Here is a 55,641-nt window from a genome sequence, read left to right on the forward strand (position 1 = left end):
GACCTGGTCGCCCGGGACTCCTCCGGCAACCTCTACCTCTGGAGCGGCAACGCCGGCGGCACGTTCAGCACCAAGAAGCTGCTGACCAGCGGCTGGAACTACACCCAGACCGTGGCCAGCGACTTCCGGGGCACCGGACACGCCGACCTCATCGCCCAGGACGCCTCCGGCAACCTCTACCTGTGGCCCGGCAACGGCGACGGCACCTTCGGCGCCAAGAAGCTGCTGACCGGCGGCTGGAACTACACCCAGACCACCGCCGCCGACTTCACCGGCGACGGCATAGCCGACCTGGTCGCCCGGGACTCCTCCGGCAACCTCTACCTCTGGAGCGGCAACGCCGGCGGCACGTTCAGCACCAAGAAGCTGCTGACCAGCGGCTGGGACTTCACCCAGACCACCGCGGGTGACTTCACCGGCAGCGGCCACGCCGACCTGATCGCCCGCGACGACACCACCGGCACCCTCTACCGCTGGGCCGGCAACGGCAGCGGCGGCTTCGCGGCCAAGGTCCAGGTCACCACCGGCTGGTAGCACCTGCCCCGCCGCTCGCCCCGGTGTCCCGCACTGACGCCCCGTGCGGGACACCGGCTGCCCGACTCCCCCTCACGCCCTCACCACGATCGGAAGTCCCATGCGCCTCACCAACCGTAAGAACCGTCACGCCCTGGCCCTGGCCGCCGCCGCCTGCACCGCCCTGGTCGCCTCGCTGGCCGGCGCCGGCAGCGCCGCCGCCGCCTCCGTCAGCACCTGGGAGAAGGTCGCCCAGTGCGAGAGCAGCGGTGACTGGAGCATCAACACCGGCAACGGCTACTACGGCGGCCTGCAGTTCGACCTCAGCACCTGGAACGCCTACGGGGGCCAGCAGTACGCCGCCTATCCCCACCAGGCCACCGAGAACCAGCAGATCATGATCGCCGAAAAGGTCCTGGCCGCACAGGGCCCCGCCGCATGGCCGCAGTGCGGCGCCTCGAACGGCCTCGGCACGGACAGGCAGAGCCCGTTCCCGTCGACGACGCTGAACTACTCCTCGACAACAGCCGGGGACTACAACGGCGACAAGGTCTCCGACCTGTTCGCCAAGGACTCCGCAGGCAACTTCTTCGTCTGGACGGGCAACAAGGGCGCGGGCTTCAGCACCAAGAAGCAGCTCACCAGCGGCTGGAACTACACCCAGACCGCCACCGCCGACTTCACCGGCGACGGACTCACCGACCTCATCGCCAACGACGCCTCCGGCAACCTCTACCTCTGGACCGGCAACGCCGGCGGCACGTTCAGCGCCAAGAAGCTCCTGACCGGCGGCTGGAACTACACCCAGATGGTGGCCGGCAACTTCCGGGGCACCGGACACGCCGACCTGATCGCCCGGGACTCCACCGGCAACCTCTACCAGTGGCCCGGCAACGGCGACGGCACCTTCGGCGCCAAGAAGCTGCTGACCAGCGGCTGGAACTACACCCAGACCACCGCCGCCGACTTCACCGGCGACGGCATAGCCGACCTGGTCGCCAAGGACTCCGCCGGCAACCTCTACCTCTGGACCGGCAACGCCGGCGGCACGTTCAGCACACCCGTCAAGCTCACCGACGGCTGGAGCTACAGCCAGACCATCGCAGGTGACTTCACCGGCAGCGGCCACGCCGACCTCGTCGCCCGCGACGACACCACCGGCACCCTCTACCGCTGGGCCGGCAACGGCACCGGCCACTTCGCCGCCCCCGTCGCCCTCACCACCGGCTGGTAGTCGCCCTCCCCACCGGCCGGCAAGCGCGGCACGACCCGGACCAGCACGCCCGGCACCAGGACCAACACCAGGCCCAGCAACAGGCCCAACAGCAGGCCCAGCAGCGGGCCCAGCACGAAGGAGTCAGGCCGATGAAACGCGGCATCAGAGCCACGCAGAAACGTCCGCGCACCGCGGTAGGTCGAGCAGCAGCAGTGGCCACGGCCCTGTGCTGTGGACTCGTCACGGCCCCTTTCGCGGCCGCTGCGCCGGCACTCGCCGACACCACCGGCTGCGCGGCCTACCCGACGCCGCTGGCGGCCACCAGCCGCCCCAGCCCGGCGACTTCGCCGTGGACGGGCAGCTGGGGCACCGCCCTGAGCAACGCCGGACCGGCCGCGCAGTCCGGCGTTGCAGGCCAGCAGACCCTGCGGATGGTCGTGCACAGCAGCATCGCGGGCAACAGCGCCCGGATCCACCTGGCGAACACCTTCAGCTCGGCTCCGGTCACCATCGGCCACGCGACGATCGCCGTCCAGGGCTCGGGCGCGACCCCGGCGGCCACGCCCGTCACGCTGACCTTCGGCGGCAGCCAACAGACCGTCATCCCGGCGGCCGGTGACGTCTACAGCGACCAGGCCGCTTTCCCGGTCACCGCCGACGAGAACCTCCTGGTCAGTATCTACCTGCCGGATCCGGTCAGTTCTGCGCCCTACCACCCGGACGCCCTCACCACCTCGTACACCAGCGCACCCGGCGACAGCACCGACCACGCCGCAGGGGCCGGCAGCACCGGCTTCACCACCTCCTACTACCACTGGGCCTACCTGAGCGGACTCGACGTCACGGCAGGCGGCAGCGGCGGAACGGTCGTGGCCATCGGGGACTCGCAGACCGACGAAGGCCACACCACGGCCGACACCAACCGCCGCTGGGTCGACGACTACGGCAGGGCACTCCAGGCCCAGCCGAACCCGATGGGCGTGGTCAACGAGGGGCTCTCGGGCAACCGCCTGCTCACCGATGCGCCCGGGCAGAAGCCCGGCTACGGGGCCAGCGCCCTCACCCGGTTCGACCGCGACGTACTGGCCCAGCCCAACGCCCGCTCCGTGATCCTCTACGAGGGCATCAACGACATATCGCTCGACGGCGCGACGGACGCCGCCCTGGAAGCCGGGATCCAGCAACTGTCCGCCCGGGCACACGCCAAGGGACTCAGCTTCAGCGTCGCCACCATCCCGCCCTTCGAGGGCAACAGCATGTACTCGGCGGCCAAGGACAACGTCCGGCAGTGCGTCAACGCCTACATCCGCAGCACCTCCGACATCGACCACTACCTCGACTTCGACCAGGCCACCCGCGATCCGCTGGCACCCGGCCACCTCTTCGCCGGGTACTACAACCGGGGTGACGACCAGCTGCATCTCAACGACAACGGCAACCAGGTCCTGGCGAACACCGTCGCCGCCCCGCCGGCGGCGTCCTCCGTCCCCCTGAACTTCTCGCAGCAGGTGGCCGGCGACTTCCGGGGCACCGGACACGCCGACCTCATCGCCCGGGACACCTCCGGCAACCTCTACCGCTGGCCCGGCAACGGCGACGGCACCTTCGGCAGCCGCATCCTGCTCACCGGCGGCTGGAACTACACCCAGACCACCGCCGCGGACCTCACCGGCGACGGCATCGCCGACCTGGTCGCCAAGGACTCCTCCGGCAACCTCTACCTCTGGAGCGGCAACGCGGGCGGTGCCTTCAGCACCAGGAAGCTGCTGACCAGCGGCTGGAACTACACCCAGACCACCGCCGCCGACCTCACCGGTACAGGCCGCGCCGACCTGATCGCGGCCGACTCCAACGGCAACCTCTACCGCTGGCCCGGCAACGGCGACGGCACCTTCGGCAGCCGCATCCTGCTCACCGGCGGCTGGAACTTCACCCAGACCACCGCCGCCGACTTCCGCGGCACGGGCCACGCCGACCTCATCGCCCGCGACGACTCCACCGGCACGCTCTACCGCTGGCCCGGCAACGGCGACGGCACCTTCGGCGCGAGGACGGCGGTCACCGCCGGCTGGGCCCCGTTCTCCCAGACCACCGCCGGCAGGTTCCGTGGCACCGGCGCCGCCGACCTCATCGCCCGCAACGACAGCACAGGCGATCTCGACGAGTGGGACAACGTCGGCAACGCCTCCTTCACCCGCCCCCTACGACTCACCGGCGGCTGGTAGGCAGCCTCCCTCCGGGTGAGGCCTCGGGGCCCTGCAGGAGCGCGGCGATCAAGGCCGTGACCAGGAGGAAGCCGACGCCACCCCGTGGTTGCAGCTTCGGTTGCATTCACCCCCGCCCGTCGCCGTTCAGCGCACGCACAGTAGGCCACCTCACCGCAGGTCAGGAGGCCCGTGACCGCCCCCGAACCGTCGGACGAACATCTGGAAGGCACGTTGGGGGCAACCCCTCACAAGTTCGAATCTCGTATCCTCCGCCTTTGCCCAGCAAGGCAGTTGAAGGCCCCGACCGGTTTCCCGGTCGGGGCCTTCTTTGTGCCCTGGTTTCCAGCTCCCGCAGGAGCATCCTGCAGCGGCCTTCGCCTCGGCCGGGCTCTGGGTCGTGTCCAGAGCTTGCCGCCGGATTAGATGAGCGTCAACATAGACGTATGTCGAATCTGGAGCTGAAGGTGCTCGACCAGGACGAGGCGGCGGTCGCGTGCTGCTCGCCGATCGTCCGCGAGCCGCTGGGTGAGGCGGCCGCCGTCGACCTGGCGAAGGCGTTCAAGGCGCTCTCCGACCCGGTGCGTCTGCGGCTGCTGTCGCTGATCGCCTCGCACGAGGGCGGCGAGGCGTGCGTCTGCGACCTGACCGGGCCGTTCGACGTCTCCCAGCCGACGATCTCGCACCACCTCAAGGTGCTGCGCGAGGCCGGGCTGGTCGGTTCCGAGCGCCGGGGGACCTGGGTCTACTACTGGGTGCTGCCCGCCGCGCTGGCCAAGCTGTCCTCCCTGCTCCAGGCCCCCACCGGGGAGTCCGGATGACCGGGGTGTCGTCGGCCCCGGGCGACGGTGACCGCCGTCCGGCCCCGGCCGCCCGCTGACCCCACCGCCCTTGCCCCGTACGCCCGAAGGGCCCCTCGTGAGCACTCCCGCCGTTCCCGCCGTCCCGTCCGTTCCGTCCGTGCTGTTCGTCTGCGTGCACAACGCCGGCCGTTCCCAGATGGCCGCCGCATTCCTCGCCCGCCTCGGCGGCGACCGGGTCGAGGTCCGCTCGGCCGGCTCCGCCCCGGCCGACGCCGTGAACCCGGCCGTGGTCGAGGCCCTGGCCGAGGTCGGGATCGACATCTCCGCCGAGACCCCGAAGGTGCTCACCACCGAGGCCGTCCAGGCGTCCGACGTGGTGATCACCATGGGGTGCGGCGACGCCTGCCCGTACTTCCCGGGCAAGCGGTACCTGGACTGGAAGCTCGACGACCCGGCCGGCCAGGGCGTCGACGCCGTCCGCCCGATCCGCGACGAGATCGAGCGGCGCATCCGCGGCCTGCTCACCGACCTCGGCGTCGAGACCGCCGGATGAGCGGGGCCGTACGCGTCGCCGCCATGGCGCCCGAGCACGCCGACCAGGTCCTGGCCATCTACCGACATGGCATCGACGAGGGCAACGCCACCTTCGAGACCACCGCCCCGACCTGGGCCTCCTTCGACAACGCCAAGCTTCCCGACCACCGCCTGGTCGCCCTCGACACCGACAACCGGGTCCTCGGCTGGGCCGCCGTCACCGCCGTCTCCGACCGGTGCGCCTACGCGGGCGTCGTCGAGCACTCCGTCTACGTCCACCCCGGCGCGCGCGGGCGAGGAGTCGGCGCCGCGCTCCTCGACGCACTGATCGCCTCGACCGAGGCCGCCGGGATCTGGACCATCCAGTCCGGCATCTTCCCCGAGAACACCGCCAGCCTGGCCCTCCACGCCCGCGCCGGCTTCCGCGTCATCGGCACCCGCGAACGCATCGGCCGCCACCGCGGCATCTGGCGGGACGTCACCCTCGTTGAACGTCGCAGCCCCAACGTCGACTGACAGTGATGATGTTCGTGGTGACGCTGCCGGCGGGTCTGACCCACCGACTGACTGACGTCTCGACTGTCCTGTTTGGGATTTGTCGGCCCGCCGAGCGTCACCACGCACGCGGCCGGCCCGGCACCCGGAGGCGTACGACTACGCGATGGCGCACTTGGACGGCGAGGAGCGGGCCGACAAATCGAGTGCGAGAGTTCCGGTTCGGGTGATACAAGGTCTGCGTGACTGAGCAACTCCACTTCCCCACGCTGCTGCGGATGATTGACGAGCGGTCCGCCGCGTTCCGCGCGGCCGTCGCCGCCGCCCCCAGCCTCGACGCCGACGTCCCGTCCTGCCCGGGCTGGACGCTGTACGACCTGGCGAACCACCTCAGCGAGGGGGACCGCTTCTGGGCCCACATCGTGCTGAACACCGCGCCGGGCGACGAGCGGCCGAGCAAGGACGGGCTGGCGGCGCCCAGGGAGCGCGAGGCCCTCATAGCCTGGCTGGCCGACTCGACGGAGCAGCTGCTCACTGCTCTGCGCGAGGCCGGCCCGGACCGGGGCTGCTGGGCCTGGTGGGAGCCGCTGGCCTCGCCGCACACGGTGGCCGCCGTGGCCCGCCGCCGCGTCCCGGAGTCGATGATCCACACCTACGACGCCCAGCTGGCCTCCGGTACCCCGCAGGAGCTGCCGACGACCGAGGCGGTCGACGCCATCGAGGAGTTCCTCGCCACCGTCTGCACCGTCACGGTCCCGTGGCCGGGCGAGCCCGCCACCATGGACTACCACGCAGCCGAGGCCGGCTCCTGGCGCCAGACGGTGGACGCCGCCGGTTCCCGCTTCACCCGCCTCACCGCGGCGGAGGCCGCCGAGAACAAGCCCACCGCCGCCATCTACGGCACGCCGAGCGAGATGGCCCTGCTCATGTACATGCGCATCCCGAACGACTCGCTGCGGATGGAGGGCGACGCCGACCTGCTCCAGCGGCTGCAGAACGGGGGCTGAGGCTGCAGAGCATCGCCGGAGGAGGTCCTTCGACCGGGCCTACGTGGGGGGCAACCCCGCACGAGTTCCAAGCTCGTATCCTCCGCCTCCGCCCGCCAGGGCGAAACGAAGGCCAGGACCGTCTCGACGGTCCTGGCCTTCGTCGTCCCGTGGTGGCTCCTCGCCCGCGACCGATCCGGCTGCGTCTGCCCCATGTCCGTTGTGCGCAAAGGGAATCCGCCTCATGCAAACCTCATGGTTCTTCACGCAAACTGACCTGGCATCAGCGCGCCGGAGAGTGGTGTCCAGCCTCGTCCGGCCGCGCAGTACCTCCATGGCACTGGCCACAGCGCCGCCACCCTGACCGGCCCCGTTCTGCGGCGGCCCGCAGCAGCAGAGGAAGTTCCGTGTCATCTCGTACCGGGTACAGGATCGCCGCCCTGCTGGTCAGCGCGGCGACTGCAGGCCTTCTCGTCGTCACCGGCGCAGTACCGGCCGGAGCGGCTGACGCGTCCGATGACGCCAACGGCGGCGGGTTCCTCACTGCCGTGACCGTGCCGGACCCTGCCGACGGAAGTGGACCGGGCGCGGAGGTGGCGCCCGACGATCCGGTGATGTTCGACGAGCTCACGCCCGACTCACTCGACGGTTCCGATGACTCCGTGCCCGCCGCACCGGGCGTGTCCGACCCGGGCGTGTCCGACCCGGACGTGGAGGTCGCGGCGGCCCGGGCGGCCGTGGTGCACGCGCGGACTCCGGCCAACACGATGTGCAGCGGCACGTGGACGCATCCGGTCTCAACGGTGCAGTTCCAGCGCGCCTCGGGCGGAACGCTCGCGTGGAGCTTCAAGCTTTCCAACGCGGCCAAGTCCGCACTCGGCCCGGTGGTGACCGTAACGATGCCGTTCTCGTACGTCAACGGCAAGGCCGTCAACCCGCCGTACCACCCGCACACCGAGCCCAACTGGTACAACTACCACGGCAGTCTCAACCGCTTCCAGTTCATCGGTGGTGGCGGCGGCAGCATCCAGACCGGCGACAAGGTCACGTTCTACTGGTTCCTCAAGGGGTCGAAGCCCGGCACGGCGGCCGACCGCTACATCACCTGCCGGGTCCCGAGGCCCGGCAGCGCCTGACACCCCGGGAGACGGCGGCCATGAGCGACAACAGCGGTGCGGTCCGGCGGATTTCCATCATGTCCGGCCGCCACGAACTGACGGTCCATTCGCTGTCGAGGTTCGAGGAGTCCTTCACCCTGGACTACTCGATCACGCCGCCGCTGCCCGACGACCTCGAAACCGCCTCCCCGTCCGGTACCCCGGTGTTCATGTGGCTGGAAGCCGTCGACGACCTCGGAAACCGCTACGACGACGTCGGTGGCGCCCACGGCCTCAGCCCGGACGGTAGCCGGACCTCGGGGACCATCTCGGGACGGCCCGGCCTGCCGCCGGAGGCGGGATCACTGACCGTGCGACTCATGTTCATGGCCGGCAACGACGAGTTCGGCTATGACCTGATGTTCGCGCCCCTGGCAAGCGACTGACGGGGCGTCGCCCGCCAGGATTCAGCGCTCGGCGTGCACGGCGCTGATCCCGAGCGAGGACGGACGGGCTCCGGGCTCCGGCCCCCGCAGGCCGAGGGCTCAGCCGTAGAACTTCGACTGGGTGCGCTGCAGCCGGCGATCCATCAACGTGTGCCGTGCATCGCTCAAGGCGCTCATCGTCGGCGCGTCGAGCTCCGGGATGAGCCGGATGAGCGCCTCGTCGGTGGCTTCGATCAGGGCCTCCGGGTCATCGGAGGCCCGGGAGATCTCGTCGAGCTTCGCCAACTCGGAAGCAGCTCCGGGGACAATGGGAACCTGCAACGCGCTGACCTCGCTGGGCACGAGTTCGAGCACGCCGCCGCCGAAGCTTCGCCCCTCGACTTCCGCAGACAGCATCGTGAGCGAGTTGTGGAACGCCGCGGTGAAGTCGTCTGCCGTGATCGGCGCTCCCGCGAGGATCTGCCCCTTGTAGATGGTGTCGGTCGTGACGACCTTCGCGTGGTTGGAGATCACGCGCGGGTAGCGGTTGGACCGCTTGGACAGCAACAGGTCACCGGCAGGCACGACCGGCACCCGGTACCAGGGCGTGCGCACGCGGCACTTGAAGCGCTGGTCGATCTCCTGGCCGACGCCCTCGTCGAGGTACTGCCGCGCCGACTTGTGAGCCTCCGGCGAGGACTTGGTCGCTGCGAAGCTCAGGAGCCAGGCAGGCTGGCCGGCGTCGGCCAGAGCCTGCTGCTCCTCGCTGGTGAAGACCAGCCCCTCGGCGTGGCGCGACCGCGGGAGCAGCGGGATCGCCCACTCCTCGAGGGCGTACGCCTTGATCTGCTCGGAATCGACGCAGAAGTAGCCGTTCGCGCCCGTCACGGTCGAGACACTGAACCGTGCGACGTTGCTGAGCGACTTCACCGTGGAGATCGACCGGACGGCGGTCAGGGCGTCGTTCTGCTCGGGCGACAACAGGTAGTTGGTCCACGTACCTGCACCCGGTGCGACCGTGTGCGACCAGGATCGGATGCCGCCGTTGTGGTCGTGGAACTGGATGGTCGAAGGGGTGGTGGGCCCCTTCGACGTGCGGCCGCTGAGGATCAGGACCTCCTGCAGGACCGAGGGGAACGAGCCCGGCTGGAAGAGGTCGATGACGAGGTCGGTCGTGTTGGCCAGGAGCCAGTTGCGGACAGCGTTCGCCGAGATGCCGGTCAGGAACTCGGTCGGGAGGATGACGGAGAAGACACCGCCGTCCTGCAGCTTCGAGAGCGCCAGCAGGAAGACGGGAATCCAGAGGTTCGACACGGAGGTCCCCGCCGTACCCAGCCCGGAACTGATCTCCTTGGCGCGCTGCTTGTCCCCGTCCGAGATGAACTGGAACCGCACGTAGGGTGGATTGGCCAGCACCCAGTCGAAGTCGGAGTCGCGCCCCTGCGACCACTGGAGCACATTCTGGTTGACCACGCGGCCCGGCAAGCCTGTCGATTCCAACGCCTCGGCCGCCTTGGCGGCCTCCTCGGCGAAGATCTCGACGGCCTCGACCGTCCGGACGCGGCGGGCGATGTCACTGCGCCCGATCCCCCGGAGGAAGGCGCCGTCCCCGGCGGACGGTTCGAGCACTCGGAGCTCCGACCGACCGTCAAGCAGTTCGGCGGACCGGCGGATGCAGAGCTCGACGAGGACATCGGGCGAGTAGAACCCTCCACGCAGCTTGTCGGCGCTTACTTCGTCCCGTGTCCGCATCGAAATCCACTTCTACTTCAGTTACTGAAGCAGTGACTCTACCCCACGCCTCCACCCCACCGTCTCCGGGCGCGCAATAGCCCCTGTGGGAACCTGAGGGGCATGAAAACTCGCTTCGTCGGGCAGCCCTTCGCCGACCACCCGAACCTGGTGGACTTCATCGAGCACGCGAGGGACGACGGGTTCGACGAACTCAGGATCGCAGTGGCCTGGGCCAAGCGGTCCGGCCTCGGGCGGGTCTGGGACGCGCTCGAGGAGTTCCGGAAGCAGGGCGGCAAGGTGCTGCTGATCCTGGGAGTCAGCGAGGGCGGTGCCACCAGGGAGGGACTGGAGCTCGCCCTCCAGGTCGCCGACGAGGGCTACGTCTTCCACGACCCGCGACGCACCTTCCACCCCAAGGTCTACTTCGCCTCCTCACCCGGCCAACGCTCGCTGCTCGTCGGTTCGAGCAACCTCACGGCCGGCGGGCTCGGCTGGAACTACGAGGCTTCGATGTGGGTGGACTGGGACGCCGGCGAAGGCAACGACGTCACGGACCAGGTGTCGGCGTGGTTCGACGGCCTGATAGCCGAGACGACGTCGTGCAGTCCCCTGACGGCGGATCTGATCACGGCCCTGGAGAACAGCGGGGACATCGTCATCGGTTCCGAGTCCCGAGCGCGGCGCGTGCAGAAGAAGAAGTCGGACACGCCGGAGGACAGCGACAGCGCGACCGTGACGACGATCAACGGCCTGTTCAAGCCGGTGCCGGCCGGCCTGAGGAAGCTGCCGGGCCTGAGCTCCAAGATCGCCCCGCTCGCGCCCGCTCCCGGCGCGACGGCGACGAAGAAGGCCACGACCAAGGCGACGGGCGCATCCGGGACGCCCACGACGGTGAAGGCGCCGGCGCTGGCGGGACCAGCCCCCTTCCCGACCGCGGACGTTCAGCGGCGTTGGATCAAGGAGCTCGACAACACCGCGGCGCAGCAGGTGAAGTCCGCGGCGAGCAATCCGACCGGCAACCTGCGCCTGAGCCAGGAGAGCGCCCCGATAGACCACAAGCACTACTTCCGCGACGACTTCTTCGGCGGCCTGCCGTGGACGCCGACCGAGGGCAAGGACACGGAGCAGGAGGTCTTCGTCGGGTTCCGCACCTGGATCGACGGCACGGACCACGGAATCCAGGAGCTCAGGCTCAGCCACGACCCCAAGAGGATCTCCGGGCAAGGAAACGTGCCCACGGTGCTCCATTGGGGCGTCCTGGGACCGGAGCTGCGGGGGACCAGCTACGTCGGGCTGCACATAAGCCTGGAACGCACGACCGGCGGCGAGTACAACCTGGTGATCTCGCAGGCGCCTCGCGGGAACTACCTGGTCTGATCAACGCTCCGGCTTCGCGAAGGCCCGGACCGTTTCCACGGTCCGGGCTTCGCTGTTCCGACGGGTCGGAGGCATCGCCCGGAGGGTGCGGGGCTCCGGGGGCTGGACCGTCCGGGGCTTCCGGGGCGGTGGGTGGCGGATGATGGGGAGGAGCAGGGGGTCCAGACGTGAGGGGCGACGCAGTGGCTGACAGCGGATCCGGCGGGTCGGGAACGGAGCCCGGGGTGGACGGCGGGGAGCCCGGGGCGGTCGCGGCGGCGGTGCCGGCACGGCCCCAGTCGGGGCGGCAGCAGTCGGGGCGGCCCCAGTCGGGGCGGCAGCAGTCGGAACCGCGGTCGGGCCGGCGGTCGGTGGTCCGGCGGGTGGCCGTCCTGGTGTTCGTCCTGCTGGTGCTGTGCCTGCCGCCCTGGTGGACGCTCCTCGGGTCCGGGGCCGGCTGGCCGCTGCCGGTGGTCCTGGCGGGCACGGCGGTGTTCGCCGCCTGGCTGGTGTCCTTCCCGTTCCTGATGGTCGCGGGCCACGGCTCGCGGCGGAACGACCGGGCGGCGCGCCTCGGGGACACCAGCCTCGGGGTGATGTGGGTCCTGTTCACCTGGTCGGTGCTGGGCGGCCTGGTGAACTTCGTCCTGGGCGGGCTCGACCTCGGCGGCGCCGACCGGGCCAGGACGGTGGCCGCGGCGGTGGCCGCGGTCTCGGCCGGGTTGCTGGCCTGGGGACACCACGAGGCGATGCGGGTGCCCCGGGTGAAGCGGCTGGACGTCCACCTGCCGCGGCTCGGCGGTGGACTGGACGGGACCAGGGTCGTGGTGCTGGCCGACACCCACTACGGGCCGATCGACCGGGCGGACTGGTCGGCGCGGGTCACCGAGGCGGTCAACGCCCTCGCCCCGGACGTGGTGGTCCACGCCGGGGACATCGCCGACGGCACCCCCGCCCAGCGCCGCGAGCAGTCCGCGCCGCTCGGCGCCGTCCGGGCCCGGCTGGCCAAGGTCTACGTCACGGGCAACCACGAGTACGGCGGGGAGGCCCAGGGCTGGCTGGACCGCATGGCGGACCTCGGCTGGGAACCCCTGCACAACCGCCACGTCGTGGTGGAGCGCGGTGGGGACGCCCTGGTGCTGGCCGGCGTGGACGACGTCACCGCGGAGTCCTCCGGCCTGGCCGGGCACCGCACCGACCTGGCCGGCGCCCTCGCAGGGGCGGACCCGGAGCTGCCCGTGCTGCTCGTCGCCCACCAGCCCAAGTACGTCCCGCAGGCCGCGGCCGCCGGCATCGACCTGCAGATCTCCGGACACACCCACGGCGGCCAGATCTGGCCGTTCAACTTCCTCGTCCGGATCGACCAGCCCGTGGTGCACGGCCTGAGCCTGCACGGGCTGCGGACCCGGCTCTACACCAGCCGCGGCACCGGCTTCTGGGGCCCGCCCTTCCGGATCTTCGCCCCGAGCGAGATCACCGTCCTCACCCTCCGCACGGGTGAGGCCCCCACCGACCGGTAGCGGCCACGACGAGGTGTCACAGCGGGCAGGTGCCAGGGCGAGCATGTGTCACAGCGGGCAGGTGCCAGGGCGAGCAGGTGTCACAGCGGGCAGGTGCCAGGGCGAGCAGGTGTCACAGCGGGCAGGTGTCACACCGCCACGACGGCTATCTCGTGGACGGCGTTCCGGTCACCGGTGAGCGGCTGGACCCGCCCCGCGGAGTCGGTGGCCCGGCAGCGGATCCGGTGCGCCCCCGGGGCGAGGTCGTGCCGGAGCCGGAACCGCTGCCAACTCGGGTCCGGGCCGCGCCCGTCCAGTTCGGCGGGCTGCCAGTCGGCGTCGTCCACCGCGACCTCGACGGCCGTCACCTCGGTGGAACTCCAGGCGTAGCCCGCCAGTTCACTGACCCCGGCGGGCACGGTGGAGCCGTCCCTGAGGCTGAGCAGCTTGCTGCTGACGTCCTTCTCGCGGACCGGCCGGGCCTCGCTCTCCCCCGGCAGGACCCGGGTGTACAGGCGGGTGGTGAAGAGGTGCTCGGGCCGTTCGGCGGCCAGCACGATCCTGGTCAGCCACTTGACCGAGTTGGTGCCGAACATCCGCGGCGCCACCGCGCGCACCGGGTGCCCGTGGTCGGGGCGAAGCGGTTCGCCGTTCATCCGGTGCGCGAGGACCACCTCGGTGCGGGCCTGCTCCAGCGGGAGGTCCTTGAGGAAGCTCACGTCGCTCTCCCCCGCGAAGTCGCCCCGGTCGGCGCCCTCCAGCCAGACGTGCCGGGCCTCCGGGCGCGGGCCGGCCAGCGCCAGCACCTCGGCGAGCGGGACGCCCTCCCACTCCAGGTTGGTCACGGCCCTGGTCGGCACCGTCGGCTGCAACGGATTGCCGAAGCACTCGTGGACGGCGGTGAACCTGGTCTGCGGCAGCCCCCGGAGGGCCTGGAAGTCCAGCCGCAGGGGCCGTTCCACCAGGCCTTCGACGGTGAGCGACCAGCTGTCGGCGTCGAGCTCCGGTCGCCGGCCGAGGTGGTTGCGGATGAAGACCTCCTCGACCGGGGTACGGAAGGCGTCGGGCGTCTCCGGATCCGTCCTGAACATGCGTCATACCCCCGTACCGATGTCACTGTTCCGGGATCGACGGTACAAGGAGCGACTGACAACGAGTCGCGCGGGCCCCAGGCCAGGAGGGGTGCCGTTCGGCAGGCCCGAGGGGACGGGGACGTCCGATTCCTTCAAGACCCCGCCCCCGCGAGCCGCCTACCGTGAAGCCATGGACAGTACATCCGCACCACAGTTCGCGTTCATCGGCCTCGCCGTCGCCGACATGGCCGCCTCGGTCGCCTTCTACCGGCGGCTGGGACTGGTCTTCCCCGAGGGCGCCGAGCAGGAGCCGCACGTCGAGGCCGAGCTGCCCGGCGGGCTCCTCCTGGTCCTGGACGCCGAATCGACCATCCGCTCCTTCCACCCGGAGTGGCAGCCGCCGACCGGCGGTGCCCGGGCCGCCCTGGTCTTCCGCTGCCAGAGCCCGGCGCACGTGGACGCGGTGTACCAGGAGCTGACCGGGGCCGGGTACCAGGGCGAACTCAAGCCCTGGGACGCCTTCTGGGGCCAGCGCTACGCCTCGCTGCGCGACCCGGACGGCAACGGGGTCGACCTGCTCGCACCGCTCCAGGGCTGACTGCGGGGCCCGCTCCAACGCCTAAGCCAGGGCTCGAACCAGGGCCCGCTCCAAGGCCCGAACCAGGACCCGAACTACGGCCGCTCCGACAGCAGGTCCGTCACCCGCACGCCCGCCAACTCCCGTACGTCGCGCGACAGGTGCGCCTGGTCGGCGTAGCCCGTCCGGGCCGCCGTGTCGGCGAGCGGGACGCCGGCCCGGGCCATCCGCAGGGCGCGCTGCAGCCGCAGGATCCGGGCCAGCGTCTTGGGACCGTAGCCGAAGGCGGCCAGTGAGCGGCGGTGCAGTTGCCGGGCGCCGAGCCCGACGGCCTCGGCGGTCTCCCCGACGCTGCGCCCGGCCGCGAGCGCGCCGGCCACCGCCCGTACCAGCGGGTCCTCGGGCCGGGCCGCGGCGGCCAGCTGCAGTGCCAGTTCCTCCAGCGCGGCGGCCGGGTCGGGGGCGGCGTCGATCCGCTCGGTCAGCCGGCGCACCTCGGGGCCGGGCAGCAGGTCCGCCAACCCGACCCGGCGGTCCCGTAGTTCGGAGGCCGGTACGCCGAGCAGCAGCGGCCCGGTGCCGGGCCGGAAGCGGACGCCGGCCCACGGGCCGGGCAGCTCCGGTCCGGGCCGGAACGCCCGGGTGTCCGGTCCGGCGACCAGCAGCCGGCCCTCGGTCCAGAGCAGGTCCATGCAGCCGTCCGGCAGCACCAGGCCACCGCCACCGCCACCGGCGCCCGCACCCGCGTCGGCGCTCTTCGTCCACAGCACCGCCCCGGGCAGCCTGGACGCGCGTTCCGCGTAGTCGGTGGGCATGTTCGAAGGCTACGCGCGCCGCACGGGCGGCGCGTTCCGGACGCCCGAAGGCCCCGACCGGCGAACCGGTCGGGGCCTTCGGGGAACCTGCGGGGCCTTCGGGGACCCTTCGCAGGGCCGTACGGTCAGGCCGCCACCTCGGCGCCGGCCTCCGGAGCCCCGGCGCCCTCCGGAGCCGGCTCCGCCGTACCCGACGACCCGCCCGCCGGCCCGCCCCGCATCAGCACCAGGGTGAGTGCCGCCGCGACCAGGGCCGCGATCCCGCCGACCGTGAAGGTGGTGGAGGTGGCGGTGTTGAAGGCCTCCCGGGCGACCCGGGCCAGGGCGCCGTCGCCGCTGCCGGCGGAGAGGGCGAGGGCGTCGGTGATGGCGTGCCGGGCCGGAGCGGGGGCATCGGCGGGCATGGCGCCGGTGTAGGTGCTGGAGAGCACGGTGCCGAGGATGGCCACGCCCAGGGCGGCGCCGGACTGCTGGATGGTGTCGTTGAGCGCGGAGCCGACACCGGCGTGCTCAGCGGGGATGGCCCCCATCAGCGCGTTGGCGGCGGCCGGCATGCCCAGGCCGGCGCCGATGCCGAGGACCAGCATGGCGAGGGCGACCTTGGGGAAGCCGTCGCCGACCGAGAGGGTGGCCAGCAGGCCGAAGCCGCCCGCGATGACCACCATGCCGATCGAGGTCACGACCCGGGCGGCGAGCTTCTTGCCGAGCGCGGCGCCGATCACGTTGAAGGCGAGCGAGGCGACGGCCAGCGGGAGGAAGGCCAGACCGGTGTCGGTGGGCGAGAACTCCAGCACGAACTGCAGGTACTGGGTGAGCACCAGCATCAGGCCACCGGTGGCGAAGGTGAGCAGGACGAGGGAGAAGCTGGCGCCGGTGAAGACCCGGTTGCGGAACAGCTTGAGCGGGACCATCGGCGAATCGGTGCGGACCTGGCGGATGCCGAACCCGACCAGTGCGGTGATCGCGACGGCCAGCGAGCCGAGGGTGTTGACGTGGGCGAAGCCGTCCCGGGGGAGGACGATGATCGACCAGACCAGCGCGGTCATGCCGACCATCGAGAGCGCCATGCCGGGCAGGTCGGTCTTGCGCCAGGGGCCCTTGGACTCGGGCATCAGGACGATCGCCGCGACGATGGCCACCGCCGCCACCGGGACGTTGAGCAGGAACACCGCGCCCCACCAGAAGTGGGCGATCAGCGCGCCGCCCAGCACCGGGCCGCCGACCAGGCCGATCATGGCCACCGCGCTCCAGGCGGCGATCGCCTTGGGCCGCTCCTCGTCGTCGAAGACGGTGATCAGGATGGAGAGCGTGCTCGGCATCACGAGGGCCCCGCCGACGCCCATCAGCACCCGGCCGGCGATCAGTTCACCGGGGCTGGAGGCGACGGAGGCGACCAGTGAGGCGGCGCCGAACAGCGCCAGCCCGATGATCATCACTTTTCGTCGCCCGAACCGGTCGGACAGGCTGCCCGAGGTCAGCAGCAGGCCGGCGAAGACCAGGATGTACGAATCGATGATCCACTGGATGTCCTGCGCCCCGGCCCCGAGGTCCTCCGCGATCGGCGGGATGGACACCGTGAGCACCATGTTGTCGACCACCAGCACCAGGCTGCTGAGGCAGAGCACGACCAGGATGAGCCAGCGACGCGGGTGACGATCCACCGCGTTTCCCCCTTCGGTTCGGCGCCTCGGCCGCAGCCCTGCGCACGTCCTCGCGTCGGCGGCAGCCGCGCGGTAGTCCTCGTGGCGCACCTCGTCCGCCGTCTCCGGCCGAACGGTGTGCGCTACGCCGAACACTGTACGGAGACCGAACACTGTGCGCAAGGCCGTACGGCGTGCGTCCGCCGAACAGTGTTCGTAAGACCGTACGGTGTTCGGCGCCGGGGCCTATGCTGGACGAACTGCCCCCGACCAGGGGGCCAGTGGAATCGTGGAATGGAGGGCCTGATGACGGCCAAGTCGGAGGACATCGCACCGGAGCACCGGACCGCAGCGCAGCCCGGCATCGCCTCGCCGTGGAACCGCCCGCAGAAGCGGCGCACCCAGCCGGCCCTCAGCCGCGAGCAGATCGTCGCCGAGGCCTTCGCGCTGCTGGACTCCGACGGCATCGAGGCGCTGAGCATGCGCAAGCTCGGCGCCCGGCTCAACGCCGGCGCGACCTCCCTCTACACCCACGTGGCCAACAAGGAGGAGCTGCTCGCCCTGGTCGTCGACCACGTCTTCGGCGAACTCCCGCTCGCCCGTTCCGAGAACGCCGAGGACCCGGCGGTCTGGCGCGCCGCCATCGTCGAGTGCACCGAGGCCGTGCGCGCGGCCGTGGTGCGCCACCCGTGGATGGTCGGGGTGCTCGGTGACGTCGGGATGATCTACCTCGGCCCCAACTGGATGCGGCTCTCCGAGGCCCTGCTGGCCCTGCTGGACGCGGCCGGCTTCGAACTCGGCGAGGCCAACGACGTGATGGGCGTCGTCATGGGCTACACCATCGGCACCGCCACCGTGGAGGCCGCCTGGCTGAGCGCGCTCGCGAAGAACGGGGAGGGCGAACAGGAGTTCATGGACCGACTGCTGCCCGCCGTCGTCGAAGCCACCCGGCCGTACCCGCACCTGCACCGGCTGTACACCGTCCAGGTGCCGGAAGAGGTCGAGGCGGGCCGGGACAGCAGCTTCCTGCGCGGCCTCAACGTGATCCTGGACGGGATCGAGGCGCGGCGGGCCAAGCCCTGAGCCCCCCGGGGGGGCGGAGGGCCAGGGCTCGGCTCAGCCACGACGGTCCCTCAACTCCCGCTCAGCGCCTGGACCTCGGCGTAGCCGGGCACCGGACCGACCGGCCCGCCCGAGGCCACCGCGGCGGCCGTCGCCACCGCCGCCGCCAGCGCCGCGCGGTACAGCAGCCCGCCCGTACTGACCCGGGCCACCCCGAGCCCGGCCAGCTCGGCGAGGCTCGGACCGGTCGGCGTCCAGAGGACGTTGAGCGGGACGGACAGCCGCCCGACCAGCTCGGCGATCGCCGCCGGCTCGCTCAGCCCGGGCACGAACACGCCGTCCGCGCCCGCCCGTCGGTACGCGTCCAGCCGTCGTACGGTCTCCGGCTCCGGGGCGTCGTGCCCGCACCAGTAGGTGTCGGTGCGGGCGTTCACGAACAGCTCCGGCACGGCGGCCTTCACCGCGGCGACCTTGGCCGCGTGGAGTTCGGCCGGTGCCAGGGTGCCGTCCGGCCGGCCGTCCTCCAGGTTGATACCGACCGCCCCGAACCCGGCCAACTCAACGGCCAGCGCGGCGACTTCGGCCGGATCGTCACTGAACCCGGACTCCACGTCGACGCTCAGCAGGTAGTCGTCACGGCCCAGCCGGCGGGCCAGCCGGACGGTCTCCGCGCGGGTGGCGGCGGCGCCGTCGGGCAGTCCGGCGGCGGCCGCCACGCCCAGGCTGGTGGTACCGATCGCGGGGTGGCCGGCGGCGGCCAGGGCGGCGGCCGAGGCGTGGTCCCAGGCGTTCGGGAGCAGCAGCGGGCGGCCGGGGCGGTGGTGCAGGGCGGCGAAGGCGGTCAGCGGGGCGGGGGCGGTCATCGGGTCTGCTCCTCGGTCATCGGGCTCTGCTCCTCGGTCGTGGTGACGGGTCCGGCCGGAGCGGCTCCGACCGGGCCGATGGGGCCCAGCGAGTCGGCGTAGTAGACGGTGCCCTCGGCGAGGTGACGGACGATCTGCCGGATGCTCCAGCCCGTCCCCGGCGAGTCGTCGAGCTGCCGCTTCGGCAGCGCGGCGACCCGGTGGGCCCAGATCGCGCCGAGCCGGGTGAGCCGGCTGCGGGCCTCGTCCAGGTCGGCGACGGTGAACGGCGCCAGGTCGGCCGGGGTGGTGACCAGCGAGGCGTGCCAGTGGTCAGGGGCGGTCGGTGCGCCGACCAGCCGGGCCTCCACCTCCGCCAGGTGGTCGACCAGGTGGTCGGCGACCCGGCGTACCACCTTGTGCGGGGTGTACGTCCGGCCGTCGGCGTTGACCACCGGTCGGCCGTCCCAGGCGGTCCAGGTCTCCGCCAGGGCGAGCACGTGCCGGACCGCCGCCGGGATCAGGGCGGCCGGTTCGACCCGGTCGAGCTGGTCCTGTTCGGCCCGGTCGAGCTGCTCCCGTTCGGCCCGGTCGAGCTGCTCCCCGACGGGCGGCAGCGAGCCGTCCGCCGGGTCGGAGGCGCCGAACAGGATGCCCTCGGCGATCACCAGGGCGTGTGCGCGGCCCGGGCAGAGCCGGGGCTCGGCGCCGAAGGCCAGCGGCTCCCGGCCGGGCTCCCGGGCGGCGTCCAGGTCGAGCAGCACCTGCGCCCCGGCCGGCACGGCGACCCCGCCGATCACGGTCGCCCGGGCCGCGAACCGGCGCATCGCCCGGACCGGCGGGTCCTCGCGCAGCACCGCGGCCAAGTCCCGCACCCCGCCAGGCCCGGCGTGCTCGACACCGTGCCCGGCGTGCTCGACACCGTGCCCGGCGTGCTCGACACCGTGCCCGGGATGCTCGGCACCGTGCCCGGGATGCTCGGCACCGCGCAGGGCGTGCTCGACGCCACCGCGCCGGGCGTGCTCGACCAGGGCCGCGGTGGCCTCGCAGGCCTGCACCAGCAGGCCGATCCGGTTCGCCGCCGTCTCCGCGTCCGCGTCGCCCATCGCGGGCAGCAGCCGGGCCACCGCCGCGTCCGCCTCCGGGTCGTCCGGCGCCGGGTCGAAGTACGCCCGGGCGACCGCCTTCACGTCCCGCGCGACGGCCTCCGGCCCGGCCAGGCCCAGCGCCGTCGCCAGCACCCGCACCACCCGCAGCCGTACGTCCGGTTCGTAGCCGCCCGCGGCCAGGGTCCGCAGCAGGCCCTGGTCGAGCCGTGCCAGGTCGGCGAGGACGAGTGCCCGGCGGCGGGCGTGCGGCTCGCCCGCGCTGAACCGGGCGACGGCGGACCGCAGCCAGGCCACCGTGCCGTACCGGCCGGGCGTCGCGGGCGGCGGGACCAGCGCCGGGTCGGCCAGGGCCGCGGTCACGTCCTCGTATCGGGCGAAGATCACTTCGTTCATGCCGTCATCGTGGCCCCGAGTCGTTTCGGCCCCGGCCGAACCGTGCCGGGACGACCATGGAGGCATGCCCGACCACGAACGCACACCGGTGGACCACCGGGGCTCCCCGCTCGCCGCCCTCGCCGCGCTGCTCGCCGACCCCACCCGCGCCGCCTTCTGCTCCGCCCTGCTGGACGGCCGCGCCTGGACGGCGGGCGAGCTGGCCCGGGCGGCCGGGGTCGCGCCGTCCACGGCCAGCGAGCACCTGTCCCGGCTGATCGCGGGCGGCCTGCTGAGCGAGGAACGCCAGGGGCGGCACCGGTACGTCCGGCTGGCCTCGCCCGCCGTCGCGACCCTGATCGAGGACCTCACCGTCTTCGCCGAGACCCGCCCGGAGGCCCCTGGGAGCACCGCCGCCGGAAGTACGGCCGCCGGGAGCACGGCCGGCGGGAGTCCCGGCGAGCCCGCCCGCCGGACCGGACCGGCGCCCCGCACCCTCCGCGAGGCCACCCGGCAGAGCGCCGAGGCCCGCGCCCGCACCTGCTACGACCACCTGGCCGGCCGCCTCGGTGTGGCCGTCGCCGAGGCCCTGATCGACCGCGGCCTGGTCAGCGACCTCGCCGGACTCGCCGTCACCGAGCGCGGCCACGCCTGGCTGGCCGACCAGCGGATCGAACTGCCGCCACGGACCGGCCGCCCGGGCGGGCGCCCGGTGGTGCGCAGCTGCCTGGACTGGACGGAGCGCCGTACCCACCTGGGCGGCGCGCTGGGCGCGGCGCTCTGCCGCACCGCGCTGGACCGCGCCTGGGTCGAGCGGATCGGCTCCGGCCGGGCCCTGCGGGTCACCCCGGACGGCGGCCGGGCGCTGCGCGAGCTGCTCGGCGTCGAGGTGTCCTGAGCAGCGCCGCCCCTACTGCCCTCACCTACCGCCCTCGCCTGCTGCCCGTGCCTGCTGCCCGTACCGACTGCCCTCACCACGCCCGTCCGGGCGAGGAGCCGCCCGCTCAGCCCATCGACTTCGCCCCGTCCAGCGCCTCCCGGATGATGTCCGCGTGCCCGGCGTGCTGCGCGGTCTCCGCGATCAGGTGCAGCAGCACCCGCCGGGCCGACCAGCTCGCCCCCGGCTCGAACCAGGGCGCCGGGGGCAGCGGGTGGCCGTGGTCGAGGTCGGGCAGGCTCCGGACCAGCTCGTCCGTACCGCGCGCCACCGCCTCGTACCCGGCGAGCAGCCCGGCCAGGGTCTCGCCGTCCGCCATCCGGAACTGCGCCGCCCACCCGTCGCCGCCGGAACCACCACCGGAACCACCGTCCCCGCCAGAGCCGCCGTCCCCGCCGCGCATCGCCTCCGCTCCGCCGGTGATGAACCGCGCCCAGCGCGCCTCCACCGCCGCCACGTGCTTGATCAGGCCGCCCAGGCACAGCTCGCTGGCCGTGGTGCGCCGCGCCGCCTGCTCGTCGGTGAGGTCCCGGACGGTGCGTCGCAGCAGGCCGCGGTGCTTGTCCAGGGTCTCGACGAGGTCCTCGCGCTCACCCATCAGACGTCCACCGTCGGCGGCTGGTCGCCCACCGTGCGGCCCAGGTCGATCAGCCCGAAGGCCGCGCCCTGCTGGTCGCCGACCGCCGCGAACCGTCCGAACGGGCTGTCCATCGGCCCGAAGTACACCTTGCCGCCGCGCGCCGTCAGCCGCCCGATCGCGGCGTCGGTGTCGTCCACGGCGAAGTAGACGCTCACGTACGAGGGCGCCTCGGGCGGCAGGAAGTCGCCCTCCGCGCCCATCCGGCCCAGCACCGGCCGGCCGCCGACCAGGAACATCCGGTAGTCGAACTGCTCGGAGTCCATCTTCCGCACGCCGTACGGGAAGACGGCCGGGAAGAAGGCGTCGGCCTTCCCGGGCTCGCGGGTGACGAGCTCGGCCCAGGCGTACGCGCCGGGCGCGCCCTGCTTCTCGAAGCCCTCGTGGGTGCCGCCCTGCCAGACCCCGAACACCACCCCGCCCGGGTCCTTGGCGATCACCATGGTGCCGAAGTCGCCGACCTGCATCGGCCCCATCACCACCTCGCCGCCGTTGGTCCGGATCCGCTCGGCGGTGGCGGCGGCGTCCGGCGAGGCGAGGTACAGGCACCAGGCGGACTGCGCCTGCGCGCCGGGCATCGGCGGCACGATCGCGGCCACCGCCTTGCCGTCCGAGTAGGCCTGGGTGTAGTTGCCGTACTCCGACGAACTCTCGCCGAAGGTCCAGCCGAGGACGTCCCCGTAGAAGGCCTTGGCGCCCTCCAGGTCGGTGAACATCGCGTCGGCCCAGCAGGGTGTGCCCTCAGGTAGCGCTGCCATCTCTCAGCCCTCGTGTACGACGGTGCGGGCGCGCGCCGGAAGGCGCGCACGGCCCCCGACTCGCCAGCCTAGCCACGACGCGGCGCACCCGCGCGGGCTGGCCACGCGGGTGCGCCTCCGTCCGGGAGGGTCCGGGTCCGGGAGGGTCCGGTCAGCTCGCCGGGGCCGTCACGCCGAACGGGGGGCGCAGCGAGGCGGTGCCCAGACCGGTCGGACCGAACGGCGCCGCACCGGTGCCGGGGCCGGTCCGCACAGCCGGGGCAGCCGGGGCAGCCCCCGCCCGGGCCAGGACCGCGCCCACGAGGTCCCGCTCGGCGCCGAAGTGCCGCTCCAGGTCCTCGGTCCGGTACCGGCGGCACTCCCGGTGCCAGTTCAGCACGCCGGCCAGCCAGTTCTCGAGCTCCCGCACGTACCCGTCGAGCAGCCCCCGGGCCGGTGCCGACAGCCCGAAGTCCTCGTACATCACCGGGAGTTCCTTCTGCGCGACGTGCTGGAACTGCTCCAGCCGCGAGTGCATCAGGTCGTCGACGATCCGGACCGCCGACGGATAGTCGCAGTCGAAGAAGTTCTGCACCACCAGCACGATGTTGTGCAGCTCGCCCTCGTACTCGATCTCCTTCTGGTACGAGAACAGGTCGTTGACCATGGCGCCGTAGTCCATCGCGGAGTTCTCCAGCGCCCGCATCGAGCCGTGCCCGTAGACCTCCTCCGGCACGGTCCGTCCGTGGCCGAGCCGGGCGAGCAGGGTGGTGAGTTCGGAGCCGAAGGTGGTGCGGCGCATCTCCAGGTAGTCCACCGGGTCCGGGATCCGGTTCTGGATCTGGTTGGCGAGCTCCCAGATCCAGCTCGCCGTCATCACCTCGACCGACTCCCGCAGCCGGCCCCGGGCCTCGACGGTCATCGGGGCGGCGGTGCGCTCCCAGATGTCGGCGAGGGAGCGCTCCAGCGCGTTGGCGGGCTCGGGCGCGGGAGTGCCGTCCACCGGCATGAACAGCGGCAGCCGGGCGGTGGCGGCCTTCGCCCCGGCCAGGTCGCGGGTGCGGCCGAAGACCACCGGGTAGTAGTCGTCGGCCCAGGTGCCCCAGGCCAACCAGGCCGAGGCGACGTCGAGTTCGTCGACGGTGGCGTCCGGCTGGAGGCCGGCCGCGCAGAGCGCGAGGTCGTAGTCGCGCATCGACTCGGCGTCCCAGATGCCGGAGCCGGGGACGCCGGGCTCGGCAGCGGCCAGCAGCCCGACCCGCTCGGCCCACTCGACCACCCGCTCCCGCGCACCGTCCAGGTGCGGGCTCAGCGTGAGGGCGAACGGCAGCTCGAACTCCGGCAGCCGGGACGGCCCGACGGGCCGGTACGGCCGGTTCCCGTACGACCGCGCCCGCCGCACGGCCGGCGCCGCCGTCGGCCCGGCGCCGGCCGGCGCCCCGCCACCGGCCGCCCCCTTCCGCAGGATGTCCAGGGCCGAGGTCCCGATCCCGCCGATCGCGTACTGGTCCCACCAGTTGCCGGCCCCGGGCATCCCCGGCAGCCCGCCCCCGCTGCCCGGCGGCACCCCACCGTCCGAACCCGCCCCACCGGCCGAACTCGCCGCACCGGCCGAACCCGCCGCAGCACCACCGCCGTTCATGTACCGGCTCGACCGCATGTGCCACTCGTGCCCGCCGGACTGCCAGTCCTGCAGCCCCTTGACGTACGCCAGCACCCGGGCCCGGCCCACCGGGTCCAGCCCGGACTCCTCGAACAGCACCGGCAGTTCGGTGAACACGGTGTTCTCGAACTGCTGCAGCCGTGAGGTGAGCAGGTTGTTCACCGTCTCGGCGGCCTCCTGGGTCGAGCACTCCAGGAAGTGCTCCAACACCAGGATGCCGTTGCTCAGTTCACCCTCGTCCTCGACCTCGCGCTGGTACGAGAAGATGTCGTTGCGCAGGTGCACGCCGTCGGAGAAGGCGTCCATCAGCACCCGCAGCGCCCGCGAGCCCGACACCTCCGCCGGCACCTCGGCCCCGGCCGCGTACTCCACCAGCTGCGCGGACCACGGCGCGCCGCCGACCTTGCGGCGCATCTCGATGTACTCGACCGGATTGGCGATCCGGCCCGCGTCGATGTTGGCGAGCTCCCACAGCGACTCGTTCAGCAGGTTGCGGGTGCTCTCCGCGAACCGGACCCGCCAGTCCGCCCCCATCGCCGGCACGGTGCGCCGCCACAGGTCGGCCAGCCCGGCCTCGACCGGGTTCTCCGGCTCGGGCACCGGCGCGGCCGGGTCGGCGGGCATGAACAGCGGCAGCCGGTCGAGGTGCGCCTTGCCGGCCCGGCGGTCGTTGGTGCGCTTGTACATGTCGAGGAAGTGGTCGTCGAAGAAGAACACCCAGACGTACCAGTCGGTCACCAGCGACAGCGCCTCGGCGGAGGCGTCGGGGTGGGTGTAGGCGCAGAGCAACCCGTAGTCGTGGGCGTCCAGGTCGGCCTGGTCCCAGATCCCCGATCCCTCCAGCATCCCCATCTCCCGGGCCCAGAGCGAGGAATGGGCCCGTGCCTCCTCCAGATGGGGATTGAGGCGCGCCGGGTGCGGCACGTAGAAGGACGGCAGTTCGAACGGCTGGCTCACGGCGGCGGGCCTTTCTCGACACGTCGTTGGGGATCAAGAATGACCCCTCGTCACACCCCGGCGCCGCCACAACCGAAACAGTCATACGAGATGCCCCACCCCTGGAACAATGCCGCCCCGCACCCCTGGGGGCGGGCCACCGGTCGGTGGTCCGCCCCCGGGGGTGCGGGGTGGTCAGGCCGCCAGGCCGAGGACGAGGGAGGCGGCGACCGGGGCCAGGTAGATCAGCGGGAAGGGGATGTGGGCGTAGGCGCGGGCGCGCACGACGGTGATCACGGCGCCGAGGAAGTAGAGGACGATGCCGACGGCGGCCGCGTAGCCGACGGCCGGGACGACGAGCCCGACCAGCAGGCCGAGGGCGCCGGCGGCCTTGGCCAGGCCGAGCCAGGTCCACCAGGCGCGCGGGACGCCGTACTCGGCGAGGGGCCCCACGACGTACTCGGCCTTGGTGAAGACGGAGTAGGCCGAGAAGCCGACCAGGAGGGCGCCGAGGATGGTGACGAGGGTGTGGGCGACGGACATTGGGGTGCTCCCGGTTCGGTCGGTGGTCGATCCGATGTGCTCGGATCCGGTCGGACACAGCACTGACCCGACCCACGCGACGGATGTGACAACCGCGGACAAATATTTCTCCGCCGCACCCGCGAGCAGCCCCCGACAACCGCTCCGCCGACGAACAAAGCAGGCCTGCCAAGGGGTTGAACACCAAGACTTCCCCAGCTACGGGCGTGTTGACGGTGTCCACCCACGCCACGTCATCCAGACTGGGCGCCGACCGACGTCAACTCCGAGGAGGCCCCACCTCATGAACGTCACCGTCCGGCTCGCCCAGCAGCCCGAGGCCGACGAACTGCTCGGACGGAGCGCGCTCGCCGCGCTCGTCGGCATGCTGCTGGACCAACAGGTCCCGATGGAATGGGCGTTCACCGGCCCGCTGACCATCGCCCAACGGCTCGGCCGGGACGATCTCGACGCCCACGAGATCGCCACCTACGGCCCCGAGGAGTTCGTCGCCCTGCTGTCGGCCAAACCGGCCGTCCACCGCTACCCGGCCGCGATGGCCAAACGGATCCAGCAGCTGTGCCAGTTCCTGGTCGCGCAGTACGACGGCGACGCCGCCGCGCTGTGGAAGGGCGCCCGCACCGGAAAGGAGCTGCTCAGCCGGCTCAACGCGCTGCCCGGCTTCGGCAAGCAGAAGTCGCAGATCTTCCTGGCCCTGCTCGGCAAGCAGTACGGGGTACGGCCGGAGGGCTGGCGCGAGGCGGCCGGCGCGTACGGCGAGGAGGGCGCGCACCGCTCGGTCGCCGACATCACCGGGCCCGAATCCCTCACCCTGGTACGGGAGTTCAAGCAGGAGATGAAGCGCGCCGCGAAGGAGGCCAAGGCCGCCGCGAAGCCCCGCACCACCACCCGGTCCGTCACCGCGGCTGTCACCGGGGCTGCCACCGGGGCCCGTTGAGCCCACCCGCCGGGTCGGCGGCGGCTACCGCCCGGCCGGCACCGCCACGTAGGCGTACCGCCCGCGCACCGACCGTACGAAGTACCGCCCGTGGCTCTCCGCCGCGAGCAGTTCCCGGTGCACCCGGGGCGGCACGTCCGCGTACCGGTAGACCCGCCCGCCGGTGAACTCCAGCTCCAGCACCCGCGCCCGCGGGTCGTACCCGACCGAGCGCAGCACCGAGGAGTCCACCGCCGTACGGTCCATGACCCTCCCAGTGTGCGGCGAGGGCCCCGGCCGCGCAGTGCGACCGGGGCCCTCGACCGGGAGGAGCGGAGCTCAGACCAGGACCGGCTGCTCCACCGCGTCCTCGTCCGAGCCGCCGGCCACAGCCGGGCCGCCGGTCCCCGCCGAGCGGGTCCCCGCCGAGCCGGTCCCCTCCGGGCCGGTCCCCTCCGGGCCACCGGCCTCGACCGGCGCCACCGCCCGCTTGCGCGGCAGCGCGAACATCAGCAGGAACACCGCCGCCAGCACCCCCGCGACCCACCACATCGCGTGCACGAACGCCCCGCCGAAGGCCGTTCCCAGCGCGTCGGGCGCGACCACGTCGTCCATCGCCCCGAAGAAGGCGACCGACACCAGGCCGAGCCCGAGGGCGTTGCCGACCTGCTGCACGGTGTTGATCAGGCCGGAGGCCGAACCGGCGTGCCGGCGCGGCACCTCGGACAGCACCGCGTCGGTGATCGGCGCGACGATCAGCCCCATCCCGAGGCCCATCACGACCAGCGGCAGCGCCATCTGCCAGGCCGAGATGGCCGTCCCGTACCGGTCGGCCTCCCAGATGTAGGTGAGCACACCCGCCACCATCACCAGCGCGCCCGCCTGGAGCACCTTGCGCCCGAAGCGCGGCACCAGCTTCTGCACCGACAGCCCGGCCGCCGTGGAGACGGCGATCGAGAAGGGGATGCCGGTGGCGCCGGCCTTGAGCGGGCTCCAGCCGAGGCCGACCTGCATGTAGAGGGTCCAGACCAGGAAGAAGATGCCCGTCGCGACGCCGAAGGCCAGCTGCACGCCGATCCCTGCCGCGAAGCTCTTCACCCGGAACAGCGACAGCTCGACCAGCGGCGAGCCGTCCCGCCGGGTCTTGACCCGCTCGTACGCCACGAACAGCAGGAACACCGGCAGGCTGCCGGCCATCGACAGGTAGCCCCAGAGCGGCCAGCCGGCCTCCCGGCCGTGGGTCAGCGGGTAGATCAGCATCAGCAGGCCGAGGCTGGCCAGCGCGACGCCGACCAGGTCGAGCTTGAGCGCGTGCTCGGCCTTGGACTCGTCGATGAAGCGGCGGCCGAGGAGCAGCCCGGCGATGCCGACCGGCAGGTTGATCAGGAAGATCGGCCGCCATTCGAGGCCGAGCAGGTTCCACTCGGTGAGCAGCGCACCGATCATCGGACCGGACACCGCGCCCAGGCCGACCACCGCGCCGAACATCCCGAACACCTTGCCGCGCTCCTCCGCCGGGAAGGTCGCGTGGATGATCGACAGCACCTGCGGCACCATGAGGGCGGCCGTCCCGCCCTGGAGGATCCGCATCGCGACCAGCATCTCCGGGCCGGTGGCCAGGCCGCAGAGCGCGGAGGCCAGCGTGAAGCCGGTGATCCCGATCAGGAACAGCCGCTTGCGGCCGTGGATGTCACCGAGCCGTCCGCCGGTGATCAGCCCGATGGCGAAGGCCAGCGCGTAGCCGCCGGTGACCCACTGGATGGCGCTGAACGAGGCTCCGGTGTCCTCCTGGATGCTGGGGATGGCGATGTTGACGATGGTCACGTCCACCAGGTCCATGAAGGAGGCGACCATCACGATCGCCAGCGCGATCCACCTCCGCAGGTCGGCTCCCGCCGTACTCATGCCGTTCTCCTCGCTCGTCCTCTTCTCCACGCCGAGGACGGTAGCGGCCATGTAGGTCAGGAGCTGTCCCAGTTCCTCCGGCATGCTGGACGGCATGACCGACACCCCGGCCCGGCTGCTCAACCTGCTCTCCCTGCTGCAGACCCCGCGCGAGTGGCCCGGCAGCGAACTCGCCGAGCGGCTCGGCGTCAGCCCCCGCACCATCCGCCGCGACATCGACCGGCTGCGCGAGCTCGGCTACCCGGTGCAGGCCAGCATGGGCGCGGACGGCGGCTACCGGCTGGTCGCGGGCACCGCGATGCCGCCGCTGCTGCTGGACGACGAGGAGGCGGTGGCCATCGCGGTCGGCCTGCGGGCGGCCGCCGGACACGCCGTGGTCGGCATCGAGGAGGCCTCGGTACGGGCCCTCGGCAAGCTGCTCCAGGTGCTGCCGGCCCGGCTGCGGCACCGGGTGGGCACCCTCAACACCGCCACCGTGCCGCTGCTCACCGGGGACGGCCCGACCGTCGACCCGGAGGCGCTGACCCTGCTGGCCGGCGCCGTCACCAACCACGAGCGGCTGCGCTTCGGCTACCGGGCCCGCGACGGCGCCGAGACCCGGCGCAACGTCGAACCCGAGCGCCTGGTCTCCACCGGCCGCCGCTGGTACCTGATCGGCTACGACCTGGACCGGGACGACTGGCGGCTCTTCCGGGTCGACCGGATCGCCGACCCCTTCGCCACCGGCGCCCGCTTCACCCCGCGCCCGCTCCCCGCCGAGGACGCCGCCGTGTTCGTGGCCAACCGGCTGCGCCGCTCGCCGACCCGCGCCATGGTGGCCACCGTCCACCGCCCCGCCGCCGAGGTCGACGGCTGGATGCCCTGGGCGGGCGACTACGAGATCGAGCCGATCGACGACCACAGCTGCCGCCTGCGCGCCCGCGCCGACTCGTTGAAGTGGATGGCGGCCGGACTGCTCATGCTGGACTGCGACTTCGAGGTGCACGAACCCCCGGAGCTGCGCGAGCACCTGCGCACGGTCGCCCTCCGGGCCGGGCGCGCCGCGGACGGCGGCAGCGCCCGGTGGTCCGGCGGCACCACGACGGCGGGTGCCGCCGGCACCTCACCGCCGTAGGGCAGCCGGAGGTTCGGGCACCGCGCTGCTCAGACCCCGTACTCGCCGGTCAGCAGCGCGCGGCCGAGGGTGTGGAAGGTGAGGTGGAAGCCCACCTGGGCCGGCGGGGTGTCGGCGCTGACGTCCAGCTTCTCGACGTCCAGCGCGTGCACCGCGAACACGTACCGGTGCGGGGCGCCGGGCGGCGGGGCGGCGCCGTCGTACTTGTTGGCGGGGAAGTCGTTGCGGCCGTGGAAGGAGTTCGCGCCGGGCAGGGTGTCGTCCGAGGAACCGGCGCCGCGCGGCAACTCGACGGTGTCGGCGGGCAGGTTCAGGGCGAGCCAGTGCCACCAGCCGGAGCCGGTCGGCGCGTCCGGGTCGTAGCAGGTGACGGCGATGCTCCGGGTGCCCTCCGGAAGGCCGGACCAGGCCAGCTGCGGCGAGAGGTTGCCGCCCGCGTGGATGAACTCCTGGTCCAGCGTGGCGCCTTCGGTGAAGTCCTCGCTGCTCAGCGGGAAGGACGGCACCTGCGGCAGGAACTCGTACGGCAGCGGCGGGCGAACGCTCATGGGTGCACCTCTCACGGTCGGGATGACATCGGTCACTGTAATGGGGTGCACGACCGATCCGGCGGCCCCTACAGTCGATTCCATGGCCTCGAAACTCGCCCAGTTGCTCTCGGATTCCCGCCGCGCGCTGTTGACCATGCTCGGGCTCCAGGCCGTCATCTGGTCGGTCCAGGTGGTGAACTGGCTGGACGACTACGACCTGTCCAGGGAGTACGGGCTGCGCTCGGAGCGGGTGGACGACCTGCCCGAGATGTTCACCATGCCCTTCCTGCACTTCAGTTGGGACCACATCATCTCCAACTCCTGGCCGCTGTTCGTGCTCGGCTTCCTGGCCGCCTACCGGGGCATGCGGAAGTTCCTGCTGGCGAGCCTGGTGATCACGGTCTCCGGCGGGCTCCTGGTCTGGCTGCTGGAGAGCCCAAACCACGTGACGGCCGGGGCGAGCGGCATGGTCTACGGCTACCTCGGGTACGTGGTGCTGCGCGGGGTCCTGGACCGCAACGTGCTGGACGCGGTCGTCGGCCTCGGCGTCGCCGCGGTCTACTGGACGATCCTGATCGGCGTGCTGCCGGTCTTCCCGGGCGTCAGCTGGCTGGGCCACCTCGGCGGGCTGATCGGCGGACTGGCCGCCGCCGTCCTGCTCCGCGACCAGGCCCGCCGGAAGCCGGTGCCCGCGACCCCCGCCCCGGCCTCTACCCCCGCCTCCGCGCCCGCCCCGGACAGCCCGAACGCCGCCCTGCTCAAGGAACTCGACGATCTGGGCCTCTGAGGGCCCCTCGCCCCCTTCGGCCGATCGGCCCCTCGCCCCCTTCGGCCGATCGGCCGATCGGCCCCGCCAGGTATAGACCATTACCACCCCTGCGGCTAGCGTGAACGGCGCACCTGCCCCCAGCTCCGGAGCCGCACCGTGGAGTCGTCCGTCCTCGCCTTCGCCACCGACCTGCTCGACGAGGGCGCCGACACCTTCTTCGGCAACCTCACCGACCGGGCCGGCGTCGGCGGCGTCACCCTGGCCTCGGTCTACCACGAGGCCCGGGACGTCTTCCCGCACAACCCGCGCCGGGTGATCCGCTACCTGGAGCCGGGCGCCGCCTACTTCCGCCCCGACCCGGCCCGCTGGCGGGGCCGCCGGCTGGCGCCCGTACCGTCCAGCGTCATCGGCGAGCGCGACCCCTTCGCCGAAGCCGCCGCCGAGGCGGGCCGCCGAGGCCTGAAACTGCACGCCTGGACGGTCTTCTGCCACAACGACCGGCTCGGCTTCGCCCACCCCGACTGCGCCCCGGCCAACGCCTTCGGCGACCGCCACCTCACCGAGCTCTGCCCGGCCCACCCCGAGGTCCGCGAGTACGCGCTGACCCTGGTGGCGGAGCTCGCCCGCTACGGCGTGGACGCGATCCGCGCCGAGTCCCTGCACTTCCACGGCCTGCGCCACGGCTACCACCACGAGCGCTACTTCGAGGAGCTGGGCCCGACCGCCGAGGCCCTGCTCGGCGTCTGCTTCTGCCCGCACTGCCGCGCCGCCGCCACCCGCGCGGGCGTCCCGGCCGACCGGGTCGCCGAGGCCGTCCGGACCGAACTGCGGCACCGGCTGGCCGACCAGCACGCCGCCGCCGGGCCCGCCGACCTCAGCGCCCTGGCCGACGGCGCCTTCGCCGCCTACGTGGACGCCTCCGCCGCCACCGTCACCGCGCTCGCCGCCGAGCTCACCGAGCAGGCCCGCCGCCACGGCATGCGGCTGAGCTTCATGGACGGCGGCGGCCCGGGCAAGGGCTGGCTGTCCGGCATCGACCTGCCCGCCCTCGCCCGGGCCACCGACCAGATCGAGACCCTCGGCCACGCCGCGACGGCACGCGAAGTCCGGGAGAAGGTCGCCGCGTTCGCCCTGCACGGCGTCCGCCCGGAGCGGATGGCGGTGATCCTGCGCCCGATGGCCTCGGACTGCGACGGCCCGGAGAACCTCGCCGCCAAGCTCGCCGAACTGCGCCGACTCGGCGTCCCCGAGGTCGAGTTCTACCACTACGGCCTGATGCGGCTGTCCTCGCTGGACCGGATCGGCGCGGCGCTCGGAGCCTGAACCCAGCGCCGCCGCCCGGGGCCTGAACCCAGCGCGCCGCTCGGGGATCGACCCCAGCGCCGGCGCTCGTCAGCGCCGCCGCTTGGACGTCCCGAACAGGCTGCGCGAGATCTCCTGCCCGAGCTGCCTCCCGGCCGAGCGGGCGAAGGACTTCACGGTCGGGTTGTTGAGCAGCGAGCCCAGCAGCCCGCCCGCCCCCTGCGGCTCCTCCCGCCGCGGTGCGGGCGCGGGCGCAGGCGCGGGTTCGGACTCGGACTCGGACTCGGTCGGCCCGACCGGTGCCGCGTCCGGCCGCGGCGCCCGGGCCGCCAGCTTCTCGTACGCGGACTCCCGGTCGATCGCGTCCCGGTAGCGCGCCGTCAACGGCGAGGCGTCCACGGCCGCCTGGAGCGCCCCCGGCTCGATCGGCCCCATCAGCGAGCGGGGTGCCCGCAGCCTGGTCGCCGCGACCGGCGTCGGCGCGCCCTTCTCGGAGAGCACCGTCACCACGGCCTCGCCGGTGCCCAGCGAGGTGAGCACCGTCGCGAGGTCGTAGGAGGACCGGGGGAAGGTGGAGACGGTGGCCTTGAGCGCCTTGGCGTCGTCCGGGGTGAAGGCGCGCAGCGCGTGCTGCACCCGGTTGCCGAGCTGGGCGAGCACCTCGGCGGGGACGTCCCGCGGCGTCTGGGTCACGAAGAAGATACCCACGCCCTTGGAGCGGATCAGCCGCACGGTCTGGGTGATCGCCTCCAGGAAGGCCTTGGAGGCGCCCTTGAACAGCAGGTGCGCCTCGTCGAAGAAGAACACCAGCTTGGGCCGGTCGAGGTCGCCGACCTCGGGCAGCTCCTGGTAGAGGTCGGCGAGCAGCCACATCAGGAAGGTGGAGAACAGCCGCGGCCGGTCCTGCACGGCGGGCAGTTCCAGCACCGAGACGACGCCCCGGCCGTCCGGGGCGGTGCGCAGCAGCTCGGCGGTGTCGAACTCGGGCTCGCCGAAGAACGCCCCGGCGCCCTCGTTCTCCAGCACGGTCAGCGCCCGCAGGATCACCCCGGCGGTGGCGGCGGAGAGGCCGCCGATGGTGCGCAGCTCCTCCTTGCCCTCGGGCGAGGTGAGGTGGCCGATGACGGCGGTGAGGTCCTTGAGGTCGTAGAGCTCCAGGCCCTGCCGGTCGGCGTAGTGGAACACCAGGCTGAGCGAGGACTCCTGGGTCTCGTTCAGGTCCAGCACCTTGGACAGCAGCAGCGGGCCGAAGCTGGTGACGGTGGCCCGGATCGGGATGCCGGCGCCCTGCCCGCCGAGCGAGTAGAAGTCGACCGGGCAGCCCAGCGGCGTCCAGTCCTGTCCGACCTCGGCGGCACGGGCGGCGGTGCGCTCGCCGGGCGTGCCGGGTGCGGCGATGCCGGAGACGTCCCCCTTGATGTCGGCGAGGAACACCGGCACGCCCTGGGCGGAGAGCTGTTCGGCGATCAGCTGGAGGGTCTTGGTCTTCCCGGTGCCGGTGGCCCCGGCGACCAGTCCGTGCCGGTTGAGCACCGCCAGCGGGACGCGCACCTGCGCGTCGGGGTACGCGGTGCCGTCCAGCAGCACCGCGCCGAGGTCGAGGGCGGGCCCGGTGAAGGCGTACCCGTCGGCGATCTCCCGGACGGTCGTCGGGGTGGGGGCGGAGTCCATCGGTGCACGCTCCTGGACGGGATCGGCGGTCGGAGGCCGGGCCTGAACCCGGCCGGGACCGGACGATGTTCGCGACATTTCCCATCAAACAACCGCAATGGCCCCCGCGCAGCTCGCACCGGAGCGCGTGGCGGAGGCACGGCTGCTGCGCCGCGCGCCGTCCGAACGGTAGGCTTTCCGTGTGATCTTCAAGCGCATCGGCAATGGGCGGCCGTACCCGGATCACGGCCGGACGAGCACCCGACAGTGGGCTGACGTCGCCCCACGCCCGGTGCGGCTCGACCAGCTGGTGACCACCAAGGGCCAGCTCGACCTGGAAACCCTGCTGGCCGAGGACTCGACCTTCTACGGCGACCTCTTCGCCCACGTGGTCAAGTGGCACGGCGACCTCTACCTGGAGGACGGGCTGCACCGGGCCGTACGGGCCGCGCTGCAGCAGCGCCAGGTCCTGCACGCCCGTGTCCTGGAAATGGACTGACGGCCGCACTCCGACGACTCCGGACCGCCCCCTCGCCACCCGGCGGAGGGCGGTCCGCGCGTCCCCGGGTACCCCCTTTCGGGTACCGGGGTACTCCAGATGATGATCGTTTAGTACCTTCGCAGCTGTCCGGCACTACGCTGCTGACTACGGCCGCGACCAGGGGATCCGCCCGCTCCCGGAGGATCCCCCGCCCTGGCCCACCCGTCATCCCGACCCCGCCCTGGCACGAGGGGGAGACAGACCCGTGAGCATGTTGACTCCCCAAGGCCTCAAGGGGAAGCAGTACCGCGTCACCGGCAACGCCTACCCGCGGCTGGGCCGGCCCCCGAAGAAGAGTCGCAAGGTGATCGCCGCACTCGCGGCCCTGCTCGCCCTGGCCCTGATCGGCCTCGGCGGCGTCCAGCTGTACGACATCTTCCGCGGCAAGGACAAGAACGCCTCGGCCCAGGCCTGCGCCGCGCCGTCCGGGAAGCCGCTGGCCGCCCCGACGGCGGGCGCCACCCCGGGCGCCCCCGCGGCCTCCGGCGCGCCGGTCGATCCGCACGCCGTCCCGCAGCCCTCGGCCGTCACGGTGAACGTCTACAACGCCACCACCAAGGCCGGCCTCGCCGGGCGGACCGCCGACGAGCTCAAGAAGCGCGGCTTCACCATCGGCAAGGTCGGCAACGCCCCCGCCGAGCTGGACAAGAAGGTGCCCGGCACCGCCCAGGTGATCGCCGGCCCGACCGGCGTCGCGGCCGGCACCCTGGTGGGCGCCCAGATCGCGGGGGCCACCGTGACCGCCGACGCCCGCACCGACACCAGCGTGGACTTCGTGATCGGCGACAGCTACAACGCCCTGCTGGACGAGACCCAGGCGGCCGCGGCCCTCGCCCTGGCGATCAAGCCCTCCCCCACCCCGAGCGCCACCGGCAGCTGCTGAGGCGCGTCGGAGAACCGGCACAGAACCGGCGGAGAACCAGGAGAGCCCCCCGGCAGACGCAGTGCCGGGGGGCTCTCGGACGTTCGGAGGGGTCGCTCAGCCGGCCGTGCCGTACAGCCGGTCGCCCGCGTCGCCCAGGCCGGGGACGATGTAGCCGTTCTCGTTCAGCCGCTCGTCCACGGCGGCGGTGACCACGGTGACCGGCAGGCCGGCCAGCTCGCGCTCCATCACCTCGACGCCCTCCGGCGCGGCCAGCAGCACCACGGCGGTGACGTCGGTGGCGCCGCGCTCGATCAGCATCCTGATCGCGGCGACCAGGGTGCCGCCGGTGGCCAGCATCGGGTCGAGCACGTAGACCTGGCGGCCGGAGAGGTCGTCGGGCATCCGGGTGGCGTACGTGGAGGCCTCCAGGGTCTCCTCGTTGCGCACCATGCCGAGGAAGCCCACCTCGGCGGTCGGCAGCAGGCGGGTCATCCCGTCCAGCATGCCGAGGCCGGCCCGCAGGATCGGCACGACCAGCGGACGCGGGTAGCTGAGCCGGGTGCCGAGGGTGACCGCCACGGGCGTGGTGATCTCCACCTCGTCGGTGCGGACGTCCCGGGTGGCCTCGTAGGCGAGGAGGGTCACCAGCTCGTCGGTCAGGCGACGGAAGGTCGGCGAGTCGGTGCGCTCGTCGCGCAGGGTGGAGAGCTTGTGGGCGACCAGGGGGTGGTCGACGACGTGGAGACGCATGTACCGAGGTTAGCCCGGTCCTGGACGCCTGTACGACACGCCGTGCCAGGCCGCCGACCGGCGGCTGTCACGGTCCGGTGACACGCCGTGACGTGCCAGGAATGTCCGGACGGAACCGGCTCCTGTGGTATCAACCCGGCCGTTCGGGGAATGTCACGTCTTATGACGAGCAACCCGAGGGCCGGGGACGGCTCGGCCGACGAGCCCGTCGACGGGCCGGCCCTTCGCGCCGGCCCGCCGCAGGAGCCCCCGGAGACCGAGTCGGAGCGCCGCAAGCGGCGGGCCGTCTTCCTGCGCGAGCTCGCCGAGGCCCGCGAGTTGAGGGAGCGGGTCCAGCCCCGGCGGACCAAGGAACGGCGGATGCGCGAAGCGATGCGGATGCGAACCTTCCGGATCTGACCGGCCCCACCACCGACCCCGCCGCGGCGCCGCCGGGCGGCCGGATCGAATTCGACCGGCTTCGGACGGCCCCGCCCCGGCTCCGCCCCACGCCGCTCGGCCCTTCCGACACGACCTGCGAAGACGCGCTGCCGAACACTCCCCGCGAGGGCGGGCTTTCTGTCACGATTCCGAAGGGACGGTCCGAACAAGCGGACCGACTCTGGCGCGGGGGCGGCCAGATTTTCGCGCCGCCCGAGCGCGCCGACAGCCGAGACCGATGATCTTGGGAGTGTCCCTGGTGGCGTACTTCGCTGCAGTGCTTGCTCGCTCCGAGGACGGGTGGGATGTGAGCGAGACGGAGCTCGACGACGTCGAAACCCTGGCCGATCTGGCCGATCTGGCCCGCGAATCCGCGCAGGACGACGACAGCGTCCTGATCTTCATCGAACAGGAGGACTCCTGGTTCGCCATCGTCCGGGTGGACGGCGAGGACGACCCGAGGATCTTCGTGTCGGACGGCGCCGCCGCCGCCCGCAGCTCCTACGGCTCCGTCCTCACCGACGAGCTGGTCGACCAGGCCGGCGAGAGCGAGTTCGGCGACCTGGACCACCTGCTGGACGAGGACGCGGAGACCGAGGAGCAGGACGACGAGGACGCGGACGCCCACGGCGGTGTCCCGGTCGGCCCGCTCGGCGACGCCCACCTGCTGACCGAGTTCGGCCTGGCCGCCGACGAACTGCTCGCCCTCAGCGGCGAGGGCGCGGTGCCGGGCGACGCCCTGGAGGACATCGCCGAGGCCCTGGGCTGCGGCGAGGTCCTGGAAGCGGTCCGGTAGCGGCACCGGTCGCACCGGTGTCCGCCACCGGATGCCCGACACTGGATGCCATGCAGCCCGCATCCACCCCGCTGACCGTCCCGTACGTCCCCCCGCTGCCCGCCCCCGTCCGCCCCGACCCGGTCCGCGACCGCTGGGCGGCGCCGATGCGCCTCGCCATCGCCGAGGCCGCCCTGGCGCCGGCCACCGGGGACGTCCCGGTCGGGGCGCTCGTCCTGGACCCGGACGGCGAGGTGATCGGACGCGGCCACAACGAGCGCGAGGCGGTCGGCGACCCGACCGCGCACGCCGAGGTGGTCGCGATCCGGCAGGCCGCCGAGCGGATCGGGGAGTGGCGGCTGAGCGGCTGCACCCTGGTGGTCACCCTGGAGCCCTGCACGATGTGCGCCGGCGCCATCGTGCTGTCCCGGATCGACCGGGTGGTCTACGGCGCCCTCGACGAGAAGGCCGGCGCGGCCGGCTCGCTCTTCGACGTGATGCGCGACCGCCGGCTCAACCACCGGCCCGAGGTGATCCTGGGCGTGCTCGCCGAGGAGTGCGGCGAGCAGCTGCGCGCCTTCTTCGACATCCACCGCTGAGCCGCCCGGCGACGGCCCGTCCGATACGGATTTCGTGACCGCGCCACCCGTCCGGTAGAGTTCCCCTCGGTAGCGTGTCCGAGCGGCCAAAGGAGCACGCCTCGAAAGCGTGTGTGGGGGCAACTCCACCGTGGGTTCGAATCCCACCGCTACCGCTCGAAAGCCCGAGGGCCCGTCCGATCGCGGACGGGCCCTCGGCGTTTGCGCGCTCCGGACCGTTCCTGCACTCCAGACGGCGGCGGGGCGCCCCCTGACGCGGGAAAGTCCCCCGGACGCCCCGGACGCGGAAAAGGCTCCGCACTCCGGGCCGATGACCACCATTGCCCGGCTCGTACGGAGCCTTGGAGGGGGAGCGGCTCGGGGGGACTGACCGCTCCCCCGGCGGAGTCCCACAACCGGCGCCGCGAGGGGGGAAGCCGCGACCACCGGTCCCACAGCGGGGGCTCCGGATCCACGTGCCGGGGATTCCTGCCAGATCCTCGGCACGTCATCCATCCTGCCGCCCGGCCCCGGCCCGGGCACCCGGAGAAAGGCCCCACTCGCGGGGACCTTCGTCCCGCCGGGCGAACGCGTCGCACACTTGATAGCCCGTCCGGTGGATAAGCTGCCCTGCAGGACCGCTCGGGGACCGGATGACGGCGGCCCACCGCAGGGAGGAAGGTCACGATGGCGCAGGCGAAGAAGATCGGCATGGCCCTCCTGCTCATCTTCGTGCTCTACTCGATCATCACCTCACCGGCCCGGTCCGCCGAACTCGTCCAGCTGGGCTTCGAGGGCATCTCGAACGCGGCCAAGGCGGTCGGCACCTTCATGACCGGTCTGATCAAGTAAGGAGCGGCAATCGTGATCCGCCACCTGGTCCTGTTCAAGCTCGACGAAGGCGTCGCCAAGGACGAGCCGCGCGTGCTCGCCGCCGCCAAGGCCTTCGAGGAGCTCGGCGCGCTGATCCCCGAGCTGCGCGAGTGGGAGTGCGGCTGGAACACCACCGAGCGCGACATCGCGTACGACTATGCGATCAACAGCCTGGTCGAGGACCGCACGACCCTCCAGGCGTACCTGACCCACCCCGCGCACCAGGCCGCGGCCGGCCAGTGGCGCGAGTTCGCGACCTGGGTGATCGCCGACATCGAGGTCTGACCCCCGCCGCCGTCCCCCGGACGGCCCGCGCCCGCCCCGCCCGGCTCACGGGCGGGGCGTCTTCGTCTGCCCCGGGACAATCCTTGCGGCGCCTCGCCGACAGGGTGGCCACCGGCTGCGCACCCCACCAACACACCTCCACCGGGTGCTTGCCCGACCTGCGCCCACCTTGTGATGCTATGACCGGTTTTGCCGGACATGGCGAGGTACCGAACCAGCCGCGACACCCGATCCGCAGGGCCCACCGTTGTCGACTTTGGGAGGGGGGACGTGTCCGTGGACGAGGTGTTGGCCGCGATCATCAGTCCGGCCGGCGAGCTCCGCCCGGACGGGCTGCGCGGCCCCGGCGGTCGACCCGCCGTGGACGTCCGGACGCTCACCCGGGTGCTGTTCGAGCGGCTCAGCGAGCTGCCCCCCGACGCCCCCGAACGGGAACGGGTCCGGGCCGCCCTGATCGAGGTGAACATCCCCCTGGTCCGCTACGCCGCCACCCGCTTCCGCAGCCGCAGCGAGCCGATGGAGGACGTCGTCCAGGTCGGCACCATCGGCCTGATCAACGCGATCGACCGCTTCGACCCGACCCGGGGCGTCCAGTTCCCCACCTACGCGCTGCCGACCATCCTGGGCGAGATCAAGCGCTACTTCCGGGACAACGTCCGCACCATGCACGTCCCGCGCCGGCTCCAGGAGCTCTGGGTCCAGGTCAGCGGCGCCATGGAGGAGCTGACGGTGCTGCACGGGCGGGCCCCCAAGGTGCCCGAGATCGCCGCCTGTCTGCGGATCCCCGAGGAGGACGTCCGGGCCTGCCTGGACGCCGGGCGCGCCTACAACGCCGCCTCGCTGGAGGCCGCCCAGGAGCACGAGGGCGGCCTCGCCCTGCTGGACCGGCTCGGCTACGAGGACACCGCGCTGGCCGAGGTCGAGCACCGCGACATGGTCCGCCACCTGCTGGTCCAGCTCCCCGAGCGGGAGCGGCGGATCGTGATGCTGCGGTTCTTCGCCAACCTCACCCAGTCGCAGATCAGCACCGAGCTGGGGATGTCGCAGATGCACGTCTCCCGGCTGCTCTCCCGGATCCTGACCAGGCTTCGGACCGGCAACTCCTGGGAAGAGTGAGATTGCAGCGCGTTACCCCGGTGTGACATCTTGCGACGTTCGGGTTTGCCGTGCACCGTGTTCCGGTATGCAGGGGGTTGGGCCCCCGCCGGGAACCTCCGTGCGACGGCCCCCGTTCAACTGTCAGTCACGAGGGGGTGGGTGCATGTCCGGAGAGCTGGGCACTGCGGAGATCCACGCTGGTCAGGCCGAGGGTACGGCCGTCACCGGGGACCGGATCCCGCTCCAGCGGGCCGCGTCCCTCACGAGGCCCGGAGCCGGAGTGCCCGGACCCGGAGCGCCCGGCCCCGGAGCACCCGGCGCCGGAGCCGACACCGCGGCACCGCCCGGCTCCGGGCTGGACACCCGGACGCTCTCCCGCTCGCTCTTCCTGCGGCTGGCCGCGCTGGAGCCCGGCAGCGCGGAGCACACCTACGTCCGTGACACCCTGATCGAACTCAACCTGCCGCTGGTCCGGTACGCCTCGGCGCGCTTCCGCAGCCGCAACGAGCCGATGGAGGACATCGTCCAGGTCGGCACCATCGGCCTGATCAAGGCGATCGACCGCTTCGACCCGGAACGCGGGGTGGAGTTCCCCACCTTCGCGATGCCCACCGTGGTCGGCGAGATCAAGCGCTTCTTCCGGGACACCAGTTGGTCGGTCCGGGTGCCGCGACGGCTCCAGGAGCTGCGGCTGGCGCTCACCAAGGCCGGGGACGAACTGTCCCAGCGGCTGGACCGCTCCCCCACCGTCGCCGAACTGGCCGCCTGCCTCGGGGTCAGCGAGGAGGACGTGGTCGAGGGCCTCGCGGTGGGCAACGCCTACACCGCCTCCTCCTTGGACTCCAGCCCCGGCGAGGAGGACAGCGAGGGGCCGCTGGCCGAGCGGCTCGGCTACGAGGACCTCGCGCTGGAGGGCGTGGAGTACCGGGAATCGCTCAAGCCGCTGCTGGCCAAGCTGCCGCCGCGCGAGCGCCGGATCATCATGCTGCGGTTCTTCGGCAACCTCACCCAGTCGCAGATCGGCGAGGAGATCGGGATCTCCCAGATGCACGTCTCCCGACTGCTCACCCGCACCCTGACCCAGCTCCGCGCCGGGCTGATCAACGAGGGCTGACCGCCACCACGGCCGGCGGCGGGATCAACTCCCGTCGCCGTCCAGCAGGTTGGCGCGCAGCCCGGCCAGCACCCGGCCGTCCAGTCCGAGCCCCTCGCGCCAGAACGCGGCGAAGTCGCCCCAGCCGGACTCGACCTCCGCGAAGGCCGCGTCCAGGTAGTCGCGCTCGGCCCGGAAGACCGGCAGCAGGAGCTCGAGCTCGTGCATCAGGCCGCGACCGGCGAAGTCCGCCAGCACCAGCTCGACCACGGCCGCGACCCGCTCGTTGGTGAGCAGGTAGTCGGCGAGCACGGTCTCACGGTCCACGCCCAGCGCGGTCAGCAGCAGCGCCGCCGCCCAGCCGGTGCGGTCCTTGCCCGCCGAGCAGTGGAACAGCAGCGGCACGCCGTCCGGGGCGGCCAGCAGCCGCAGCAGGACCGCGAAGGTCTCACGGGCCTCTCGGTCGGTGACGAACCAGCGGTAGAGACCGGTCATCATGGCGGCCGCCCGGCCTTCGCCGAGCAGGGCGCGCTGCCCGTCCGGGCTGCGCTCCGCCAGGGCGCCGCGCAGCGTCGCGTGGATGTCGAAGTCCGTTGCCAGCAAAGGGAGATGGTGTGCCGTCACGCCGCCCGGCAGGACGTCCCGGCCGGCCTCGCGGACCTCGTCGGCGCTGCGCAGGTCGACCACCGCGCGCAGGCCGAGCGCGCCCAGCGGGTCGAGGTCCTCGGCCGTGACGCGATTCAGGCCGTCGCTGCGCAGGACCACGCCGGCCCGCAGCACCCCGCCGTCGGCCGTCCGGTACCCACCCAGATCGCGGGCGTTGACCGCGCCCCGCAGCCCGAGACTGCGGCCGACCGGGATGGTCCCGGCGGGCTCCGGGAGCGCATTCCGTGCGTGCCCGATTCGCTCGGACGCGATCTGACGATCGGCCACCCGCGGCCTCCATTGCATATTCGGACTGTCACATGGCACAGCGGTGCCCGATATTGCATGAACCTGCCCATTGGAGCAGCAGGATGTGCGAGAGTGTCATGCGCAACGACGACAGTGTAGGTGCCCCACGGAGCCGTGCGAGGCGCACAGTCGGTAACCAGCTGTAGCAGTCGGCTTCCGGTTTTTCATTTTCAATTCATTATTTGCGCGAGCGGTCCGGTTACGGTCACAATCAGCGCCTCCATGGCTTCACCATGAACGTTGGTAACAGGTTCGCTGCACTGTCGCCCAATTGGTCCCCCGGACTGCCGACCCTCGACCAGGATGGGCGCCGGGCAGCCTGCTGCCCGCGAACAGCTACACGGGCAGGCGAGCGCCGAAGCAGCGCGGCGCCTGACCCAAGGGGAGGATCAGACATGGGTCGAGCGACCCGAAGAGTCGCCGCTTGCGCAGCGGCAGTTCTGCTGGCCAGCGGCCTGCAGACGACCCTGGCCCACGGCGACACCACGCCACCCAGGATCGACCTCACCATCCTGGTCATCGACGACGGCGGCCCGTCGGTCGCGGCGATCACCGCCGAGCTCAAGAGCCAGGGGACGCCGTACAAGGTCGTCAGCCTCAATGACACCAACCGCCCCGTCATCAACGCCGCTTTCCTGAGCGACACGGTGAACGGGCTGCCCCGGGGCAAGTACCAGGGCATCGTGCTGCCCAACGAAAACCCCTTCCCGAACAGCGCCGCCGAGATGGCCGCGATCGCCACCTACGAAGCGGCTTTCAACGTCCGGCAGATCGACGCCTACACCTGGGCCAGCCCGGCCGTCGGCCTGAACTACGCCCAGAATCCGGGATTCGTCGGGACCCTCGACGGAATCCAGGGTGCCACCACCACGGCCGGAACTTCGGGCCCGTTCGGGTACCTCAAGGGCAGCGTGCCGTTCGAGGACAACGACCCGAAGGTCGGCGAGAGCTACGGCTACCTGGCGACCCCGCTCGCCAACCTGCCGTCCGGCGCCTCCTTCGTCCCGCTGGTCGACGCGGCGATACCCGCCTCGACCAGCCGCGGCTCGCTGGTCGGTGAGTACACCCACGACGGCCGCAAGGAACTGGTCGTCACCTTCGTCTACAACCAGTACCAGCAGCAGTACCGGCTGCTGGCCCGCGGCATGGTCGACTGGATCACCCAGGGCGTCCACCTCGGCTACGACCGCAACTACTTCGCCACCCACGTCGACGACGTGTTCCTGGCCGACGACCGCTGGGACACCGCGCTCAAGTGCACCCCCGGCGACGTCACCTGCCCGCCCGGCACCCCGGACACCGCCAACCCGATCCGGATGACCCCCGCCGACGCGCAGTACCTCAAGCAGTGGCAGACCGCCAACAACTTCACCCTGGACATGGTGTTCAACGGCGGCGGCAGCGAGGACTGGAAGTCCGACCACCAGACCACGGTGGACCCGACCGCCACCCAGATGATCACCGACCAGAACAGCTACCGCTGGGTCAACCACACCTACACCCACCCCTACCTGGGCTGCGTGCAGGACGTCTCGGTGGTCCCGTGGAAGTGCACCAAGGACGCGTCCGGCAACACCGTCTGGACCGACCAGAACACCATCTCCACCCAGATCAAGCAGAACTTCGACTGGGCCACCGCCAACGGCCTCAAGGTCGACCCGCAGGTGCTCGTCACCGGTGAGCACTCCGGTCTGCTCACCGCCCCGCAGGAGACCAGCGACAACCCGAACCTGGCGCCGGCGCTGGCCGCCAACGGCATCAGGTTCACCGGCAGCGACGCCTCCCGCGAGCCCGCCCAGCGGGCCGTCGGCTCGTCCACGCTGACCGTGCCGCGGTACCCGATGAACGTCTTCTACAACGCCGGTTCGGCGAAGGAGGAGGCCGACGAGTACAACTGGATCTACACCAGCAAGGCCAACGGCGGCAGCGGCGTCTGCGAGAACAACGCCAACTCCACCTGCCTGCCCGCGCCGCTGGACACCACCACCGGCTACCAGTCGTACATCGTGCCGCTGGAGGCCCGGATCGACCTCGGCCACGTGCTGAGCAACGACCCGCGCCCGCACTTCGTGCACCAGTCGAACCTCTCCGAGGACCGCATCCTGTACCCGGTGCTGGAGAAGATCCTCGGCAGCTACCGCTCGCTGTTCGCCGACAACGCCCCGATCGTGAACCTCGGCGAGCGCGAGATCGGCCAGGAGTTCCAGAAGCGCGCGGCCTGGAACACGGCGGTCGCCGCCGGCCAGGTCACCGCCTACAGGATCGGCAACACCGTCACGGTGAACGCGCCCGCCGGTGTTCAGGTCCAGGCCACCATGCCGACCGGAACTGCTCAGAAGATGGCCATCGGTACGGCCGCCTTCGGTTCGTCCTACGCCGGTACGCTCTCTGGCTGGGTGTCCCCGGGCGCCCTGCAGAGCGGCATCACCCTGCAGCTGCCGTCCGGCAGCGCGCCGGCCGCCCCGGCCGCCGTCGCCCCGAGCGTGGCCGCCAAGTCCGTCCCGGCACCGGCGCCGGCGGACAAGAAGGTCGTGCCGCAGGGCGTCGCCACGCCCGTCCCGGCCGGCCCGGGTGATGTCACCCGCAAGCCCGCCCAGTCGCTCGTCCCCGGCAGCGGCACCCCGGTGCCCGGCAAGGACGTCGTCCAGGGCGCGAAGACCCAGGGCAACGGTGCCCCGGCCGGCAACGGCCAGAACGGCTCCGGCAAGGCCTCTGGGGGGACGGCCTCGCACGGCAGCACCACCACCACCGGACGCTCCGGCAACCGGTAATCCGTAGCATCCCGTCGCGGGGTCGGGCCGGTCGCCCGGCCCGGCCCCGCCACGGCTCCCGCTCCGGCCACCCAGGCCGGACAACCGACGCAAGAACAGGAGGGGGGACAGGAGATGCGCGTCACCCTGCTCACCGAGGGGACGTACCCGCACCAGCACGGCGGCGTGAGCGTCTGGTGCGACCAGCTCGTCCAGGGCATGCCGGACGTCGACTTCGACGTCATCGCCGTCACCGGAACCGGCCAGGAACCGCTGGCCTGGGAGCTGCCCGCCAACGTACGGTCGGTCACCACCGCACCCCTGTGGGGTCCGGCCTCCGAGGCCCGGGCGCCGCGCGGCAAGGAGATGCGCCGCTTCCTCAACGCGTACGAGCGCTTCCTGCACTCCATCCTCGACCCGGTCTACACCACCCACTTCGGCACCGAGCTGTACGGCTTCGCCGACCTCGCCCGGCGCGGGCTGCTCAGCCCGGCGCTGCGCAGCGAGCGCGCCCTGCGCACCCTCCAGCACGTGTGGACCCGCGACTACCTGCCCACCGCGGTCTCCCGGCCCACCCTGCACGACGCGCTGAACGCCACCGACCTCCTGGAGCACGCGCTCCGGCCGCTCTCGGTCGACCCGCCCACCGACGGCGTCGCCCACGCGGCCAGCGGCGGACTCGCCACCCTGCCCGGGCTGATCGCCGCCCAGCAGTACGGCGTACCGTTCCTGCTCACCGAGCACGGCATCTACCTGCGCGAGCGCTACCTCGGCTACCGCACCGGCCCGTACCGCTGGCCGGTCAAGGCCCTGCTGCTCGGCTTCTACCGGATGCTCGCCGAGGAGAGCTACCGGCAGGCCGCGCTGGTCACCCCCGGCAACCGGTACAACCGGCGCTGGGAGGAGCGCGGCGGCACCCCGTCCCACCACATCCGCACCGTCTACAACGGCGTGGACCCGGCCGCCTTCCCGCCCGCCGGGCCGGAACCCGAGACGCCGACCCTCAGCTGGGCCGGCCGGGTCGACCCGATCAAGGACCTGGAGACGCTGATCCGGGCCTTCGCCCTCGTCCACCAGGAGATCCCCGAGGCGCGGCTGCGGCTCTTCGGGGGCACCCCCAAGGGCGGCGAGGCGTACCGGGACGGCTGCATAGCCCTGGCCGCCGAGCTCGGCATCGCCGACTCGGTGGCCTTCGAGGGCCGCGTCGCCGACATCACCGACGCGTACGCGGCGGGCAACGTGGTGATGCTCTCCAGCATCAGCGAGGGCTTCCCGTTCACCCTGATCGAGGCCATGTCCTGCGGCCGCGCGACCGTCTCCACCGACGTCGGCGGCGTGCGCGAGGCGGTGGGCGACACCGGACTGGTCGTCCCGCCGCGCGAGCCCGAGCCGATGGCGGCCGCCGCGATCGAGCTGCTGCGCGACCCCGCGCGGCGCGCCCGGCTCGGCGAGGGCGCCCGGCTGCGGGTCATCGAGCAGTTCACGCTCCGCCAGAACATCGACGGGTTCCGGGGCATCTACACCGAACTCCTGGGCACCTCCCGCTGGATGCCCGGCGGCATGGTCGCCGTCACCGACGCCGCCCCCAGCCCGGACTGGGACCAGCAGCTGGCCGCCGCCCGTCCCGAGCCCAGCGAGGTAACGGCATGAGTGGTCCGATCCGCCTCGTCCCCGACGAGGGCGGCGCCGAGCGGACGATGCAGCTGCGCACCCTGCCGTTGAAGCGCCGCCGCCCCGCCCCGTCGGCCGAGCCCGACCCCGCTGAGCAGCTCGACCTCTCCGAGGACCCGCTGGACGAACTGGCCGAGCGCCTGCGCGACGTCTGCGCCGACGCCGTCCACCCGTACGAGATCGCGGCCTTCCTGGAGTCCGACGGCCTCTCCGACGAGCAGGCCGCGCTGCTGTACGGCCGCCCCGACGCGTTCACCGTCGCCGAGGAGCTGTTCGAGAAGGTCGAGCGCCGCTACCCCGGCCCGAGCTCCGAGTTCGCCAACCCCTGGCGGGCCGACCCCTGGCGCTGCGTGGTGCGCGGCCTGGTGTTCGCCCTGCCCGGGCTCGGCTACCTGCTCGGCGCCAACCTGTTCGCGACCACCCGGATGCGCTTCGGCCTGCCCTCGGGCATGCTCGCGCTGTCCATCGCCACGCTGGTCAGCTGGGGCTTCAACCAGGCCCTGGCGCACCGCGCGTACCGCTGGCTGAGCCGGCTGCGCCGCCGGGACGCCGCGGTCTGCCTGGCCGTCGGCGCACCGGTCGGCGCGCTGCTGGCCGCCGCCTCCGCGTACGTGGTCGGCGGTCCGCTGGGCGCCCTGTGGTTCGCCGCGGGCCAGTCCTGCTACCTGGCGGCCGCCACCGCACTGCTGGTGCTCGGGCGGGAGAAGTTCCTGCTGCTGGCGCTCGCCCCGGCCTCGGTCGGCGCGGGCGTGGTGCTGGCCGTCGACGTGCCGGAGCTGGTCCGGACGGTGGTGCTGCTCGCCTCGGTGGTGCTCGCGGTCGGCCTGGCCGTCCGGGAGCTGCTGGTCGCGGCCCGCGGCGGCGAACGGGACGGCGTGGAGCTGCGGCTGCCGATCCGCCAGGAGGTCCCGCACCTGCTGTTCGGCCTGGCCTGCGGCGCGCTGACGCTGATCGCCGGGCTCGGCGAGACCATCCACCAGGCCGTACGGGCCGCCGGCCCCGCGGTGCACGCCGCGGCCCACGGAGCGCACGCCGTGCACGAGGTGCGGACCACCCCGACCGGCCCGGCCATGATCGCCCTGACGCTCAGCCTGGGCCTCGCCGAGTGGCTGCTGTTCCGCTACCGGGCGATGGCCGTGGCCGCGCTGCGCACCAGCCACACCACCGGGCAGTTCACCCGCCGCACCGGCGGGATCCTGCTCGGCTGCCTGTTCATCTACCTCACCACCGTGGCCGCGCTGGACGCCGCCGCGACCGTGCTGTGGCCGGGCGCCCCGTCGCTCGGCGTGCCGCAGCTGGGCGCGATGCTGCTCCTGGGCGGCTCGCTCTGGCTGGCGCTGCTGCTGAACGCCTTCGGGTTCAGCTGGAGCACCGCCCTCATCTGTCTGGCCGCCGCGACCGCCGAGAGCGTCGGGCTGCTGACCGGTGCGGACCCGATCGTCCTGCAGCTGATCGGCTGCGGGGCGGCCGCCCTCGTCCTCACCGCCACCGCCGGGCCCGCGCTCGGCCGCACCACCCAACACCGCTGATAGTCCGCCTCCTCCGAGGCACCACCGGCCGGCCGTGCTCAGACGTCCGGCAGCCCCCGAAAACGAGAAAGCGAAAACGCATGAGCAGCGTCGCGGTTACCGGAGCCGAAGGCTTCATCGGCTCCCACCTCGTCGAGACCCTGGTCGCCGACGGGCACCACGTCCGCGCGATGGTCCAGTACAACTCCTTCTCCTCCTTCGGCTGGCTGGAGACCCTGGCGCCGGAGGTGCTGGACTCGGTCGAGATCGTGCTCGGCGACGTCCGGGACCCGGGCTCGGTCAACGGCCTGGTCAAGGGCACCGAGGCGGTCTACCACCTGGCCGCCCTGATCGCGATCCCGTACTCCTACCGCGCCCCCCACTCGTACGTGGACACCAACGTCACCGGCACCCTGAACGTCCTGGAGGCCGTGCGCCACCAGGAGATCCCGCGCCTGGTGCACACCTCCACCAGCGAGACCTACGGCACCGCGCAGACCGTGCCGATCACCGAGGACCACCCGATCAACACCCAGTCCCCGTACGCCGCCTCCAAGGCCGGCGGGGACCGGCTGGCCGACAGCTACCACGCCAGCTTCGAGACCCCGGTCGTCACCCTGCGCCCGTTCAACACCTTCGGCCCGCGGCAGTCGATGCGCGCCGTCATCCCGACCGTGATCGCCCAGGTCGCGGCCGGCCAGACCGAGATCACCCTGGGCGACCTGCGCCCGACCCGCGACTTCACGTTCGTCAAGGACACCGCCAACGCCTTCCGCACGGTGGGCACCGCGGCCGCCGAGACCGTGGTCGGCCGGACCTTCAACGCCGGCACCGGCGGCGAGATCTCGGTCGGCGACCTGGTCACCCTGGTCGGCAAGCTGATGGGCGTGGACCTGGTGGTGAAGGAGGACGAGCAGCGCATCCGTCCGACCAACTCCGAGGTCATGCGCCTGGTCGCGGACGCCACCCGGCTGCGCACGGCCACCGGCTGGGCGCCGCGGTTCACGCTGGAGCAGGGCCTGGAGCAGACCATCGAGTTCTTCCGCGACCCGGCCAACCTGGCCCGCTACAAGACCGACATCTACAACGTCTGACCGCCGAAACGATCTTGCTCGTCCCGGTAACCGAGGTTCGTGTCCTACACACCTTTTCCGTGGGGGAAACACCATGCACGCAGTGATCCTGGCCGGCGGTAAGGGCGTTCGCCTCCGCCCGTACACCACCGCGCTTCCCAAGCCGCTCGTCCCGATCGGCGACCAGCACGCGATCCTGGAGATCGTGATGCGCCAGCTCGCCGCCGCGGGCTTCAAGACCGTCACCCTGGCCATCGGCCACCTCGGCCACATCATCCGCGCCTACGTCGGCAACGGCGCCCAGTGGGGCCTGCGGGTCGGCTACGCCGTCGAGGACAGCCCGCTCGGCACCATGGGCCCGCTGCTCACCATGCAGGACCGCCTGCCCGAGCACTTCCTGGTGATGAACGGCGACATCCTCACCGACCTGGACTTCGCCGGGGTGCTCAAGCACCACGAGACGTCCGGCGCCCCGCTGACCATCGCCACCTACGCCCGCCAGGTGAAGATCGACTTCGGTGTGCTGACCACCGACTCCGGCACCATCACCGGCTTCCAGGAGAAGCCCAGCATCGACTACCGGGTCTCGATGGGCGTGTACGGCGTCTCCCGCTCGGCGCTCGCCAAGTACACCCCGGGTCTGCCGCTGGGCTTCGACGAGCTGGTGCTCGACCTGCTGGCCGCCGACACCCCGCCGGCCGCGTACGACTTCGGCGGCTACTGGCTGGACATCGGCCGCCCGGACGACTACGACCGGGCGAACGCCGAGTTCTCCACGATCCGCCCGGTCCTGATGCCCTTCGAGTCGGACGGCACCGTGCCGGGCGTCGCGGAACTGCCGCTCCCGGCCGCCCGCACCGCCCCGGACGACTCGGCCGAGCAGCCCGCCGCCGCGGGCGCCGAGAGCGACGGACGGGCCGCGTGAGAATCCTGCTGCTCGGCGGCGACGGCTTCCTGGGCCGTCACGCCACCGCCGTCCTGCGGTCACTGCCCGGGGCCACCGTGCTGACCGCGGGCCGGCGGCCCACCCACGACCTCCGGCTGGACCTGGGCACCGCCCAGGCCGGCCCGCTCGGCGAGGAACTGGCCGCGCTGGCCCCCGACGTGGTGGTCAACTTCGCCGGCGCGGTGGCCGGCAGCGCGGTCAAGCTCGCCGAGGTGAACGCCCGCGGACCGGCGGTGCTCTGCGAGGCGCTCGCCCTGGGCGCCCCGAAGGCCCGTCTGGTGCACGTCGGTTCGGCCGGCGAGTACGGCGTCTGCGCGGAGGGCGAGTCGCTCTCCGAGCAGGCCGACGCCCGTCCGGTCGGCGTGTACGGCGCGACCAAGCTGGCCGGTTCCCTCGCGGTGGCCGGCTCACCGCTGGACGCGGTGGTGCTGCGGGTGTTCAACCCGGTCGGCCCGGGCGCCCCGGCGGGCTCGCTGCCCGGCCGGCTGGCGGCCGAACTGCGCCGGGCGGCGCCCGAGGGCGCCGACGCCGTGGTCACGGTCGGGGACCTCTCCGCCTACCGGGACTTCGTGGACGCCCGGGACATCGCCCGGGCGGTCGGCCTGGCCGTCACCGCCGAGGGCCCGCTCCCCAGGGTGCTCAACCTCGCCTCCGGCCGGGCCCAGCGGGTCCGGGCGATCGCCGAGGGCCTGGTCGCGGCGTCCGGCTTCACCGGCCGGATCGACGAGAGCGGGGCGGGCTCCGAGCGGTCGGCCGCGGTCTCCTGGCAGCAGGCCGACGTCTCGGCCGCCGCCCGGGAGCTCGGCTGGCACCCGGAGACCGGGCTCGCCGACACCCTGCGCGACCTCTGGCTCAGCACCGCCGAGCCGACGCCGACCCCGGTGGTCGCATGACCGCCGGGACCACCCCCGACGGCCGCCTGCTGGTGCCGCTGTACGTCCACCCCGCGGTGGACCCGGCGGCCTGGCAGGCGGTCGCCGCCGCCGACCCCGCCCGGATCTCCGCCGTGGTGATCAACCTCGCGGACGGTCCCGGCGAGGTTCCGGACCACGTCTTCGCCGATGCCGCCGAGGAACTCCGCGCCGCCGGGCTGCCGTTGGTCGGCTACGCCGACACCGACTACGGCCGCCGGCCCCACGCCGCCGTGGTCGCCGACATCCTGACGTACCGTCAGCGCCACGGCATCACCGGCGTGTACTTCGACCAGGTGGCCACCCACCCGGGCGCGCTGGCGCACTACCGCCGCCTCGCCACGGCGGCCCGGGCGGCGGGCTGCGGCACCGTGGTGTTCGGCCACGGCGAGCACCCGGACCCGGCGTACGCCGAGGTCGGCCTGGCCGACCTGCTGGTCACCTTCGAGGGCGACTGGGACGCGTACCGCGCCATGACCCTGCCGCTGTGGACCGGCCGCCACGCGGCCTCCCGCTTCTGCCACCTGGTCTACGACGTCCCCGCCGAGTCCGCCCGCGACGCCTCCGCACTGATCGCCGCCCGGCGAGCCGGCGTCGGCTGCGCCGTACCGGGCGCCGGGGAGAACCCCTGGCGCACCCTGCCGCACGGCCTGACCGCCGCTGAACTGACCTGACCCGATCCGGAGTTCGACTACCGTGAACCGCCGTACCCGGCTGCTGCCCGCCGCCATAGCCTTCGCCACCGTCACCGCCCTGCTGGTCAGTTCGTGCAGCAGCTCGGGCTCGGAGGACGACAACGACTCGGCCGACGGCACCCAGAGCGCCTCGCCCACGGCCAGCGCGCCGAGCACCCCCGGCACCGCCTCGCCCAGCACCCCCGGCACGCCCGGTGACCCCGGCACCACCTCGGCCCCGGGCACCCCCGGCGGCACCACCGCCCCGGGCACCACCCCGCCCGGCACCACCACCCCGCCGCCGGCCGGCGCCCGCTGGCAGCCCACCCCGGGCCTGACCTGGCAGTGGCAGCTCGGCGGCGGCCCCGTGGACCAGTCGGTGGACGTGCCGGTCTACGACATCGACGGCTTCGAGAACGACGCCTCGGTGGTCGCCGCGCTGCACGCCAAGGGCCGCAAGGTGATCTGCTACATCAACGCCGGCTCCTGGGAGGACTTCCGCCCCGACTCCGCCGCCTTCGCCAAGACCCTGCAGGGCTCGGACACCGGCTGGAAGGGCGAGAAGTGGTTCGACATCCGCAAGCTCGACCAGCTGCGGCCACTGATGGCGGCCCGCTTCGACATGTGCAGGAGCAAGGGCTTCGACGCCGTCGAGCCGGACACCATCGAGGCCTACAACCAGAACAGCGGCTTCCCGCTGACCCCGGACGACCAGATCAAGTACAACCGGATGCTGGCCCAGCTCGCCCACGAACGCGGCCTCGCCATCGGCCTCAAGAACGACCTGGACCAGATCCCCGCCCTGCTGCCGGACTTCGACTTCGCGGTCAACGAGGAGTGCTCGCAGTTCGACGAGTGCGACCGGGTCGCGCCCTTCGTGAAGGCGGGCAAGGCGGTCTTCCACGTCGAGTACAAGCTCGACACGGATCAGTTCTGCGCCAGGACCAAGGCCCTGGGATTCAGTTCGATGCAGAAGAAGCTCGACCTCAACGCCTGGCGCAAGCCCTGCTGAGGCCGGTGCTCCCCGCCGCGCGGGTGACCCTCACCGGGGTCACCCGCGCGAGGGTCACTTGACCGCCAGCCAGACGACGGCGCCCAGGACGACCAGGGCGACGACGGCGATCAGCGCGATCACGCCGGTGCGACTGCCGCCGGTCTTGCTGCTGCCGTAGGTGGAGACGGAGCCCGGTGCCTGACGCGCCGGGCTCTCGTCGACGAACGCCCGGAACATCTGGGTGCTACCGGCGGGGTCGTAGTCGTTGTCAGCCATGGCACGGACTCTAACGAATCCGCCCACCTCAGGCACACCCCGGACCCCTCCCCGGGCGAACCCGCCACCCGCGCGTGCGACGGCGGTCCGACCGGATCGTGAAATCCGTGTGACGGACGGAACAACCCACCGCACGGGCCTGGTTGACTGCGGACATGACCGGAAACCAGAGCCGGGTCCGCCTCGGCACCTCCGACCTGTCCGTCCACCCGCTCTGCCTCGGCGGCAACGTCTTCGGCTGGACGGCCGACGAGCAGCAGTCCTTCGCCGTGCTGGACGCCTACGCGGCCGCCGGCGGCAACTTCGTCGACACCGCCGACGTCTACTCCGCCTGGGCCCCCGGCAACGCCGGCGGCGAGTCCGAGACGGTGATCGGCGACTGGCTCCGGAGCCGGGGCAACCGCGACGACATCGTGATCGCCACCAAGGTCGGCAGCCACCCCAAGGCGACCGGCCTGGCCGCGGCCACCATCAAGTCCTCCGTCGAGGGCTCGCTGCGCCGCCTGGGCGTCGACCACATCGACCTCTACTACACCCACCGGGACGACGACACCCCGGTCGAGGAGTTCGTGACGGCCCTGGACGAGCTGGTCCGCGCGGGCAAGGTCCGGGCGGTCGCCGCCTCCAACATCTCCGCCGAGCGGCTCGCCGAGGCGCTGTCCTTCGCCGAGCGCGAGGGCCTGGCCAAGTACGTCGCGGTCCAGCCCCAGTACAACCTGGTGTCCCGGGGCACCTTCGAGGGCCCGCTGGCCGAGGTCGTCGCCGAGCACGGCCTCGCCACCGTGCCCTACTACGCGCTCGCCTCCGGCTTCCTCACCGGCAAGTACCGCCCGGGCGGCCCGGGCGTCGACAGCGCCCGCGCCGAGGGCGCCGCCCGCTACCTCGCCGAGCCGCGCGGCCCCAAGGTCCTGGCGGCCCTCGACACCGTCGCCGCCGAGCACGGTGTCGAGCCCGCCACCGTCGCCCTCGCCTGGCTCGCCGCCCGCCCCACCGTCGCCGCCCCCATCGCCAGCGCCCGCACCGTCGACCAGCTCCCCCCGCTCCTCGCCGCCGGCGCCCTCACCCTCACCCCCGCCCAGACCGCCCTCCTCACCACCGCCTCGGCCTGAGCACGCACCGGCCCCCGACAGCGGCGTGCTGTCGGGGGCCGGTGGGTTCCCTGGCTACGGCCGCCCGAAGTGGGTCGGGTAGTAGCCCGAGTCGAGCGTGGATATCCGGACGGTCCTGCCGGGCCGGGGGGCCTCGACGAACTTGCCGCCGCCCAGGTAGATCCCCACGTGGTGGATCCCCGAGGCCCGGCCGCTGTCCGACCAGAACACCAGGTCACCGCGGCGCAGTTGGCCCGCGCTGATCGGCGTGGTCGCCGCGTACTGGTCGTCGGCCACCCGGGGAAGGCCTATCCCGCTGCGCCGGTAGGCCTGCTGGACCAGCCCGGAACAGTCGTAGCCGGACGGGCCGTTGCCGCCCCAGACGTACGGCTTGCCCAGCTGGGCGAGCGCGTAGTCGATGGCCGCCTCGGTGTTCCCGGAGGTCGGGGTGGTGTCCGGGGACGGTCGGCTGCCCGACCCGCCGGAGCCCTGCTCCGAGCCGCCGCCGGACTGGCCGGTGCGACTGGCGTAGACGTCGTAGTGGCTGGTCCAACGCCACTCGCCGCTGCCGTTCTTGAACCAGTACCTCGCCCCGTCCCAGCCCTGGCGCAGGCCCCAGGAGGAAGCCGAGCCGTTCGAGTCGGCCTTCGAACCGGAGGAACCGGAGGAACCGGAGGAACCGGAGGAGGCGGAGGAACCGGACGAGCCGGACTTGCCGGTGCGACTGGCGTAGACGTCGTAGTGGCTGGTCCAACGCCACTGGCCGCTGCCGTTCTTGAACCAGTACTTCGACCCGTCCCAGCCCTGCTTGCCGGCCGCCGCGTGCGCGGAGCCCGCACCGGCGGTCAGGCCGACCACGCCGGCACCCGCCAGCACGGTGGTGGCCAGGCAGGTACCTCGCACGGCCCGGTTTATTCGGCTGCCACCGCCGACCGCGGCGGCCCGGGCGGTGCGCGGCCGGGCGGCGCAGTTCGGGCAGCCGCAGCCCGTGATCGCGGGGATGCTGCCCAGGCGCTCCTCGAAGCCGATCAGACCGGTATCGGCGTCGGGGCCGATACCGGTACCGGTGCCGGGGTCGGCGTACGCGCCGGTGGCTATCCTCATGCGGGTCGTCCTTCCTTCCGCCCGGCCCGGGCGGCCGGGGGCGGTACCGAGGCGGCCACTCCGGCCGGGGCGACGAAGGCGACCAGCAGCTGTTCCATCAGCGCGCTGCGGGCGGCCTCGTCCAGTTCGTGCGCGGTCGCACGCTCCAGGCGCCGGACGGCCAGCGCCGCCGCCTCCACCGCGTCGTCGACCAGGACGGTCCGCAGGCCCGCGTCCAGGTCGGCCAGCCGACGGCGGCGCATCGACTCGGCCACCTCGGGCGCGTAGTCCAGCGCCAGCGGCTGCACCGAGTAGACCTCCAGGCCCGCCGGAGCGGCCTCGGCGGCCAGCGCCCGGGTCATCTCGTCGGCGAACCACTGCCCGTCGCGCAGCGCCGGGCCGGGCGCCGCGTTGCTGTCGCACGGCAGGGTGGAGGCGGTGCGG

The 55,641-nt window shown here is 72.6% G+C and carries 54 protein-coding genes, 1 tRNA gene and 1 pseudogene (1 of these 56 running past the window's edge); 37 read left to right on the top strand and 19 right to left on the bottom strand.

Annotated features, from left to right (window positions below; all coding sequences use genetic code 11):
• The 9 genes from ACIQWA_RS21875 to ACIQWA_RS21915 form a co-directional block, all read left to right on the top strand.
• The coding region (locus ACIQWA_RS21875) for an FG-GAP repeat domain-containing protein (protein ID WP_402484787.1) at positions 1-534 on the top strand (534 nt) is incomplete at its 5' end.
• 100 nt (positions 535-634) lie between these two features.
• Complete coding sequence (locus ACIQWA_RS21880; protein ID WP_402484790.1) at positions 635-1,747, top strand: transglycosylase family protein; 1,113 nt, start codon at positions 635-637, stop codon at positions 1,745-1,747.
• Positions 1,748-1,941: 194 nt separating this feature from the next.
• The gene (locus tag ACIQWA_RS21885) at positions 1,942-3,954 is read left to right on the top strand and encodes an FG-GAP-like repeat-containing protein (RefSeq protein ID WP_402484793.1); all 2,013 of its coding nucleotides are present in this window, start codon (positions 1,942-1,944) and stop codon (positions 3,952-3,954) included.
• Positions 3,955-4,379: 425 nt separating this feature from the next.
• The gene (locus ACIQWA_RS21890) at positions 4,380-4,754 is read left to right on the top strand and encodes an ArsR/SmtB family transcription factor (RefSeq protein ID WP_402484795.1); all 375 of its coding nucleotides are present in this window, start codon (positions 4,380-4,382) and stop codon (positions 4,752-4,754) included.
• Between the two features lie 97 nt (positions 4,755-4,851).
• Positions 4,852-5,289, top strand: a complete 438-nt coding sequence (locus tag ACIQWA_RS21895) for an arsenate reductase ArsC (RefSeq protein ID WP_402484798.1) — start codon at positions 4,852-4,854, stop codon at positions 5,287-5,289.
• Positions 5,286-5,786: a GNAT family N-acetyltransferase gene (locus ACIQWA_RS21900; RefSeq protein WP_402484800.1), complete on the top strand. Its 501-nt coding sequence runs from the start codon at positions 5,286-5,288 to the stop codon at positions 5,784-5,786. The genes ACIQWA_RS21895 and ACIQWA_RS21900 overlap by 4 nt, the downstream gene beginning before the upstream one ends.
• 221 nt (positions 5,787-6,007) lie before the next feature.
• A complete protein-coding gene (locus ACIQWA_RS21905; protein WP_402484803.1) occupies positions 6,008-6,772 on the top strand; it encodes a maleylpyruvate isomerase family mycothiol-dependent enzyme in 765 nt (254 codons plus the stop codon).
• Between the two features lie 386 nt (positions 6,773-7,158).
• Positions 7,159-7,887: a hypothetical protein gene (locus tag ACIQWA_RS21910; protein ID WP_402484806.1), complete on the top strand. Its 729-nt coding sequence runs from the start codon at positions 7,159-7,161 to the stop codon at positions 7,885-7,887.
• Between the two features lie 20 nt (positions 7,888-7,907).
• Positions 7,908-8,294: a hypothetical protein gene (locus ACIQWA_RS21915; protein WP_402484808.1), complete on the top strand. Its 387-nt coding sequence runs from the start codon at positions 7,908-7,910 to the stop codon at positions 8,292-8,294.
• A gap of 99 nt (positions 8,295-8,393) precedes the next feature.
• Here the strand turns inward: ACIQWA_RS21915 and ACIQWA_RS21920 are convergent, their stop codons facing one another.
• Positions 8,394-10,025: an Eco57I restriction-modification methylase domain-containing protein gene (locus ACIQWA_RS21920; protein ID WP_402484811.1), complete on the bottom strand. Its 1,632-nt coding sequence runs from the start codon at positions 10,023-10,025 to the stop codon at positions 8,394-8,396.
• Positions 10,026-10,127: 102 nt separating this feature from the next.
• Between ACIQWA_RS21920 and ACIQWA_RS21925 the strand changes: the two genes are divergently transcribed.
• Positions 10,128-11,384 (top strand): phospholipase D-like domain-containing protein, encoded by a 1,257-nt coding sequence (locus ACIQWA_RS21925; RefSeq protein WP_402484814.1) that lies wholly within the window; start codon positions 10,128-10,130, stop codon positions 11,382-11,384.
• A 362-nt stretch (positions 11,385-11,746) separates the two neighbouring features.
• Complete coding sequence (locus ACIQWA_RS21930) at positions 11,747-12,883, top strand: metallophosphoesterase (protein WP_402484816.1); 1,137 nt, start codon at positions 11,747-11,749, stop codon at positions 12,881-12,883.
• Between the two features lie 128 nt (positions 12,884-13,011).
• Here the strand turns inward: ACIQWA_RS21930 and ACIQWA_RS21935 are convergent, their stop codons facing one another.
• On the bottom strand, positions 13,012-13,953 hold the full coding sequence (locus ACIQWA_RS21935) for a molybdopterin-dependent oxidoreductase (protein ID WP_402484819.1): 942 nt from the start codon (positions 13,951-13,953) through the stop codon (positions 13,012-13,014).
• A gap of 172 nt (positions 13,954-14,125) precedes the next feature.
• Here ACIQWA_RS21935 and ACIQWA_RS21940 point away from each other — a divergent pair, with 172 nt between their 5' ends.
• Entirely contained in the window at positions 14,126-14,533 is a 408-nt protein-coding gene (locus ACIQWA_RS21940; RefSeq protein WP_402484822.1) for a VOC family protein, read from the top strand.
• A 74-nt stretch (positions 14,534-14,607) separates the two neighbouring features.
• On the opposite strand, the gene ACIQWA_RS21945 is transcribed toward ACIQWA_RS21940, so the two are convergent.
• Together ACIQWA_RS21945 and ACIQWA_RS21950 are read right to left on the bottom strand one after the other, a co-directional pair.
• Positions 14,608-15,327: a helix-turn-helix domain-containing protein gene (locus ACIQWA_RS21945; protein ID WP_402484825.1), complete on the bottom strand. Its 720-nt coding sequence runs from the start codon at positions 15,325-15,327 to the stop codon at positions 14,608-14,610.
• Between the two features lie 125 nt (positions 15,328-15,452).
• Positions 15,453-16,988 carry an MFS transporter gene (locus tag ACIQWA_RS21950; RefSeq protein WP_402484828.1) on the bottom strand — a complete coding sequence of 512 codons (1,536 nt, stop codon included), beginning with the start codon at positions 16,986-16,988 and terminating at the stop codon, positions 15,453-15,455.
• 285 nt (positions 16,989-17,273) lie between these two features.
• Between ACIQWA_RS21950 and ACIQWA_RS21955 the strand changes: the two genes are divergently transcribed.
• Positions 17,274-18,050 carry a TetR/AcrR family transcriptional regulator gene (locus ACIQWA_RS21955; RefSeq protein ID WP_402484831.1) on the top strand — a complete coding sequence of 259 codons (777 nt, stop codon included), beginning with the start codon at positions 17,274-17,276 and terminating at the stop codon, positions 18,048-18,050.
• Between the two features lie 50 nt (positions 18,051-18,100).
• On the opposite strand, the gene ACIQWA_RS21960 is transcribed toward ACIQWA_RS21955, so the two are convergent.
• Positions 18,101-18,892 carry an isocitrate lyase/phosphoenolpyruvate mutase family protein gene (locus ACIQWA_RS21960; RefSeq protein WP_402484834.1) on the bottom strand — a complete coding sequence of 264 codons (792 nt, stop codon included), beginning with the start codon at positions 18,890-18,892 and terminating at the stop codon, positions 18,101-18,103.
• Positions 18,889-20,373, bottom strand: a complete 1,485-nt coding sequence (locus ACIQWA_RS21965) for a hypothetical protein (RefSeq protein WP_402484837.1) — start codon at positions 20,371-20,373, stop codon at positions 18,889-18,891. The genes ACIQWA_RS21960 and ACIQWA_RS21965 overlap by 4 nt, the downstream gene beginning before the upstream one ends.
• A gap of 64 nt (positions 20,374-20,437) precedes the next feature.
• Here ACIQWA_RS21965 and ACIQWA_RS21970 point away from each other — a divergent pair, with 64 nt between their 5' ends.
• Complete coding sequence (locus ACIQWA_RS21970; protein WP_402484840.1) at positions 20,438-21,250, top strand: ArsR/SmtB family transcription factor; 813 nt, start codon at positions 20,438-20,440, stop codon at positions 21,248-21,250.
• Between the two features lie 106 nt (positions 21,251-21,356).
• On the opposite strand, the gene ACIQWA_RS21975 is transcribed toward ACIQWA_RS21970, so the two are convergent.
• From ACIQWA_RS21975 to ACIQWA_RS21990, 4 genes are all read right to left on the bottom strand, one after another.
• Positions 21,357-21,887, bottom strand: a complete 531-nt coding sequence (locus ACIQWA_RS21975) for a DinB family protein (RefSeq protein ID WP_402484843.1) — start codon at positions 21,885-21,887, stop codon at positions 21,357-21,359.
• A complete protein-coding gene (locus ACIQWA_RS21980; protein ID WP_360227184.1) occupies positions 21,887-22,684 on the bottom strand; it encodes a VOC family protein in 798 nt (265 codons plus the stop codon). The genes ACIQWA_RS21975 and ACIQWA_RS21980 overlap by 1 nt, the downstream gene beginning before the upstream one ends.
• Before the next feature lie 151 nt (positions 22,685-22,835).
• On the bottom strand, positions 22,836-25,283 hold the full coding sequence (locus tag ACIQWA_RS21985; RefSeq protein WP_402484845.1) for a germacradienol/geosmin synthase: 2,448 nt from the start codon (positions 25,281-25,283) through the stop codon (positions 22,836-22,838).
• A 174-nt stretch (positions 25,284-25,457) separates the two neighbouring features.
• The gene (locus ACIQWA_RS21990) at positions 25,458-25,805 is read right to left on the bottom strand and encodes a DoxX family protein (RefSeq protein WP_402484848.1); all 348 of its coding nucleotides are present in this window, start codon (positions 25,803-25,805) and stop codon (positions 25,458-25,460) included.
• 283 nt (positions 25,806-26,088) lie between these two features.
• On the opposite strand from ACIQWA_RS21990, the gene ACIQWA_RS21995 reads away from it, so the two are divergent.
• Positions 26,089-26,742: an HhH-GPD-type base excision DNA repair protein gene (locus tag ACIQWA_RS21995; protein WP_402484851.1), complete on the top strand. Its 654-nt coding sequence runs from the start codon at positions 26,089-26,091 to the stop codon at positions 26,740-26,742.
• Positions 26,743-26,766: 24 nt separating this feature from the next.
• Here ACIQWA_RS21995 and ACIQWA_RS22000 read toward each other — a convergent pair whose 3' ends face one another.
• Positions 26,767-26,988 carry a KTSC domain-containing protein gene (locus ACIQWA_RS22000; protein WP_360227196.1) on the bottom strand — a complete coding sequence of 74 codons (222 nt, stop codon included), beginning with the start codon at positions 26,986-26,988 and terminating at the stop codon, positions 26,767-26,769.
• A gap of 72 nt (positions 26,989-27,060) precedes the next feature.
• Complete coding sequence (locus tag ACIQWA_RS22005) at positions 27,061-28,626, bottom strand: MFS transporter (RefSeq protein ID WP_402485239.1); 1,566 nt, start codon at positions 28,624-28,626, stop codon at positions 27,061-27,063.
• 94 nt (positions 28,627-28,720) lie between these two features.
• Between ACIQWA_RS22005 and ACIQWA_RS22010 the strand changes: the two genes are divergently transcribed.
• A complete protein-coding gene (locus ACIQWA_RS22010; RefSeq protein WP_402484854.1) occupies positions 28,721-29,740 on the top strand; it encodes a helix-turn-helix transcriptional regulator in 1,020 nt (339 codons plus the stop codon).
• A 29-nt stretch (positions 29,741-29,769) separates the two neighbouring features.
• On the opposite strand, the gene ACIQWA_RS22015 is transcribed toward ACIQWA_RS22010, so the two are convergent.
• Positions 29,770-30,288 carry a YbhB/YbcL family Raf kinase inhibitor-like protein gene (locus tag ACIQWA_RS22015; protein ID WP_402484856.1) on the bottom strand — a complete coding sequence of 173 codons (519 nt, stop codon included), beginning with the start codon at positions 30,286-30,288 and terminating at the stop codon, positions 29,770-29,772.
• A gap of 82 nt (positions 30,289-30,370) precedes the next feature.
• Here ACIQWA_RS22015 and ACIQWA_RS22020 point away from each other — a divergent pair, with 82 nt between their 5' ends.
• Together ACIQWA_RS22020 and ACIQWA_RS22025 are read left to right on the top strand one after the other, a co-directional pair.
• Entirely contained in the window at positions 30,371-31,057 is a 687-nt protein-coding gene (locus ACIQWA_RS22020; RefSeq protein ID WP_402484859.1) for a rhomboid family intramembrane serine protease, read from the top strand.
• A 138-nt stretch (positions 31,058-31,195) separates the two neighbouring features.
• Positions 31,196-32,362: a hypothetical protein gene (locus ACIQWA_RS22025; protein ID WP_402484861.1), complete on the top strand. Its 1,167-nt coding sequence runs from the start codon at positions 31,196-31,198 to the stop codon at positions 32,360-32,362.
• Positions 32,363-32,431: 69 nt separating this feature from the next.
• On the opposite strand, the gene ACIQWA_RS22030 is transcribed toward ACIQWA_RS22025, so the two are convergent.
• Positions 32,432-34,012 carry a helicase HerA-like domain-containing protein gene (locus ACIQWA_RS22030; RefSeq protein ID WP_402484863.1) on the bottom strand — a complete coding sequence of 527 codons (1,581 nt, stop codon included), beginning with the start codon at positions 34,010-34,012 and terminating at the stop codon, positions 32,432-32,434.
• 181 nt (positions 34,013-34,193) lie between these two features.
• Here ACIQWA_RS22030 and ACIQWA_RS22035 point away from each other — a divergent pair, with 181 nt between their 5' ends.
• The gene (locus ACIQWA_RS22035) at positions 34,194-34,490 is read left to right on the top strand and encodes a type II toxin-antitoxin system VapB family antitoxin (RefSeq protein ID WP_030273186.1); all 297 of its coding nucleotides are present in this window, start codon (positions 34,194-34,196) and stop codon (positions 34,488-34,490) included.
• Between the two features lie 253 nt (positions 34,491-34,743).
• On the top strand, positions 34,744-35,415 hold the full coding sequence (locus ACIQWA_RS22040) for a LytR C-terminal domain-containing protein (protein ID WP_360227710.1): 672 nt from the start codon (positions 34,744-34,746) through the stop codon (positions 35,413-35,415).
• 96 nt (positions 35,416-35,511) lie between these two features.
• Here ACIQWA_RS22040 and upp read toward each other — a convergent pair whose 3' ends face one another.
• The gene (gene upp / locus ACIQWA_RS22045; RefSeq protein ID WP_049650159.1) at positions 35,512-36,147 is read right to left on the bottom strand and encodes a uracil phosphoribosyltransferase; all 636 of its coding nucleotides are present in this window, start codon (positions 36,145-36,147) and stop codon (positions 35,512-35,514) included.
• 162 nt (positions 36,148-36,309) lie between these two features.
• Between upp and ACIQWA_RS22050 the strand changes: the two genes are divergently transcribed.
• The 8 genes from ACIQWA_RS22050 (at position 36,310) to ACIQWA_RS22085 (ending at position 41,290) form a co-directional block, all read left to right on the top strand.
• Entirely contained in the window at positions 36,310-36,546 is a 237-nt protein-coding gene (locus tag ACIQWA_RS22050; protein WP_360227214.1) for a hypothetical protein, read from the top strand.
• 259 nt (positions 36,547-36,805) lie between these two features.
• Positions 36,806-37,363, top strand: a complete 558-nt coding sequence (locus ACIQWA_RS22055) for a tRNA adenosine deaminase-associated protein (RefSeq protein ID WP_360227217.1) — start codon at positions 36,806-36,808, stop codon at positions 37,361-37,363.
• Positions 37,364-37,413: 50 nt separating this feature from the next.
• Positions 37,414-37,941 (top strand): tRNA adenosine(34) deaminase TadA, encoded by a 528-nt coding sequence (tadA, locus tag ACIQWA_RS22060; protein ID WP_402484867.1) that lies wholly within the window; start codon positions 37,414-37,416, stop codon positions 37,939-37,941.
• Between the two features lie 68 nt (positions 37,942-38,009).
• Positions 38,010-38,096, top strand: a tRNA-Ser gene (locus ACIQWA_RS22065).
• Positions 38,097-38,607: 511 nt separating this feature from the next.
• Positions 38,608-38,772: a hypothetical protein gene (locus tag ACIQWA_RS22070; protein ID WP_188304848.1), complete on the top strand. Its 165-nt coding sequence runs from the start codon at positions 38,608-38,610 to the stop codon at positions 38,770-38,772.
• Positions 38,773-38,784: 12 nt separating this feature from the next.
• Entirely contained in the window at positions 38,785-39,078 is a 294-nt protein-coding gene (locus ACIQWA_RS22075; protein WP_402484870.1) for a Dabb family protein, read from the top strand.
• A gap of 270 nt (positions 39,079-39,348) precedes the next feature.
• Positions 39,349-40,194 carry an RNA polymerase sigma factor SigF gene (locus ACIQWA_RS22080; RefSeq protein ID WP_402484872.1) on the top strand — a complete coding sequence of 282 codons (846 nt, stop codon included), beginning with the start codon at positions 39,349-39,351 and terminating at the stop codon, positions 40,192-40,194.
• Positions 40,195-40,339: 145 nt separating this feature from the next.
• Complete coding sequence (locus tag ACIQWA_RS22085; RefSeq protein ID WP_402484875.1) at positions 40,340-41,290, top strand: RNA polymerase sigma factor SigF; 951 nt, start codon at positions 40,340-40,342, stop codon at positions 41,288-41,290.
• 24 nt (positions 41,291-41,314) lie between these two features.
• Here ACIQWA_RS22085 and ACIQWA_RS22090 read toward each other — a convergent pair whose 3' ends face one another.
• Positions 41,315-42,202, bottom strand: coding sequence for a tyrosine-protein phosphatase (locus ACIQWA_RS22090; RefSeq protein WP_402484878.1), 888 nt, complete (start codon positions 42,200-42,202; stop codon positions 41,315-41,317).
• Between the two features lie 416 nt (positions 42,203-42,618).
• On the opposite strand from ACIQWA_RS22090, the gene ACIQWA_RS22095 reads away from it, so the two are divergent.
• From ACIQWA_RS22095 to ACIQWA_RS22130, 8 genes and pseudogenes are all read left to right on the top strand, one after another.
• Positions 42,619-44,994, top strand: a complete 2,376-nt coding sequence (locus tag ACIQWA_RS22095; RefSeq protein ID WP_402484881.1) for a hypothetical protein — start codon at positions 42,619-42,621, stop codon at positions 44,992-44,994.
• A 114-nt stretch (positions 44,995-45,108) separates the two neighbouring features.
• Positions 45,109-46,623, top strand: coding sequence for a GT4 family glycosyltransferase PelF (pelF, locus tag ACIQWA_RS22100; RefSeq protein WP_402484884.1), 1,515 nt, complete (start codon positions 45,109-45,111; stop codon positions 46,621-46,623).
• Positions 46,620-48,173 carry a hypothetical protein gene (locus ACIQWA_RS22105; RefSeq protein ID WP_402484886.1) on the top strand — a complete coding sequence of 518 codons (1,554 nt, stop codon included), beginning with the start codon at positions 46,620-46,622 and terminating at the stop codon, positions 48,171-48,173. Before pelF ends, ACIQWA_RS22105 begins: the two co-directional genes overlap by 4 nt.
• An 80-nt stretch (positions 48,174-48,253) precedes the next feature.
• On the top strand, positions 48,254-49,246 hold the full coding sequence (locus ACIQWA_RS22110) for an SDR family NAD(P)-dependent oxidoreductase (RefSeq protein WP_402484888.1): 993 nt from the start codon (positions 48,254-48,256) through the stop codon (positions 49,244-49,246).
• Between the two features lie 73 nt (positions 49,247-49,319).
• Positions 49,320-50,021, top strand: a pseudogene (locus ACIQWA_RS22115) (NDP-sugar synthase); the annotation flags it as partial.
• Positions 50,022-50,146: 125 nt separating this feature from the next.
• The gene (locus ACIQWA_RS22120; protein ID WP_360227244.1) at positions 50,147-51,064 is read left to right on the top strand and encodes an NAD(P)-dependent oxidoreductase; all 918 of its coding nucleotides are present in this window, start codon (positions 50,147-50,149) and stop codon (positions 51,062-51,064) included.
• Positions 51,061-51,756, top strand: a complete 696-nt coding sequence (locus ACIQWA_RS22125; protein ID WP_402484891.1) for a spherulation-specific family 4 protein — start codon at positions 51,061-51,063, stop codon at positions 51,754-51,756. The genes ACIQWA_RS22120 and ACIQWA_RS22125 overlap by 4 nt, the downstream gene beginning before the upstream one ends.
• 22 nt (positions 51,757-51,778) lie before the next feature.
• Positions 51,779-52,768, top strand: a complete 990-nt coding sequence (locus ACIQWA_RS22130; RefSeq protein WP_402484894.1) for an endo alpha-1,4 polygalactosaminidase — start codon at positions 51,779-51,781, stop codon at positions 52,766-52,768.
• Between the two features lie 54 nt (positions 52,769-52,822).
• Here ACIQWA_RS22130 and ACIQWA_RS22135 read toward each other — a convergent pair whose 3' ends face one another.
• Positions 52,823-53,026, bottom strand: a complete 204-nt coding sequence (locus tag ACIQWA_RS22135; RefSeq protein ID WP_360227253.1) for a hypothetical protein — start codon at positions 53,024-53,026, stop codon at positions 52,823-52,825.
• Positions 53,027-53,181: 155 nt separating this feature from the next.
• Here ACIQWA_RS22135 and ACIQWA_RS22140 point away from each other — a divergent pair, with 155 nt between their 5' ends.
• Positions 53,182-54,135, top strand: a complete 954-nt coding sequence (locus ACIQWA_RS22140) for an aldo/keto reductase (protein WP_402484896.1) — start codon at positions 53,182-53,184, stop codon at positions 54,133-54,135.
• 54 nt (positions 54,136-54,189) lie between these two features.
• On the opposite strand, the gene ACIQWA_RS22145 is transcribed toward ACIQWA_RS22140, so the two are convergent.
• Both ACIQWA_RS22145 and ACIQWA_RS22150 read right to left on the bottom strand, forming a co-directional pair.
• Positions 54,190-55,218: a C40 family peptidase gene (locus ACIQWA_RS22145; protein ID WP_402484899.1), complete on the bottom strand. Its 1,029-nt coding sequence runs from the start codon at positions 55,216-55,218 to the stop codon at positions 54,190-54,192.
• A protein-coding gene (locus tag ACIQWA_RS22150; RefSeq protein WP_402484902.1) for an SPFH domain-containing protein crosses the window boundary here: on the bottom strand, positions 55,215-55,641 show its 3' end. Its footprint extends 857 nt past the window's final position; 427 of the gene's 1,284 nt are visible here — the last part of the coding sequence; its start codon lies off the right edge, out of view; its stop codon occupies positions 55,215-55,217. The genes ACIQWA_RS22145 and ACIQWA_RS22150 overlap by 4 nt, the downstream gene beginning before the upstream one ends.

This window comes from Kitasatospora sp. NPDC098652 (assembly GCF_044760155.1).
GTDB lineage: Bacteria > Actinomycetota > Actinomycetes > Streptomycetales > Streptomycetaceae > Kitasatospora.

Bases quoted from the DNA above. Each gene is read 5' to 3' on its own strand.
- ACIQWA_RS21880 (WP_402484790.1), top strand. From the start codon at position 635: ATGCGCCTCACCAACCGTAAGAACCGTCACGCCCTGGCCCTGGCCGCC.
- ACIQWA_RS21890 (WP_402484795.1), top strand. From the start codon at position 4,380: ATGTCGAATCTGGAGCTGAAGGTGCTCGACCAGGACGAGGCGGCGGTC.
- ACIQWA_RS21900 (WP_402484800.1), top strand. From the start codon at position 5,286: ATGAGCGGGGCCGTACGCGTCGCCGCCATGGCGCCCGAGCACGCCGAC.
- ACIQWA_RS21915 (WP_402484808.1), top strand. From the start codon at position 7,908: ATGAGCGACAACAGCGGTGCGGTCCGGCGGATTTCCATCATGTCCGGC.
- ACIQWA_RS21920 (WP_402484811.1), bottom strand. From the start codon at position 10,025: ATGCGGACACGGGACGAAGTAAGCGCCGACAAGCTGCGTGGAGGGTTC.
- ACIQWA_RS21925 (WP_402484814.1), top strand. From the start codon at position 10,128: ATGAAAACTCGCTTCGTCGGGCAGCCCTTCGCCGACCACCCGAACCTG.
- ACIQWA_RS21935 (WP_402484819.1), bottom strand. From the start codon at position 13,953: ATGTTCAGGACGGATCCGGAGACGCCCGACGCCTTCCGTACCCCGGTC.
- ACIQWA_RS21940 (WP_402484822.1), top strand. From the start codon at position 14,126: ATGGACAGTACATCCGCACCACAGTTCGCGTTCATCGGCCTCGCCGTC.
- ACIQWA_RS21945 (WP_402484825.1), bottom strand. From the start codon at position 15,327: ATGCCCACCGACTACGCGGAACGCGCGTCCAGGCTGCCCGGGGCGGTG.
- ACIQWA_RS21955 (WP_402484831.1), top strand. From the start codon at position 17,274: ATGACGGCCAAGTCGGAGGACATCGCACCGGAGCACCGGACCGCAGCG.
- ACIQWA_RS21960 (WP_402484834.1), bottom strand. From the start codon at position 18,892: ATGACCGCCCCCGCCCCGCTGACCGCCTTCGCCGCCCTGCACCACCGC.
- ACIQWA_RS21965 (WP_402484837.1), bottom strand. From the start codon at position 20,373: ATGAACGAAGTGATCTTCGCCCGATACGAGGACGTGACCGCGGCCCTG.
- ACIQWA_RS21970 (WP_402484840.1), top strand. From the start codon at position 20,438: ATGCCCGACCACGAACGCACACCGGTGGACCACCGGGGCTCCCCGCTC.
- ACIQWA_RS21975 (WP_402484843.1), bottom strand. From the start codon at position 21,887: ATGGGTGAGCGCGAGGACCTCGTCGAGACCCTGGACAAGCACCGCGGC.
- ACIQWA_RS21980 (WP_360227184.1), bottom strand. From the start codon at position 22,684: ATGGCAGCGCTACCTGAGGGCACACCCTGCTGGGCCGACGCGATGTTC.
- ACIQWA_RS21990 (WP_402484848.1), bottom strand. From the start codon at position 25,805: ATGTCCGTCGCCCACACCCTCGTCACCATCCTCGGCGCCCTCCTGGTC.
- ACIQWA_RS21995 (WP_402484851.1), top strand. From the start codon at position 26,089: ATGAACGTCACCGTCCGGCTCGCCCAGCAGCCCGAGGCCGACGAACTG.
- ACIQWA_RS22000 (WP_360227196.1), bottom strand. From the start codon at position 26,988: ATGGACCGTACGGCGGTGGACTCCTCGGTGCTGCGCTCGGTCGGGTAC.
- ACIQWA_RS22005 (WP_402485239.1), bottom strand. From the start codon at position 28,626: ATGAGTACGGCGGGAGCCGACCTGCGGAGGTGGATCGCGCTGGCGATC.
- ACIQWA_RS22010 (WP_402484854.1), top strand. From the start codon at position 28,721: ATGACCGACACCCCGGCCCGGCTGCTCAACCTGCTCTCCCTGCTGCAG.
- ACIQWA_RS22015 (WP_402484856.1), bottom strand. From the start codon at position 30,288: ATGAGCGTTCGCCCGCCGCTGCCGTACGAGTTCCTGCCGCAGGTGCCG.
- ACIQWA_RS22020 (WP_402484859.1), top strand. From the start codon at position 30,371: ATGGCCTCGAAACTCGCCCAGTTGCTCTCGGATTCCCGCCGCGCGCTG.
- ACIQWA_RS22030 (WP_402484863.1), bottom strand. From the start codon at position 34,012: ATGGACTCCGCCCCCACCCCGACGACCGTCCGGGAGATCGCCGACGGG.
- ACIQWA_RS22040 (WP_360227710.1), top strand. From the start codon at position 34,744: ATGTTGACTCCCCAAGGCCTCAAGGGGAAGCAGTACCGCGTCACCGGC.
- upp (WP_049650159.1), bottom strand. From the start codon at position 36,147: ATGCGTCTCCACGTCGTCGACCACCCCCTGGTCGCCCACAAGCTCTCC.
- ACIQWA_RS22050 (WP_360227214.1), top strand. From the start codon at position 36,310: ATGACGAGCAACCCGAGGGCCGGGGACGGCTCGGCCGACGAGCCCGTC.
- ACIQWA_RS22055 (WP_360227217.1), top strand. From the start codon at position 36,806: ATGATCTTGGGAGTGTCCCTGGTGGCGTACTTCGCTGCAGTGCTTGCT.
- tadA (WP_402484867.1), top strand. From the start codon at position 37,414: ATGCAGCCCGCATCCACCCCGCTGACCGTCCCGTACGTCCCCCCGCTG.
- ACIQWA_RS22070 (WP_188304848.1), top strand. From the start codon at position 38,608: ATGGCGCAGGCGAAGAAGATCGGCATGGCCCTCCTGCTCATCTTCGTG.
- ACIQWA_RS22085 (WP_402484875.1), top strand. From the start codon at position 40,340: ATGTCCGGAGAGCTGGGCACTGCGGAGATCCACGCTGGTCAGGCCGAG.
- ACIQWA_RS22095 (WP_402484881.1), top strand. From the start codon at position 42,619: ATGGGTCGAGCGACCCGAAGAGTCGCCGCTTGCGCAGCGGCAGTTCTG.
- pelF (WP_402484884.1), top strand. From the start codon at position 45,109: ATGCGCGTCACCCTGCTCACCGAGGGGACGTACCCGCACCAGCACGGC.
- ACIQWA_RS22105 (WP_402484886.1), top strand. From the start codon at position 46,620: ATGAGTGGTCCGATCCGCCTCGTCCCCGACGAGGGCGGCGCCGAGCGG.
- ACIQWA_RS22110 (WP_402484888.1), top strand. From the start codon at position 48,254: ATGAGCAGCGTCGCGGTTACCGGAGCCGAAGGCTTCATCGGCTCCCAC.
- ACIQWA_RS22125 (WP_402484891.1), top strand. From the start codon at position 51,061: ATGACCGCCGGGACCACCCCCGACGGCCGCCTGCTGGTGCCGCTGTAC.
- ACIQWA_RS22135 (WP_360227253.1), bottom strand. From the start codon at position 53,026: ATGGCTGACAACGACTACGACCCCGCCGGTAGCACCCAGATGTTCCGG.
- ACIQWA_RS22140 (WP_402484896.1), top strand. From the start codon at position 53,182: ATGACCGGAAACCAGAGCCGGGTCCGCCTCGGCACCTCCGACCTGTCC.
- ACIQWA_RS22145 (WP_402484899.1), bottom strand. From the start codon at position 55,218: ATGAGGATAGCCACCGGCGCGTACGCCGACCCCGGCACCGGTACCGGT.